Genomic DNA, 56,897 nt, shown 5'->3' on the forward strand with positions numbered 1-56,897 from the left:
AACCCTCCACCCCCCCCCCTCCCCCCCCCCCCCCCCCCCCCCCCCCCTCTCCCCCCCCCCCCCCCCCCCCCCCCCCCCCCCCTCCTCCCCCCCCCCCCCCCCGTCCCGCGGTCGTTGCGGCGCGGGCGTGCGGCGCGGGCGGTACGGCGCGGCGCGGCGCGGCGCGGTCATCGTGCGGGGTGCCGCGGGCGGTGTCGCGGGACCGGCGCCCGGTGGGTGTGTGCCCGGCGTGAGCGGCGTACGCGCCCGTGCCGTCCTCCGTGTGCACTTGGGCGGGCGGTGATGCGCCCACCAGGGTGAGGGGTGTCCGTCAGCTCCTCGACAGGGGGTTCCCGCATGCCTGTGCCCGGGGCCGGCACGCTACGTGAAGACTTCGGGGCGTCCGTGGTGGTCGCCCTGGTCGCGCTACCGCTCTGCGTCGGAGTCGCCGTCGCCTCCGGGGTGCCGGCCGAACTCGGGATCCTCACCGGGGTGGTGGGCGGGCTGGTCACCGGATGGTTCCGGGGCAGCTCCCTCCAGGTGAGCGGCCCGGCCGCCGGGCTCACCGTGCTCGTCTACGAGGCCGTGCGGACGTACGGGCTGCCCGCGCTCGGCGTACTCGTCCTGGCCGCCGGCCTGGTGCAGCTGGGCATGGGCGTGCTGCGGCTCGGGCGGTGGTTCCGGGCGATCTCCGTGGCCGTCGTGCACGGGATGCTGGCCGGTATCGGGCTCGTGCTGATCGCCGGTCAGCTGTACGCCCTGGCCGACGTGGAGGCCCCGGCGCGGACCCTGGAGAAGCTGGCCGGGGCGCTGGAGCTCGGCGGGCGCGCCGACTGGACCGCCGTGGCACTCGGGGCCGGGACGGTCGCCGTCCTGGTGGCCTGGCGGCGGATGCCCGACCGGCTCCGGCTCGTGCCGGGAGCGCTCGTCGGGGTCGCCGCCGCGACCGCCGCGGCCGTGCTGCTGCGGCTGCCCGTGGAGCGGGTCCGGGTCACCGGCGTCCTGTCGGCCGTGACCCTGCCCGGCTGGGAGGACTTCGGCGTGCTCGCCTCCGTCGGGGCCGTCGGGACCGTGGTGGCGCTCGCCCTGATCGCCTCCGCCGAGACGCTGTTCAGTGCGGCGGCCGTGGACCGCATGCACGACGGAGACCGGACCGACTACGACCGCGAACTGGTCGCCCAGGGCGTCGGGAACACCCTCTGCGGGCTGCTCGGAGCCCTGCCGATGACCGCCGTCATCGTCCGCAGCGCCGCCAACGTCGAGGCCGGCGCCCGCACTCGGGCCTCCCGGATCCTGCACGGCGGCTGGCTGCTGCTGTTCGCCGTGGCCGTCCCCGGCCTGCTGGAGTCCGTCCCGCTCGCCGCGCTGGCCGGCGTACTGCTGCATGCCGGCTGGAAGCTGCTGCCGGTGCGGGCGGTGGCCGCCCTGTGGCGGTCGCACCGGGGCGAGGCGGTCGTCCTGGTGGCGACGGCCTCGGCGATCGTCGTCACGAACCTCTTCGAGGGGGTGCTCGCCGGGCTGGGGCTCGCCGTCGCCAAGGCGGCCTGGGAGACCTCCCACGTGCACATCGACCCGGTGTGGGAGGGCGACGAACTGTGCGTGCGGATCCTGGGGAACGCCAGCTTCCTGCGGCTGCCCAAACTGCTCGACGAGCTGGACGCGCTGCCCCGCGGCGGTGTCGTCCGCCTCGACCTGAGCGGGCTGCGCCACCTCGACCACGCCTGCCTGACCGCGCTGGACGGCTGGGAGCGCAGCCGCACGCCGGTCCCCGGCCGGGAGGGCGTCACCTAGCCCGGCTACTCTCCGCCCGTGAACGCCACGCACCCCGTGCATCCCACGCACAACGAGATGAAGCGCACCCTGGGCGTCTTCGACGCGGTCGTCGTCGGGCTCGGCGCGATGGTCGGCGCCGGGATCTTCGCCGCCCTGGCCCCGGCGGCGCGCGCGGCCGGCGGAGCGCTCCTCGCGGCGCTCGCGCTCGCGGCCCTGGTGGCGTACTGCAACGCGCACTCCTCGGCGCGGCTGGCCGCCCGCTCCCCGTCCTCGGGCGGCACCTACGTGTACGGGCGCGAACGGCTCGGGCCCTTCTGGGGATACCTGGCCGGCTGGGGCTTCGTCGTCGGCAAAACGGCCTCCTGCGCGGCGATGGCCCTCACGGTCGGGGCCTACGCGTGGCCCGGGCAGCAGCACGCGGTGGCCGTGGCGGCGGTGGTGGCCCTGACCGCCGCGAGCTACGGAGGCGTGCAGAAGTCCGCCCGGATCGCCCGGGTGATCGTGGCGGTGGTGCTGGCCGTCCTGGCCGGGGTCGTCGTGGCATGCCTGTCCTCCGGCGCGGCCGACGCCGGCCGTCTCGGCGGCTCGGACTGGGCGGCGGCCGGGCTGCTCCAGGGCGCCGGGCTGCTGTTCTTCGCCTTCGCGGGCTACGCCCGGATCACCACCCTGGGCGAGGAGGTGCGCGACCCGGAGCGCACGATCCCGCGGGCGGTGCCCCTCGCCCTGGGGATCGCCCTGCTCGTCTACGCCGCGGTCTCGGTGGCGGCGCTGTCGGTGCTCGGTGCCGACGGTCTGGGGCGGTCGGCGGCTCCGCTGGCCGACGCCGTGCGCGCGGCCGGGTGGCCCGGGCTGACTCCCGTCGTCCGGGTGGGCGCGGCCCTGGCGGCGCTGGGCTCGCTGCTGGCGCTCGTACTCGGGGTGTCGCGGACCACCCTGGCGATGGCGCGGGACGGCCATCTGCCGCGCGCGCTGGCCGCCGTACATCCCCGGCATCAGGTGCCGCACCACGCCGAGCTGGCGGTGGGCGCGGTGGTGGCGGTGCTGGCGGCCACCACCGATCTGCGGGGCGCGATCGGTTTCTCCTCCTTCGGCGTGCTCGCCTATTACGCGATCGCGAACGCTTCCGCGTGGACTCTCGATTCAGGTGTCAAGGACCGGGCCGTGGCAGCGGTGGGACTGTCCGGCTGCGTGGTGCTGGCCTGCGCGCTGCCCGCCGCGTCGACGGTCACGGGGGCCGCGGTGCTGGCACTGGGCGCGCTGGCCTACGGGGTGCGCCGACGGCTCACACCCGGGCCCTGAAGCCCACCCAGGGGGTCAGTTCCAGGTCCCACTCCTCCCCCGCGCCCGATTCCTCGCTGAACCAGGAGCTGCCGTCGAGCCAGCCGCGCAGCCAGTCGGCGAGCGTGGGCGATTCGAGGAACCAGGCGAGGTCGGGCTCACCCGAGTTCGGTTCGAACAGCAGGACTTGGGCGGTTTCCGAGCGGCAGTCCACGCAGGCGCGCAGGGCGCAGCCGAAGTCGGCTATGGGCAGCACGCCCTCGGGCCAGCGCCAGGCGGAGGCGCGCATCGCGGTGTATTCGGCGACGGCGTGCTCCAGGGGCAGCAGGCCGTGCGCGGGGCCGAAGCCGCCGTCCGCCACGCGGGTGTGGAGGGCCGCGAGGAGGGGCGGCAGGGCGAAGCCCAGGGCGGCCTCGGCCCGGTGCAGTTCCGCGGTGGGCAGGGGCGCCGGAAGGGGCGCGGCGAGGGTGCCGGTGGCCGCGTACCGCCCCTGGTGGGAGCTGCGCGCGCGGCCGGCGACTTGCTTCAGCAACTGCTCGGTGTCATCCATGCACACAGAGTGACACCCCCCACTGACAATCGCCCTGACCTGCGATTTCAGCCGCGGCGAGGGAGCGACGAGGGCGCGGCCTCAGTCCGCTTGGCGCTCCGCGTTCGGCGCCGGGGCGTGCGAGTCGTACCCGACGAAGAAGGTGGGGCGGCGCTGCACGGCCGTGTAGATGCGGCCGATGTACTCGCCGAGCAGGCCGACGCAGATCAGCTGCACGCCGCCGAGGAACAGCATCACGATGAACAGCGAGGTCCAGCCGGGGACGGTCTGGCCCTTCAGGTAGATCGCCAGGGTGGCGCCCACCATCAGCAGGCAGCCGAAGAAGCTGGCCACGCCCAGCCAGGTCGCCAGGCGCAGCGGGGCGGCGGAGAAGTTGATGACGCTGTCGACGCCGAGCCGGAGCATCTTGCTCAGCGGGTACTTGGTCTCCCCCGCCACCCGCTCCTCGCGCTGGTAGGTGACCTGGCCGCTGGGGAAGCCGAGCCACGGCACGAGCAGGCGGTACACCTGGTGCTGGTCGGGCATGGCCTTGACCGCGTCGACCGCCGCGCGGCTGAGCAGCCGGAAGTCGCCCGCCTGCGCGGGCACCTGCTTGCCGACCAGGCGGCGCACCAGCCAGTAGTAGGCGCCGGCCGTGTGCCGCTTGAAGCCGGTGTCCGTGCTCCGGTCGGCCCGGACGCCGTAGACGATGTCGAGGCCGTCCGCGCGGGCCAGGTCGAGCATCTCCGGGATCTTCTCCGGCGGGTCCTGGAGGTCCGCGTCGATGCTGGCCACGTACGCGCCCGAGGCGCTGTGCAGGCCGGCTGTGAGGGCGGCCTGGTGGCCGGAGTTCCCGCGCAGCCGCACGACCCGCAGTTCGGGCCACTTGGCCTGGAACTCGGTGAGCAGCTCCGCGGTGCGGTCCTTGCTGCCGTCGTCGACGGCGACGACCTCGTAGCGGACGGCCATGGCGTCGAGTGCCGGGCGCAGTCTGCCGACCAGGGCCGGCAGCGCGTCCTCCTCGTTGTACATCGGCACGACCACGGAGAGGGTCGTGGAGGGGTCGGAGGGCTCGGAGAACTCGGAAGGCTCGGAGGGCTCAGAGGGCTCGTTCGACATCGGTTCTTCCCTGCCCGTTGTGCGTGCCGCTCGTCCGCGTCACTCGTCCGCAACCCGGAACTTTAATACGAGTGGATGAACCGGATCCGGGCTCGGCGCGGCTCAGCGCGAGGCGAACGGAGCGTCCGTGGGGACGATCTCGCGGCCCAGCGGGAGCAGGGAGAGCGGGACCATCTTGAAGTTGGCGATGCCGAACGGGATGCCGATGATCGTGATGCACAGCGCGATGCCGGTGACGATGTGGCCGAGGGCCAGCCACCAGCCGGCCAGGACGAGCCACAGCACGTTCCCGATGCAGGACGCGGCGCCCGCGTCACGCCGCTCGACGGCCGTGTACCCGAAGGGCCACAGGGCGTACACGGCGATGCGGAACGAGGCTATGCCGAAGGGGATTCCGATGATGGTGATGCAGAGGATCACACCCGCCAGGCAGTAGCCCAGGAAGAGCCAGACTCCGCTGAGGACGAGCCAAATGACGTTCAGGATGGTCTTCACTGACTGCGGCCTGCCATCTGTTCGAGCCGGGCGATGCGCTCGGCCATCGGAGGGTGTGTGGAAAACATTTTGGACAATCCTTCGCCGGGACGGAAGGGATTGGCGATCATCATGTGGCTCGCGGTCTCCAGTCGCGGCTCGGCGGGCAGCGGAAGCTGCTTGGTGCCGGCGTCCAGCTTGCGCAGGGCGCTGGCGAGGGCGAGCGGGTCCCCGGTGAGCTGGGCCCCGGAGGCGTCCGCCTCGTACTCGCGCGAGCGGCTGATGGCGAGCTGGATCACGGAGGCCGCCAGCGGGCCCAGGATCATGATCAGCAGCATGCCGAAGAGGCCCGGTCCCTCGTCGTCGTTGGAGCGGCCGATGGGGATCAGCCAGGCGAAGTTGACCAGGAACATGATCACGGAGGCGAGGGCGCCCGCGACGGACGAGATGAGGATGTCGCGGTTGTAGACGTGGCTGAGCTCGTGGCCGATGACCCCGCGCAGCTCGCGCTCGTCGAGTATGCGCAGGATGCCCTCGGTGCAGCAGACCGCGGCGTTGCGCGGGTTGCGGCCGGTGGCGAAGGCGTTGGGGGCCTCGGTCGGGGAGATGTAGAGCCGGGGCATCGGCTGGCGCGCGGACGTGGAGAGCTCGCGCACCATGCGGTAGAGCTCGGGCGCCTCGAACTCGCTGACGGGGCGGGCCCGCATCGCGCGCAGGGCCAGCTTGTCGCTGTTCCAGTACGCGTACGCGTTGGTGCCGAGGGCCACGAGGACGGCGACGATCAGGCCGCCCCGGCCGAAGAAGCTTCCGATCAGGATGATGAGGGCCGACAGACCACCGAGGAGTACGGCGGTCTTCAGCCCGTTGTGCCGGCGGTGCACGGTGCGCCCTCCAAGTGGTGCGGCAGGGGGACCCGTCCAGGATCTGCGGATCGGAGGGCCTGCGGTCCATACGGTCCAGTGGACCCTTCCTTCCTGGTCAACGCCAGGTGAGGGCGGCAGGTTCCCCGGGCGCACCGGACCCCGCCGCCCCGGTGGACCGGGGGGCGGGGCGGTGGCAGGGCTGCGGCGGGGCTCCCGCAGGGCTGTGGCGGGGCCGCCTCGGGGCCGCCTCGGGCGCGGCGCAGGTTAGGCCGTACGGGTTACGGGCGCGGCCCTACAGCGGGAAGAGGCTCCCCGTGGCGAAGCGCAGGACGAGCTGCGGGGCACCCGAGAGGACCAGTGCGGTGGCGGCGGTGAGCACGATGGCCGCCGTGACCGGCCAAGGGGCCCTCGTACGGGGCTGCGCGCCCTCTTGTGCGCCCTCCTGCGCCGCGTCCCCCTCGGGGGTGCGGAAGAGCAGGGCGGTCCAGCGCAGGTAGTAGTACAGCGCGACGACGACGTTGACGGCCATGACCACGGCGAGCCAGCCCAGGCCCGCGTCGACCGCCGAGCGGAAGACGGTGACCTTCGCGAAGAGCCCGATGATGCCCGGCGGCAGACCGGCCAGGCAGAGCAGGAAGAAGGCCATCGCGAGGGAGGCGAGCGGGCTCTCGGCGTACAGGCCCCGGTAGTCGGCGAGCCGGTGCAGCGGCTTCGTGCGGGCCACCAGGGCGGCCACGGCGAAGGCGCCGAGGTTCACGGCGGCGTACATGAGGGCGTAGGCGACGGTGGAGCCGATCTGGTCGCGGCCGGCGTAGGCGGCGGCCGCGATCGGGACCAGCAGGTAGCCGGCCTGGCCGACGGAGGACCAGGCGAGCAGCCGTACGGCCCCGCCCGGCCGGTCGGCGGACTGGCGCAGGGCCGCCGCGTTGCCGAGGGTCATGGTGAGCGCGGCCAGGACGGCGAGGGCCGGGCCCCAGACGTCGGAGTAGGCGGGGAAGGCGATCACGGTGACGAGGATGAGGCCGGTGAAGCCGACGGCCTTGCCGATGACCGACAGGTATCCGGCCACGGGCAGCGGGGCGCCGACGTAGGTGTCCGGGACCCAGAAGTGGAAGGGGACGGCGGCCGTCTTGAAGGCGAAGCCGACCAGGGTGAGCGCGACGCCGGCCATGGCGAGGTTGTCGAGCTGTCCGGGGACGTTCCCGAGCCGGTCGGCGACCTGGGTGAGGTGCAGGGAGCCGGTGGCGGCGTAGACGAAGCTGACGCCCATCAGGGACACGGCGGTGGCGGTGACGGAGGACAGGAAGAACTTGAGGGCGGCCTCGGAGGAGAGCCGGTCGCCGCGGCGCATGCCGACGAGGGCGAAGGCGGGCAGCGAGGCGACTTCGAGGGCGACGATCAGGGTGGCGAGGTCGCGGGAGGCGGGCAGCAGGGCCGCGCCGGCGGCGGAGGAGAGCAGCAGGAACCAGTACTCGCCGGCCGGCATGCGCGCCTCACGGACGGCGGTGACCGACAGCAGCGCGGTGACCAGGGCGCCGCCCAGGACGAGGAACTGCACGACGAGCGCGAAGTGGTCGGCGGCGTAGCTGCACGCGGCCGGGTCGGCCGTACCGGGTCCGGTGAGGCAGAAGGTGCTGCGGTCGCCGGCGCGCAGCGGCAGCAGGGTGGCGGTCGCGGCGGCCAGTCCGGCCACGGAGATCCAGCCGAGCAGCGGCTTGCGGCGCTCCGGCACGAAGAGGTCGAGGACCAGTACGAGGAGGCCGACGGCGGCGGTGATGACGACCGGCGCGATGGCGAGCCAGTCGACCGACTGGACCAGGCTGTCGGCGCCCGCGCCGGTGTCGGCTGCGGCGATGGCGGTGCTGGTGAGGGGCTGAAGGACCGTCATGAGTTCCCTCCCGCGAGGAGCTTCTGGACGGCCGGGTCGGTGAGGCCGAGGAGGACCGCGGGCCACAGGCCGGCGAGGAGGGTAAGGGCGACGAGCGGGCTCCAGGCGGCGTACTCGTAGCGCTGGATGTCCGCGAGGACCACCGGGGCGGCGGCACCTTCGCGCGCGGCCTTCGGGTCGCCCATGCACACCCGCCGTACGACGATCAGAAGATAGGCGGCGGTGAGCAGGGTGCCGAACGCGCCGACGGCCATGTACGTGAGGAACGCCGGCCTCGACAGGCCCTCGGCGGGGTCGAACGCGCCGAAGAGGGCCAGCATCTCGCCCCAGAAGCCGGCCAGGCCGGGGAGGCCGAGCGAGGCGATGGCGGCGAAGGCGAGGAGGGCTCCGAAGCGGGGGGCGCGGCCGTAGAGGGCCGCTCCGGTGGCTCCGGCGAGGGTGTCGAGATCGGCCGTGTTGTAACGGTCTTTGAGCGCGCCGACAAGAAAGAAGAGAAGGCCGGTGATCAGACCGTGCGCGACGTTGGCGAACAGCGCGCCGTTCACGCCGGTGGGGGTCATGGACGCGATGCCGAGGAGGACGAAGCCCATGTGGCCGACGGAGGAGTACGCGATGAGGCGCTTGAGGTCGCCCTTGTTGCCCTTGCGGGCGAGGGCGAGACAGGCCAGGGATCCGTAGACGATGCCGACCGCGGCGAAGGCGCCCAGGTACGGGGCGAAGGTGGCCATGCCGTCGGGGGTGGCGGGCAGCAGGATCCGGACGAACCCGTAGGTGCCCATCTTCAGCAGGACGCCCGCGAGGAGGACGGAGCCGACGGTGGGGGCGGCCGTGTGGGCGTCCGGCAGCCAGCTGTGCAGCGGCCACATCGGGGTCTTCACGGCGAGGCCGATCCCGATGGCGAGAACGGCCAGGACCTGGGTGGTGTGGGACAGTTCGCGGCCGTTGTCGGAGGCCAGTGCCACCATGTCGAAGGTGCCGCTGTTCAGCCCGATCAGCAGCAGGCCGAGCAGCATCACCACGGAGCCGAGGAGGGTGTAGAGGATGAACTTCCAAGCGGCTGCCTGCCGCTGAGCACCGCCCCAGCGGGCGATGAGGAAGTACATCGGGATGAGGACCATCTCGAAGGCGAGGAAGAACAGCAGCAGGTCGAGGACGGCGAAGGTGGCGAGGGTGCCGGACTCCAGGACCAGGAGCAGGGCGACGAAGGCCTTCGCGGAGGGGCCCGCGGGGAGCTTGAAGTAGCTGTAGAGCGCGCAGAGGAAGAACAGCAGCGCGGTCATCAGGAGGAGGGGGAGCGAGATGCCGTCGATGCCGAGGTGGATCCGGACGTTCAGGGCCTGGATCCAGCTGATGTCCGTCGTCGCCTGGAAGCGGGACGGAGCGTCGTGGTCGAAGCCCACGGCGAGGACGATCGCCGCGGCCAGGATGGCACCGGTCACGGTCACGCCGTGGCGCAGTACGGCCTGTTCGGGGCTCTTGCCCTTCAGTCCGGGCGGGGCCGGCAGGAGGGCGGCGACGGCGCCGACGAGCGGGCCGGCCACGACGAACGCCAGAAGGAACTGCATCACGGACGGGCTGATATCAATCACGGCTGACTCACGGCTCACGATCCGGCGTTGACGTTGGCGAGGACGGCGGTGGCGATCGCCAGGACCACGGCGCCGGCGAGCAGGGCGCTCAGGTAGCTCTGCACGTTGCCGGTCTGGGCGCGGCGCACGAGGGTGCCGAGCAGCCGGGGGCCGAGGCCCGCGCCACGGACGTACGTGTCCACGACCTCGCGGTCGAGGAAGCGCACGAGGGCTGCGGCGGCTCGGACGGGGCGGACGAACAGGCGGTCGTAGACGGCGTCGAGGTGGAAGCCGACGGCGGCGTGCCGGTGCAGCGGGCCGAGGAGCGCGCGGCCGGGGTCGGCGGCGGGGGCCGTGGAAACGACCGGGTGGTCGTGGGTGACCTCGGCGACTTCGGGGCTCTCGGCGGCGGACTCGGCGGCGACGACGGACGCGGGCACTGCGCCGGTGGCGGGCGCACCCGCGGTGGCGGGGCCCGCTCCGGCCGGGGCTGCCGGGGCTGCCGCGGTCAGGGCGGCCTGGGCCTGGGCGCGCTGCCACAGGGCGTAGGTGAGCACCGCACCGACGGCGGCGGCGCCCGTGCCGAGGACCGAGGTCGTCAGCGACGGGGTGAGCTCGCGGCCGTCGAAGAAGTCGGAGAGGGGGCCGGCCAGCAGGCCGAAGCCCACGGACGGGACGGCCAGCAGCCACAGCACGCCGGTCATGGCGACGGGCTCCTTGCCGTGGTCGGGGGCGGCTGCGCCCCGGCCGCGGAAGGCCATCAGCCACAGCCGGGTGGCGTAGGCGGCGGTGAGCAGGGCGGTCAGCACGCCGGCGACGAGGACCACCCAGCCGGCCGCGCTCGGGGCGAGCTCCGAGTGGCCGCCGGCGGTGTGCTCGGCGGCGACGAGGACGGCTTCCTTGGAGAAGAAGCCGGCGAAGGGCGGGAAGGCGGCGAGCGCGAGCAGCGCGATCGTCATCGTCCAGAAGGCGTCGGGGATGCGCTTGGCCAGGCCGTCCATGCGGGACATGGCGGCGAGGGAGTTCGTCCCCGCGGCGTGGATGATCACGCCGGCGCCGAGGAACAGGAGCGCCTTGAAGGCGCCGTGGGACAGGAGGTGGAAGACGGCGGCCGCGCGGTCGCCGACGGCCAGGGCCCCGGTCATGTAGCCGAGCTGGCCGATCGTGGAGTAGGCGAGCACCCGCTTGATGTCGTCCTGGGCCAGGGCGGCGAGGGCGGAGCCGACCATCGTGACGGCCGCCATGACGGCCAGGACCACCAGTGCGGCCCGGGATGCCGCGAAGACGGGGAGGAGGCGGGCGACGAAGTAGACGCCGGCGGCGACCATCGTCGCCGCGTGGATCAGTGCGGAGACCGGGGTGGGGCCCGCCATGGCGTCCGGAAGCCAGGTGTGCAGCGGGAACTGCGCGGACTTGCCCGCGACTCCGGCCAGCAGGAGGAGCGCGATGAGGGTCGGGTGATCGAGCCCGCCCGCGGCGACCGTGCCCAGGATCTTGGTGATCCGGAAGGACCCGGCGTCCGTGGCGAGCGCGAACAGACCGATGAGGAAGGGGACGTCGCCGAGCTTGGTGACGAGGAAGGCCTTCAGGGAGGCGGAGCGGGCCGCCTCGGTCTCCCAGTAGTGGCCGACCAGGAAGTACGAGCAGATGCCCATGATCTCCCAGCCGACCAGCAGCACCATCAGGTCGCCTGAGTAGACGACGAGCAGCATGGCGGAGGTGAACAGTGAGACCAGAGCCGCGTAGGACGGGTAGCGCGGGTCCTCGCGCAGGTACGCCGTCGAGTAGATCTGCACGCAGGTCGCGACGAGGCCGACGAGCACGGCCACCATGACGGCGAAGCCGTCCAGGTGGAGCGAGAGCTCGATGGGCACCGAGCCGGTCGGGGTCAGCTCGGTCGCCGTGTCGATCGCCTTGCCGCCGCCCTGGCGGAAGGCGACCAGGACCGCGAGGACGGCGGCAGCCAGCGTCGGCAGGACGGCGAGCGGCTTGACGAAGCCGGGGGCGGTGCGGCCGAGGAGCAGTCCCGCCAGTGCGCCCAGGAAGGGCAGGAGGGGGACCAGTACGGCGAGGGTCGGGGTGCTCACGCGGCGGCTCCGGTCGCAGGGTTCGCGGTGTCCGGGTTCATGCCGGTCGGGTTCGGGCCGTCCGGCTCGTGGCCCTCGGCGGTGTCGCGCAGTCGGTCCACGTCCGCGGTGCCCCGGTTCCGGTAGACCATCAGCACGATCGCGAGGCCGATGCCGATCTCGGCGGCGGCGATGGCGATGGTGAAGAGGGTGAGGGCCTGGCCGGCGTGCAGGCTGTCGCGCAGCCAGACGTCGAAGGCCACCAGGTTGAGGTTGACGGCGTTGAGCATCAGCTCGACGGACATCAGGACCAGGATGGCGTTGCGGCGGGCGAGCACTCCGTACAGGCCCGTGCAGAAGAGGAGGGCCGCCAGCACGGCGGGGTAGGCGAGGTGCATCAGCGCTGCCCGCCCTTCGGGTCGGTGGCGGGCGCGTCCTTGCGGGACAGCACGATGGCGCCGATCAGGGCCGCGAGGAGGAGGACGGAGAGCGCCTCGAACGGCAGCACCCAGTGCCGGAAGAGGATCTCTCCCGAGACCTTGGTGGAGCCCTGGGCGGGGCCGTCCAGGTCGATCCAGGTGGTGCGGAAGGCGTCGACGACCACCCAGACGAGCGCGGCGGCCGCGACGAGGGCGACGCCGAGCGCGACCGGGCGGTTGCCCGAGTCGGCGTCCGGCGAGCGGCCGATGGGGGCCTTGGTGAGCATCAGACCGAAGAGGAGGAGGACGACCACGGAACCGAGGTAGATCAGCACCTGGACCCAGGCGATGAACTCCGCGGTGAGGAGGAGGTACTCGACCGCGATGCCGCCCAGTGCGACGACCAGCCACAGGGCGGCGTGCACGAGCTGCTTGGTGGTGACCGTGACGGCGGCCGCGCCGAGGGTGGCGAGGCCGACGAGGACGAAGGCGATCTCGACGCCGGTCGGAGAGAGGAAGCCGTTGCCTTGGGCGGCGCCGGCCTGCGCTGCGGTGGCCTGTGCGGCGGCCGCGAGGTGGGCGGTGAGCATCAGACGGCGCCTCCCGCCGGGTTCGGGGGGTTGCCGGGCTGCACCGGGTAGCCGGGCTGCGCGGGCGCGGCCGGGGACTGCTCGGCGGCGGCTGCTGTTTCCGCCTTCTCGACGGCCTTGCGGGCGGCCGCGATCTCCTTGGGCTCCTCGGCGGCCGGGTCCAGGGCGGGCGGGGCCGGGACGGTCCACATCCACTCGCGCAGCTTGTCGCGCTCGTGGGTGAGCTCGTGGATGTCGGTCTCGGCGTACTCGAACTCCGGCGACCAGAACAGCGCGTCGAAGGGGCACACCTCGATGCAGATGCCGCAGTACATGCAGAGGGAGAAGTCGATGGCGAAGCGGTCGAGGACGTTGCGGCTGCGCTCACGGCCACCGGGGGCGGCGGCCGGCACCGTCTCCTTGTGGGAGTCGATGTAGATGCACCAGTCGGGGCACTCGCGCGCGCACAGCATGCAGACCGTGCAGTTCTCCTCGAACAGGCCGATGACCCCGCGCGAGCGCGGCGGGAGTTCGGGCTGCACCTCGGGGTACTGGGCGGTGTGCGAGCGCTTCGTCATCGTGCGCAGCGTGACGGCCAGGCCCTTGGCGAGGCCGGAGCCGGGGATGGGAGGCATTTACTGGATCGCCACCTTCACGATGCCGGTGAGCGCGATCTGGGCGAGCGCGAGGGGGATGAGTACGGTCCAGGCGAGCTTCTGCAGTTGGTCCTCGCGCAGCCGGGGGTAGCTCACGCGGAGCCAGATCACCACGAAGGAGAGCGCGGCGATCTTGAGCAGGGTCCAGGCCCAGGCGAAGTCGTCGCCGCCGAAGGGGCCGTGCCAGCCGCCCAGGAAGAGGACGGTGGTCAGGGCGCACAGGACGACGATGCCGGCGTACTCGGCGAGCAGGAACAGTGCGAAGCGCAGGCCGGTGTACTCGGTGTACGCGCCGAAGATGATCTCGGAGTCGGCGACGGGCATGTCGAAGGGGGGCCGCTGGAGTTCGGCGAGGCCGGCGGTGAAGAAGACGAGCCCGCCGACGATCTGCCAGGGCAGCCACCACCACTCGAAGGCGCCGACGATGCCGGGGAGCGAGACGGTTCCGGCGGCCATGGCGACCGAGGCCGCCGCGAGCAGCATGGGGAGCTCGTAGGCGAGCAGCTGGGCGGCGGTGCGGAGGCCTCCGAGGAGGGAGAACTTGTTCGCGGAGGCCCAGCCGGCCATGAGCGAGCCGAGCACGCCCACGCCCATGACGGCGAGCGCGAAGAAGAGCCCCGCGTCGATGACCTGGCCGACGGCGCCCTCGCCGGGGCCGATCGGGATGGCGAGGAGGACCAGGAGGTACGGGAGGAGCGCGACGGCGGGGGCGAGCTGGAAGACACGGCGGTCGGCGTTGGCCGGGACGATGTCTTCCTTCTGCGCGAACTTGACTCCGTCGGCGACGAGCTGGGCCCAGCCGTGGAAGCCGCCGGCGTACATGGGGCCGAGGCGGCCCTGCATGTGGGCCATCACCTTGTGCTCGGTCTGCCCGACGACGAGCGGGAGCACGAGGAAGACGGCGAAGACGACGATCAGCCGCAGGGCGACGTCGAGGACGTCGTTCACGCGGCGCCTCCGGTGGGGTCGTTGGGGGTGGGGTCCGTCTCGGAGGGGTCCGGCTTGGGGGCGGACTCGGACTCGGATTCCGGCTCGGATCCGGCGGAGCCCGCGGGGGCGGCCGGGGCCGCCTGGTCCTCGGGGGTGGCCGGGGCCTCCGGAGCGGTCTGGCCTGCCGGCTCGGCCGGAGCCGCCGGAGTGGCCCGGTCGGCCGGGGCCTCCGGAGTGGCCGGGGCGGCCGGGGCGGCCGGAGCGGTCGGGGTTGTCTGGTCGGCCGGAGCCTCGGGGGCGGCCGGGGCCGCCTGGTCCTCGGGGGTGGCCGGAGTGGCCGGGGCCGCCGGAGCGGTCTGGCCTGCCTGGTCCGCCGGGGCCGCCGGAGTGGTCGGGGTTGCCCGGTCGGCCGGAGCCGCCAGGGGTTCCGGGGTGGCCGGGGCCGCTGGAGCGGTCTGGCCTGCCTGGTACGCCGGGGCCGCCGGAGTGGCCGGGGTTGCCCGGTCGGCCGGAGCCGCCAGGGGTTCCGGGGTGGCCGGGGCCGCCGGAGCGGTCTGGCCTGCCTGGTCCGCCGGGGCCGCCGGAGTGGTCGGGGTTGCCCGGTCGGCCGGGGTCGCCGGGGGCTCCGGGGTGTCGAAGGCCGGCTTCGGGTTGTGCCAGGGGGCGTCCGTGCTGCCGCGTACCGGGCGCTGGGGTTCCGCCTCGGGCGTGGCTTCGGCCTCGGCCGGGGTGGCCGGGGGCTGCGCCTGGCTCGCCGAGCCGTCCGCTACCGAGCGGGAGCGGCGTACCGGGCGGGCCGGGGCAGCCGAGGACGAGGTCGGGGTCGCCTCGGGTGACGGCGCCTCGGCCTCGGCCGGGGTGGCTGCCGCCGGGGTGGCCGCGGGCTCCGCCTGGCTTGCCGAGCCGTCCGCTACCGAGCGGGTACGGCGTACCGGGCGGGCCGGGGTTTCGTCGGGCGAGGTCGGCGGGGTGCCTTCGCGGGGGGTGCGGGCGGGGCGGTCGCCGGCGACGCGCGGGGTGCGGGCCGGGCGGTCGCCGGGGGCGCCCGCCGCCGCGCGGGGGGTGCGGGCGGGGCGGGTGGGGGCCGGCGGAAGCTGGCCCTTCATCGGGCCCCAGTCGTTGGGGTCCGGTACGCCCGGCGGGAGCATCTGGCGGCGCTTCGGGGCGTCGGGGTCGTGTGCCTCGCCCGGCTCCTTCGCGCCCGGCCATGCCTTGGCGACCCGCGCCGCGAGGACGAAGTCCTTGCGCAGCGGGTGGCCCTCGAAGTTCTCGGGGAGGAGGAGGGGAACCAGGTTCGGGTGGTCCGTGAAGGCGACCCCGAACATCTCCCAGGTCTCGCGCTCGTGCCATTCCGCACCGGCGTAGATCGAGACCGCCGAGGGCAGGGAGGGCGCCGAGTGGGGAACGGTGGTGCGCAGCAGGAGGCGGCGTACGCGGTGGTTCTCCAGGGAGACGACGTGCGCGCAGATGCGGAAGCCCGTGCCCGGCTCGTCCACCGCGCTCAGCCAGTCGAAGTAGGTGCAGCCCAGCTTGTCGCGGGCGATCTCCAGCGCGGGGATCCAGCTCGCGGTGGGGACGTCGACCGTGAGGACGGAGTAGGAGAGGGAGCCGACCGCTTCGGCGCCGAAGATCGTTCCCGCCGCATCGGGGAGGGAGTCGTAGAGGTTCACGCGTCCGTCCCGGGAGCGGGAGTGGGGGCGGGAGTGGAGGGAGGGGTGATCAGGCCGCTCGTCAGCTGCGCCGGGGACGGCGTGGTCGTGTAGCGCTCCGCCAGCGATTCTCGAGCGATCTTCTCCTGGAGCTTGAGGATGCCCTGGAGGAGGGCCTCGGGGCGGGGCGGGCAGCCGGGGACGTAGACGTCGACCGGGATGATCTGGTCGACGCCCTTGGTCACCGAGTACGAGTCCCAGTACGGGCCGCCGCAGTTGGAGCAGGCGCCGAAGGAGATGACGTACTTGGGCTCGGGCATCTGCTCGTACAGCCGCTTGACGGCCGGGGCCATCTTGTCCGTCACCGTGCCGGAGACGATCATCAGGTCCGCCTGGCGGGGGCCGGGCGCGAAGGGGATGACGCCGAGCCGGATGAAGTCATGGCGGGCCATCGAGGCCGCGATGAACTCGATCGCGCAGCAGGCGAGGCCGAAGTTGAAGACCCACAGGCTGTAGCGGCGGCCCCAGTTGAGGACCACCTTCATGGGCTCGGGCGCGAGGCGGGACAGGACGCCCAGCCGCTTCGGCTCCGGGAGCAGCTGCGGCTCCGACTCCGTGGCCGGGGTACCGGCCGGGGTCACAGCCATTCGAGGACGCCCTTCTTGTACGCATAGAGCAGGCCGACGGCCAGGAAGCCGAGGAAGATGAACATCTCCACCAGCGTCGTGGCGCCGTAACCGGCGGCGGCGAACACCGTCGCCCACGGGAAGAGGAAGATCGAGTCGACGGCGAAGATGACGTAGAGGAAGGCGTAGACGTAGTAGCGGACCTGGGTGTGTGCCCAGCCCTCGCCCACCGGGTCCACGCCGCACTCGTAGGTCAGCAGTTTCTCGCGGGTCGGGACGGACGGGCTCAGCAGGCGGTTGGCGCCGAACGCCACCGCCACGAAGAGCACACCGAGCGCGGCCAGGAGACCGACGACCGAATACGTTCGGAAGTAGTCCGCTGCGAGCACGGATACGGTCGATACCGTTGGTTCGGGCACGTCCGTTCCTCGTTCCTCGGCCACTGTCGACGATCAGGTTGATCTGGTACGGACGGGAGTCTAGGGCCTGGGCTCCGCGGGGTGGGGTTATCCCCCGTTTACCTCGGCCCGGCTACCCCATGGCATCGGGCCCGCGGGCTTGGCAGGGTGGGCGCATGACCGCGAGCAAGCACACCCCCGACGACGGCGCTCCTCCTCCCGTACGCGCACCTTTCGATGCCGTGACGTGGAAGGAAATCGCTTACCTGCTGAGCAATTTGCCCGCCGCCCTCATCGGGTTCGTCTACACGGTGGTGATGGTGGCGACCGCGGGCGGCCTGTCCGTGACCGCGATCGGTCTGCCGCTGTTCGCATGTGGTCTGTTCGTGTCTCGCCAATTGGGACGGCTGGAACGGGCGCGGGCGCGCGACCTCTTGGGCGTACGGGTCGACGAGCCGACGCCGATGCCCGGGCCGGGCCGCTCCGGGGGGTTCTTCCCCTGGCTGTGGGCGAGCCTCAAGGACCCGGTGGCGTGGCGGACCGTGCTGTTCGAGCTGATCCGGCTGCCGTGGGCGATCCTCACCTTCACCGTGGCGCTGACCGGGCTGTTCGTGCTGTGGCCGGTGCTGCCGTGGGTGGTCCGCGGGCTCGCGAACGTGGACCGGGCGATGGTACGGGGCCTGCTGTCGCCCTCCGACGAGCTGGAGCGGCGCATCGCCGAACTGGAGTCCGACCGGGGTGTCGTGGTCGACACGGCGGCGGCGGACCTGCGGCGCATCGAGCGGGACCTGCACGACGGGGCGCAGGCGAGGTTGGTGGCGCTGGCGATGGGGCTCGGGCTGGCGAAGGAGAAGCTGCTGGAGGACCCCGAGGGGGCGGCGGCGATGGTCGACGAGGCGCACGGGGAAGTGAAGATCGCTCTGCAGGAGCTGCGGGACCTGGCCCGCGGGATCCACCCGGCGGTGCTGACCGACCGGGGGCTGGACGCGGCGCTGTCCTCGGTGGCCTCCCGGTGCCTGGTTCCCGTGAAGGTGGCGGTGGACCTGCCGGCGCGGCCGGCGGAGGCGATCGAGGGGATCGCGTACTTCGTGGTCTCGGAACTGCTGCAGAACGTGAGCAAGCACGCGGGGCCGGGGGCGCGGTGCGCGGAGGTCGAGGTGTGGCGCACGGGTGGCTCCGCCGACGGGCGGCTGCTGATCCGGGTGTCGGACGACGGGCGGGGCGGCGCGGATGCGGCTGCCGGGTCCGGGCTGGCGGGGCTGGGTGAGCGGCTCGACGCGGTCGATGGCGTGCTGGTGGTGGAGTCCCCCGTCGGGGAGGGCACCGTCGTCACGGCGGAGCTGCCGTGGCGGGAGCGGGCCTTGCGATAACGCTCCGCGCAGCGGGGCCGAGTCCCGGCCGGCCGGTAGCCCGCCCGCCTTGGCCCGCCGGGGCTGGATGTGGCCGCGCGCCGTGGGTGGGTGCGGCGCCGTACCCGGGGGCCAGCCCCGGACCCCCGCTCCTCAAACGCCGGAGGGGCTGGATTTTGGCTGCGGCAGCCCCCATCTGCGAGCCGTTGGGGCTGGGATTTGGGCTGCTGCAGTCGGCGTCTGCAAACCGTTGGGGCTGGATCACCTTGCAGGGTGATCCAGCCCCGTCTGCGTTTGAGGAGCGGGTCCGGGCAGAGCCCGGGGAACGGGCGAAGGGCGGGGAGGGGACTCGGCGTCCGTCCGGGGGCGCCGGTGCCCGGGCCGTGGCCGGGCTCCGTGTGTCCCGCCCCCGGGAGGCCCTCGGCCCCCGAGTCCGAGGCTCGCGGCGCGAGTCCGCGCCCTGGGGTGGGGTTAACCCCCCGGGGGAGAGACCGACCTGCCGGATGTTTCGTGAAGGGGCTGCGCGGGAGGGTGGGGGGACACAGTGGAGGAAGGGCGGGTCGGCGACATGGGTAGCAGCGCACACGGGGGCAGCGGGATCGGCGGGGTGCTGCGGGCTCCCTTCGAGGGGCGGACCTGGCGGGAGTTCGGGTACCTGATGCTCGGGCTGCCGCTCAGCACCCTGTACTTCTCTCTCGCCATCACCGGCGTCAGCCTCGGCGCGGGGTTGCTCGTCACCTTCCTCGGAGTCCCGGTGCTGGCCGGGGTGCTGGCCATGTGCCGCGGGTTCGGGCGCGTGGAGCGGGCCCGGGTGCGCGGAATGCTCGGCGTGGACATCGCGGAGCCGGCTCCGATCCGGGCGAAGAAGGGCGGGGCGATCGCCGGGATGGCGGCGCTGCTCAAGAGCGGGAGCGCCTGGCGGCACGTGCTGTACTCAGTGATCCACTTCCCGTGGGCGGTGTTCGCCTTCTGCGTGGCCCTGACGTTCTGGGCCTACGGGTGGGCCATGCTGCTGTACCCGCTCTGGTTCTGGGTCTTCCCGGCGTTCACCGATCAGCCGGGGCTCCAGGTCTTCCAGAACGACGACTACTCCCTCTACCTGGACTCCCCGCTCGCCATCGCGGTGACCTGCGCGATCGGGCTCGCCTTCACGCTGGCCACCCCCTGGCTGGTCCGGGCCCTGACCACCGTGGACCGGCTGCTCGTCGGCGGGCTGCTCGGGCCGTCGCGGCTCGCGCACCGGGTGAGCGAGCTGGAATCCGACCGGGGTGTCGTGATCGACACCGCCGCGGCGGACCTGCGGCGCATCGAGCGCGATCTGCACGACGGTGCTCAGGCCCGGCTGGTGGCACTGGCCATGGACCTGGGGATGGCGAAGGAGAAGCTGACGGAGGACCCCCGGGCCGCCGCGCGGATGGTGGACGAGGCGCACGGGGAAGTGAAGATCGCCCTCCAGGAGCTGCGGGACCTGGCCCGCGGGATCCACCCCGCGGTACTGACCGACCGGGGGCTGGACGCGGCCCTGTCCTCCGTGGCCTCCCGGTGCGCGGTACCCGTACGGGTGGCAGTGGATCTGCCCGCGCGGCCGGCGGCGGCGATCGAGGGGATCGCGTACTTCACGGTGTCGGAGCTGCTGCAGAACGTGAGCAAGCACGCGAGGGCCCGTACGGCCGGGGTCGACGTGTGGAAGTCCGGCGAGCGGCTGCTGATCCAGGTCTCCGACGACGGGGTGGGCGGGGCCGGCACCGTGGCCGGTTCGGGACTGGCGGGGCTGGCCGAGCGGCTGGACGCCGTGGACGGGTTGCTGGTCCTCGACTCCCCCGACGGTGGCGGCACCACCGTCACCGCGGAACTCCCCTGGCGGGCCGTCTGAGACACCCGCTCTCCCGCACGGATGCCCCGCAGGGGTGTCCGTGCGGTCGCGTGTCGCCCCCTTTCCTCCCCTCCGCCGCCCTTTCGGGGTGTCGTTCGGCCCGCCGCGGGCGGGGGCCAAAGCCCTGACTTCGGGGGGTGTCCGGCGCGGAGGGGCACTCGGGGCCGAAAACAGCCGTTCCAAGGGTGCGCGTTGATCGAGATCCAGCTGTATCCGGGCTCAAGACTGGGATGCTTGGCTGAGTCAGGGACAACGGGGAACGAGCAAACGCGGGAGCAGCGGAGTCGTGGAAGACAGGGTGCGGGTGGTCATCGCCGAGGATTCAGTGCTGCTGCGTGAGGGCCTGACCAGGTTGCTGACCGACCGGGGGCATGACGTCGTCGCAGGCGTCGGGGACGCGGAAGCCCTGATCAAGACGGTGGCGGAGCTGGCGGCCGAGAACGCGCTGCCGGACGTGGTGGTCGCCGATGTGCGGATGCCGCCGACGCACACCGACGAGGGCGTACGGGCCGCCGTGCGGCTGCGGCGCGATCACCCCGGCATAGGTGTGCTCGTGCTGTCCCAGTACGTGGAGGAGCAGTACGCCACCGAGCTGCTGGCCGGCTCCAGTACCGGGGTGGGGTACCTGCTGAAGGACCGGGTGGCCGATGTGCGCGAGTTCCTCGACGCCGTCGTCCGCGTGGCCCGGGGCGGTACCGCCCTGGACCCGGAGGTCGTGGCGCAGCTGCTCGGCCGCAGCCGCAAGCAGGACGTGCTGGCGGGGCTGACCCCGCGCGAGCGCGAGGTGCTCGGGCTGATGGCCGAGGGGCGGACCAATTCCGCGGTGGCCAAGCAGCTGGTGGTGAGCGACGGCGCGGTGGAGAAGCACGTCAGCAACATCTTCATGAAGCTGGGTCTGTCACCCAGTGACGGGGATCACCGGCGCGTGCTGGCCGTTCTCACCTACCTAAGATCTTGATCAACTGACACTCTGTCAGGTAAGGCCGGATTCGGACAGACCGCCGAAGGGGCGGTCCAGAAAATGAGCACCCCGGAAAGGAATCCCTGCGGACGTAGGGTTGACCTTGGGCAGTGCTCACGCCTCGAAGGAGGTCCAGTTCAGTGACCAGCCAGGTCAGTAGCCCAGCCGAACAGTCCGACGGGGCCGAAGGCGCAGTCGTCGGCGAGCAGCGGACGTCCCCGGACACCGGGACGAAGGAAGTGCGCCGACTCGATCGGGTGATCATCCGTTTCGCGGGTGACTCCGGTGACGGTATGCAGCTCACCGGTGACCGCTTCACCTCGGAAACCGCCTCCTTCGGCAACGACCTCTCCACGCTGCCGAACTTCCCGGCCGAGATCAGGGCGCCCGCCGGCACCCTCCCGGGCGTCTCCTCCTTCCAGCTGCACTTCGCCGACCACGACATCCTGACGCCGGGCGACGCCCCCAACGTCCTGGTGGCGATGAACCCGGCAGCACTGAAGGCCAACATCGCGGACGTGCCGCGCGGCGCGGAGATCATCGTCAACACCGACGAGTTCACCAAGCGCCCGATGGCCAAGGTCGGCTACGAAACCTCCCCGCTGGAGGACGGCTCGCTGGAGGCCTACAACGTCCACCCGGTGCCGCTGACCACCCTCACCGTCGAGGCCCTCAAGGACTTCGGGCTGTCCCGCAAGGAGGCCGAGCGCAGCAAGAACATGTTCGCGCTCGGGCTGCTGTCCTGGATGTACCACCGGCCCACCGAGGGCACCGAGAACTTCCTGCGGCAGAAGTTCGCGAAGAAGCCCCAGATCGCGGAGGCGAACGTCACCGCGTTCCGGGCCGGCTGGAACTTCGGCGAGACCACCGAGGACTTCGCCGTCTCCTACGAGGTGGCCCCCGCCACCCGCGCCTTCCCCACCGGCACCTACCGCAACATCTCCGGGAACCTCGCCCTGTCCTACGGGCTCATCGCCGCAGGCCAGCAGGCCGATCTGCCGATCTACCTCGGCTCCTACCCGATCACCCCCGCCTCCGACATCCTGCACGAGCTGTCGAAGCACAAGAACTTCGGCGTCCGCACGTTCCAGGCCGAGGACGAGATCGCCGGCATCGGCGCGGCGCTCGGCGCTGCCTTCGGCGGCGCGCTCGGCGTAACCACCACCTCCGGCCCCGGCGTGGCCCTGAAGTCCGAGACGATCGGGTTGGCGGTCTCCCTGGAGCTGCCGCTGCTGATCGTGGACATCCAGCGCGGCGGCCCCTCGACCGGTCTGCCGACCAAGACGGAACAGGCCGACCTGCTCCAGGCCATGTACGGGCGCAACGGCGAGGCCCCGGTACCGATCGTGGCCCCGCGCACCCCGGCGGACTGCTTCGACGCCGCCCTGGACGCGGCCCGGATCGCGCTGACCTACCGGACCCCGGTCTTCCTGCTCTCCGACGGCTACCTCGCCAACGGCTCCGAACCCTGGCGGATCCCGGACGTCGCGGACCTGCCCGACCTGAAGGTGCGGTTCGCTGCCGGCCCCAACCATCAGCTCGCGGACGGCACCGAGGTCTTCTGGCCGTACAAACGCGACCCGCAGACCCTGGCCCGCCCCTGGGCGGTCCCCGGCACGCCGGGACTGGAACACCGGATCGGCGGCATCGAGAAACAGGACGGCACGGGCAACATCTCCTACGACCCGGCCAACCACGAGTTCATGGTCCGCACCCGCCAAGCCAAGATCGACGGCATCCAGGTCCCCGACCTGGACGTGGACGACCCGGACGGGGCCCGCACGCTCGTCCTGGGCTGGGGTTCCACCTACGGTCCGATCACGGCCGCGGTCCGGCGCCTGCGGCTCGCCGGACTCCCCATCGCGCAGGCCCACCTGCGCCACCTCAACCCCTTCCCCAGGAATCTGGGCGAGGTCCTGAAGCGTTACGACAAGGTAGTGGTGCCTGAGATGAACCTCGGGCAGCTGGCCACCCTGATCCGGGCGAAGTACTTGGTCGACGCCCAGCCGTACAACCAGGTCAACGGAATGCCCTTCAAGGCGGAGCAGCTCGCGACGGTTCTCAAGGAGGCCATCAATGACTGAGACGGCGGCGCCGACCGGCCACCCCTCCCTGCTCTCCCTGGTCCCCAAGGCCGAGGGCCGGCAGTCGATGAAGGACTTCAAGTCGGACCAGGAGGTCCGCTGGTGCCCCGGCTGCGGTGACTACGCCGTGCTCGCCGCCGTCCAGGGCTTCATGCCCGAGCTGGGGCTCGCCAAGGAGAACATCGTCTTCGTCTCCGGGATCGGCTGCTCCTCGCGCTTCCCGTACTACATGAACACGTACGGGATGCACTCCATCCACGGCCGTGCCCCGGCCATCGCGACCGGGCTGGCCTCCTCCCGTCGCGATCTGAGCGTCTGGGTGGTCACCGGTGACGGGGACGCGCTCTCCATCGGCGGAAACCACCTGATCCACGCCCTGCGACGGAACGTCAACCTCAAGATCCTGCTGTTCAACAACCGGATCTACGGGCTGACCAAGGGGCAGTACTCCCCCACATCCGAGGTCGGCAAGATCACCAAGTCGACCCCGATGGGCTCGCTCGACGCGCCCTTCAACCCGGTCTCGCTGGCGATCGGCGCGGAGGCCTCCTTCGTGGCCCGTACGGTCGACTCCGACCGCAAGCACCTCACCGAGGTGCTGCGCGCGGCGGCCGCCCACGAGGGCACGGCGCTGGTGGAGATCTACCAGAACTGCAACATCTTCAACGACGGCGCCTTCGAGGTCCTCAAGGACCACGAGCAGGCCCAGGAGGCCGTGATCCGCCTGGAGCAGGGGCAGCCGATCCGCTTCGGCGTCGACAACGCCAAGGGCGTCGTGCGCAACGCGGCCACCGGGGACCTGGAGGTCGTCACCGTGACCCCCGAGAACGAGTCCCGGATCCTGGTCCACGACGCTTCCTCGGCCTCCCCGACCAACGCGTTCGCACTGTCCCGGCTCGCCGACCCGGACACCCTGCACCAGACACCCATCGGGGTGTTCCGCAACGTCCGCCGGCCCGTCTACGACACGCTCATGGCCGAGCAGCTCGAGACGGCCGTCGACCGCAGTGGCAAGGGCGACCTGGGCGCGCTGCTCACCGGGAACGACACCTGGACCGTCGTCGGCTAGTCAGGCGCGAGGCCTCCGCCTCGGCCCTTCGAAGCCCGGACCCGCAGGGAGGGTCCGGGCTTCGTCGTGTCCCGGCCACGCCGGGACCGGGTCCCGGCCGCCGGGCCGCCACCCAAGTGTCATGAGCATCTCGCTCGACGCTAATGACTTTCGGCGCCGGCGGCGCTACCGTCGTCAGGTTGGCTTGAAGTAGCTCTGGAGGTCCCGTGAAGGCACAGAACGACCAGCGCACGGGGTTGCTCTACGGATTCGCCTCGTACGGGATGTGGGGGATCGTCCCCCTCTTCTGGCCGCTCCTCCAGCCCGCCGGAGCGATCGAGATCCTCGCCCACCGCATGGTGTGGTCCCTGGCCGTGGTCGGCGTGGCACTGCTGGCTCTGCGGCGCTGGGGATGGGTGTCGGAGCTGCTGCGCCAGCCGCGCAAGCTCGCCCTCACGGGGGTGGCCGCCGCCCTGGTGACCGTGAACTGGGGCGTGTACATCTGGGCGGTCAACAACGGCGCGGTCGTCGAGGCGAGCCTCGGCTACTTCATCAACCCCCTGGTCACCATCGCGCTCGGCGTCCTGGTCCTGGGCGAGCACCTGCGCCGCACGCAGTGGGCGGCCGTCGGGATCGCCGTCGCCGCCGTGCTGGTCCTCGCCGTCGGGTACGGGAGGCCGCCGTGGATCTCGCTGATCCTGGCCTTCTCCTTCGCCCTGTACGGGCTGATCAAGAAGCAGCTCGGCATGGGCGGCCTGGAGTCGCTGACCGCCGAGACCGTGATCATGTTCCTGCCCGCCCTCGGCTACCTGCTGTGGCTCGGCTCGCGCGGCGACTCCACCTTCACCGCACAGGGCCCGGGGCACGCCGTCCTGCTGGCCTCGGCCGGGCTGGTCACCGCGATCCCGCTGATCTGCTTCGGCGCGGCCGCGATCCGGGTCCCGCTGTCCACCCTCGGGCTGCTCCAGTACATGGCCCCGGTCTTCCAGTTCGGCCTCGGCGTCCTCTACTTCCACGAGGCCATGCCGCCCGCCCGCTGGGCCGGCTTCTCCCTGGTCTGGGTCGCCCTCTCGATCCTCACCTGGGACGCCCTGCGCACCGCCCGCCGCTCCCGCGCCCTGCGCCTGGACGGCCTGTCGGCGCCCCTGTCGGCACCCCTGCAGACCCCGACGCCGGCGCGCGAGACGGCGTAACACCGGCTACCCCTCCATCGGCAGCCCCGTCGCGGCGAGCCGCAGGCGGGGCGGCACGTGCGCCACCACCAGGGCCACGGCCTCCCCGGCCGTGTCGACCTCACCGACCTGCCCGGCGGGATCCTTCCGCATGACGCGGAACCGCCCGTCGGGCAGCGGGATCACGAAGGGGACCGCCACCTCGTAGGGGAAGCGGGTCGTGCTGCTGAAGTGCACGTGGCAATGGCTCGTGTACGGGTACAGCTGCCGCAGGATCGGGTCCTCGTGGGCCTCCTCCAGCACGGCGATGGTGCCGAGTCCCCAGACCTTGGGACCGAGGCGCTCCAGGCGGTCCGCCCACGCCCGCCGTGTGCCGAGCCACTGGGCCTCGACGACCTCGGCACGGGTCTCTTCGTTCACGTTCATCCCCCCAGTGTGCTCCCGCCCCGGCGCCACGGGCGGCTCCGTACGCCTTCCGAACGGGTATGACCGGATCAAGGTCTTGACGGACCATCACTCCCTCACCGGCCACCGGGCTCGCGCGGACGCACGTCGCCCACCCGCCCCTCCGGGCGGAATTCATGTTTCCTCTTATTTTCTTCGGCCGGCCCCGCTCCTCGGCCGCATCCTGCGGGCCGAGTTCCGCGATCGGCGATCGCCGCAGGCCATTACGGCCGGGCCGTTATTCCGCTTCCCGCCCGGGCCGGACCGGGCTCCCGCTGCGGACGGACCGAATTGCACACCAGCGACATAGGCATTTTTAGCTCGTTGACAAGCCCAAGTTGGTGACGGTTATATGAAGTCATCGAAGGGGGGGATGGCGAATGAGGACCAACCAAAAGGCCCCATTCCGCAGGCGAATTGAATTAGTCCACTGCCATCTCCAATTCAGGGAGATGATATGAGCATAATCAAGCACACACTTCCGCTCTCCGCCGCCGCCATCGTGCTGACGGTCGCGAGCATCGCAGGGCCCAGCTACCTCCAGACCCAGTCGGCGGCCGCGAGCACCTCGGCCGTCGCCGAGACGCCGGCAGCAGCCGAAACTCCGGCAGCCCCCGAGGCACAGGCACCCACCGAAGCTCCGGCGGACGCCGCGAGCCAGACGGGCATCTTCAACCCGCGGCCGGTCGCGAGAACCCCCGAACAACTGCTCCAGCTCCTGGGCGAGCGGATCAAGGCCAAGGACATCGACGGCATCATCGCCCTGCACGAGCCCGAAGCGGCGATCGTCGACTGGGACCTCACGGTCATCAGGGGCCACCAAGCCATCAGGAACTTCTACGTCGGTTGGTTCAACCTGAACCCGGAGCTCACCGTCAACGCCCGCCAGACCGTGGCGACCGGAGGCTGGCGCGGGTGGGACGGCGTGGTCCGCCAGCGCACGGCGTCGATCATGGGCGACTACAGCCTGGCGCAGGACGGGACGGCCGGCGGCCCCCGCGTGAGCTTCACCGGCAACTTCTGCGACACCGTGGAAGAGCAGCTGGACGGCACGTGGCTGTACGTCCTGGACAACCCGTACCCGCCCCACGGCGGGGGCTCGCCGGCGGCGGCCTCCCACCACTGATCCGGGCATCTCGGCCGCCTCGGCCGTCTCGGCCTTTTCTGCTCAGTAATTCGGCCGGCGAATTCTTCACGCACATTGCGCGCTCCATTCACCGCGCCGGAAAACAAGCAGGGCGAGGAAATTCCACCCGCCCATGGGGATCCGATGATCCCCATGGGCGGCCGGCCCACACTCAATCAACCCGAGGGGGAACCGTGCCGGGCATAGCCCCGATCTCGTCATACCCACTGCCGACGGCGGCCGAACTGCCCGCCAGCCCGGCCCCGTGGAAACCCGACCCCGACCGAGCGGCCCTGCTCGTGCACGATATGCAGCGCTACTTCCTCGCGCCGTTCCCGGCGGAGATCCGCGATCCGCTCGTACGCCACTGCGCGCTCCTGCGGGAGCGCTGCGCCGCCCTCGGGGTCCCGGTGTTCTACACCGCGCAACCCGGTGGCATGACCGACGGGGAACGCGGCCTGCTCAAGGACTTCTGGGGTCCGGGCATGAGGGTGGACCCCGTCGATCGTCAGATCGTCACGGAACTCGCGCCGCGGCCCGCGGACCACGTGCTCACCAAGTGGCGCTACAGCGCGTTCTTCCGCTCGGACCTGCTGGACCGGATGCGCGCCCAGGGGCGCGATCAGCTGATCGTCTGCGGGGTGTACGCACACGTCGGTGTGCTGGCGACGGCCCTCGAGGCGTTCACCAACGACATCCAGCCGTTCCTGGTCGCCGACGCCGTCGGTGACTTCTCCGCCGAGTACCACCAGCTGGCCCTCGACTACGCGGCCGCCCGCTGCTCGGTGGTCACCACCACCGAGGAGGTCTTCCGATGAACTCGATGCAGCTGCTCGAACACGTGCTGGGCCCCAACCCGGGTCCCTTCGCCCTGCTGCACCGCCCCGAGGCGCTGGGCGCGGACCGCGTGGAGATCCTGCTGGGCGAGGTCACCACCCCGGCCCGGCTCGCCGACATCCCGCTGGGCGGCCGGGGCGGTCAGCCCGCCGGGGCCCGGCACGAGGCACTGGTCCTGGTGCCCCACCAGCAGATCACCGAGCGCGGCTTCATCGCCGCCGCGGACGGATCGCCGCTGATCGCCATGTCGGTGACCGACCAGGGCCAGATCGCCACGCCGGACGCGCTCAGATGCCTGCCGGACGAGCCGATCACCCTGGACGGCGGGCATTTCGACACCGAGGACGAGGCCTACGCCGACACGGTCCGCGCGGTCCTCGACAACGAGATAGGCACCGGCGAGGGCTCGAACTTCGTCATCAAGCGCTCGTTCGTCACCACCATCACCGACTACTCGACGCGCAGCGCGCTCAGCCTGTTCCGCCGGCTCCTCACCCGGGAGAGCGGCGCCTACTGGACCTTCATCGTGCACACCGGCACGCGGACCTTCGTGGGCGCCACTCCGGAGCGCCACGTCAGCCTGCGGGACGGCGTCGCGGCGATGACCCCGATCAGCGGCACCTACCGCTACCCGCCCACCGGGCCGGTCCGGTCGGAGGTCATGGAGTTCCTCACCGACGGCAAGGAGACCGACGAGCTGTACATGGTCCTGGACGAGGAACTCAAGATGATGGCCCGGGTCTGCCAGGGCGGCGGCCGGGTGAGAGGACCGTTCCTGCGGGAGATGGCCCACCTCGCGCACACCGAGTACGTCATCGAGGGGCGCAGCGACCTCGACCCCCGGGACATCCTGCGGGAAACGATGTTCGCCCCCACCGTGACCGGCAGCCCGCTCGAGAACGCCTGCCGGGTGATAGCCCGCTACGAGCCGCGCGGTCGCGGCTACTACGGCGGCATCGCGGCCCTCATCGGCCGGGGCGCCGACGGCGCGCGCACCCTGGACTCGGCCATCCTCATCCGCACCGCCGACATCCGTGCCTCGGACGTCGACGGCAGCGGCCACGTGGAGGTCGGGGTGGGCGCGACCCTGGTCCGGCACTCCGATGCCGACGCCGAGGTCGCGGAGACCCGTACCAAGGCCGCGGGCGTGCTCGCGGCACTGGGCGCCGCGAACCGGCTCGTCGAGGACCCCTTGATCCAGAAGGCCTTGGGTGGCCGCAACGAGACGCTCGCGCGCTTCTGGCTCAGCGACACCGCATCGCGGGCGCAGCCCCATCCGATGCTCGACGGCCGCCGGGTACTGATCGTCGATGCCGAGGACACCTTCAGCTCGATGCTGGCGCACCAGTTGAGCGCCATCGGACTGACCGTCGAGCTCGCGAGCTTCGACGCGGTCCACCGCTTCGACGACCACGACCTCGTCGTCATGGGTCCGGGACCCGGCGACCCGCGGGAGGCCGGCGACCACCGGATGTCCCGCCTCACCTCGGCGATCGAGGAGTTGCTCTCCCGGCGCATCCCCTTCCTGGCCGTGTGCCTGAGCCACCAGCTGCTGTCCCGCCACCTCGGGCTCGAACTGAGGCGCCGGGACGTCCCGAACCAGGGCACCCAGCGGGAGATCGACCTGTTCGGCTCCCGGGAGCGGGTCGGCTTCTACAACTCCTACGAGGCCCGGTCGCGGGCCGAGCAGCTGGAGTGCCCCGGCGTCGGCGAGGTGAAGGTGAGCCTCGACCCCCGCACCGGAGAGGTGCACGCCCTGCGCGGGGCGCACTTCGGATCCGTGCAGTTCCACCTCGAATCCGTACTCACCCAGGACGCCGAGCGCGTCCTGACCGAACTGCTCGTCCCCCTGCTGGAAGCCGCGAAGGTGGTGAAGGTATGAAGGCCGCCGTCTCCTGGTGGGACCTGTCCGGGTCCGACCAGACCATCGACTCCCTGCGCGTCTACCTGCGCGACGAGGGAGTGGACCCGTGGACCGAGGTCCTCGGCATGCGACTGAAGTTCTGGATCTCCGACCGGCAGCAGAACCGGTGGGGCGCGGTGATGCTGTGGGACTCCGACGCCGACCTGACGCAGCCGATGCCCCCGAACCGGGCCACCGAACTCATCGGGTACCCGCCGACCGACCGGATGATGACCGAGGTCGAGGCGATCGTCGAGGGCCTCCACTCGGGTGAGACGTCCGAGCGCGGCCTGGCCTTCGAGACCGCCGGGAACGCCTCGTGAGCGCCGCGGCCCGGCCCCTGGTGGCCGATGAGTTCACCGCCCCGCCCGCCGGGCCGATGGACCTGCTGCGGACCTGGTTCGACAGCGCCGTCGCGAACGCCGTACGCGAACCGGGCGCCCTGGCACTGGCCACCGCCGATGCCCGCGGCCGCGCCTCCAACCGGATCGTGCAGGTGCTCGCGGTACGCGGTACGGGGCTGGTGTTCGCCAGTCACTCCGACAGCCGCAAGGCCCGGGACTTCGACGAGACGGGCTGGGCGTCGGGCGTCTTCTACTGGCGCGAGGCCGGCCGCCAGGTGAGCGTGAGCGGCCCGGCCCGCCCGCTGCCCGACGAGGAGTCCGACGCCCTGTGGGCCGCCCGGCCCGCCGCCGCGCACCCGATGTCGGTGGCCTCGTACCAGAGCGCACCACTGGCGGACGAGGACGCCCTGCGCGAGCGGGCCCGGGAACTGGCCCGGGGCGGCGCCGCACTGACCCGCCCGGACCGCTGGCTCGGGTACCTGCTGGAACCGGCTTCGGTCGAGTTCTGGCAGGCCGACCAGGAGGACCGGCTGCACCGGAGGCTGCGCTACGAGCGCGACGACTCCGGCTGGCGTACGGACCGGCTCCAACCCTGACCGTGCTCCGAACCCCTTGGACCAAGTGAGAGAAAGGCAAGCCGATGTGTGGAATTACGGGCTGGATCTCGTTCGACCGTGATCTGGAGCAGCAGCGCACCCAACTGGACGCGATGACGCAGACCATGGCGTGCCGGGGGCCGGACGCCGGTGGCGCCTGGATCGAGCGGCACGCGGCCTTCGGGCACCGGCGGCTGTCGGTCATCGACCTCGAGGGCGGCGCCCAGCCCATGGTGGTGCCGACCGACAACGGACCGGTGTCGATCACCTACAGCGGTGAGGTCTACAACTTCAAGGAGCTGCGGGCCGAGTTGGTGCGCCGCGGCCACCGCTTCCGGACCGACAGCGACACCGAGGTGGTGCTCAACGGCTACGTCGAGTGGGGCGAGGCGCTCGCCGACCGGCTCAACGGCATCTACGCCTTCGCCATCTGGGACTCCCGCGTCGAGAAGCTCGTCCTGATCCGCGACCGGATGGGCGTCAAGCCCCTCTACTTCTACGAGACCGAGGACGGGGTGATGTTCGGCTCCGAGCCGAAGGCGATCCTCGCCAACCCGCTGGCGGAGCGCGCGGTCGACCTCGCCGGGCTGCGGGAGCTGGTCAGCTTCACCCAGACGCCGGGAAGCTCGCTGTGGTGCGGAATGCGCGAGGTGGTGCCGGGGGGCATCGTCATCGTGGACCGCGCCGGCCTGCGCGAGCGCCGCTACTGGACGCTGCCCACCCGGCAGCACACCGATGACCTCAAGACCACCATCGGCAACGTGCGGGACCTGCTCGAGGACATCGTGAACCGCCAGGTCGTCTCCGACGTACCCCGGTGCACCCTGCTCTCCGGCGGTCTGGACTCCAGCGTCATCACCGCGCTGGCCGCCGCCAAGCTCGGCGAGTCCGGCGAGAAGGTGCGCAGCTTCGACGTGGACTTCGTCGGACGGGCGGACGACTTCGTCGCCGACGAGCTGCGCGGCACGACGGACGCCCCCTACGCCCGGGAGGTGGCCGCCCGCGCCGCGACGCAGCACCAGTCGATCGTGCTCGACCACGCCTCGATCGCCGACCCGGACATCCGGCGGAAGGTCATCACCGCGCGGGACAGTCCGCTCAGCCTCGGCGACATGGACACCTCGCTCTACCTGCTGTTCCAGGCCATCCGCCAGCACTCCACGGTCGCCCTGTCCGGGGAGTCCGCGGACGAGGTCTTCGGCGGGTACCGGTGGTTCCACCAGCCGGAGGTCCAGGCCGCGAAGACCTTCCCCTGGATGGCGGTCTTCGTCAGCGGTGCCAAGGCCCAGGTGTCCGACCGGTTCAACCCGGGCATCACTGCGGCCCTCGACCTGCCGACGTACATCGCCGACCAGTACTCCACCGCGGTCGGAGAGGTCGAGCGGGCGGAGGGCGAGAGCGACCACGAGATGACCATGCGGACCATGAGCCACCTGCACCTGACCCGCTTCGTCCGGATGCTCCTGGAGCGCAAGGACCGGATCAGCATGGCGGTGGGGCTGGAGGTCCGGGTCCCGTTCTGCGACCACCGGCTCGTGGAGTACGTCTACAACGCCCCGTGGTCGATGAAGACCTTCGACGGCCGGGAGAAGAGCCTGCTGCGCGCCGCGACCGCCGACCTGCTGCCCCAGTCGGTGCTGGAGCGGACGAAGGCCCCCTACCCGGCGACGCTGGACCCGCAGTACACGAGCGCGCTGCTGCAGCAGTCCAAGGAACTGCTGACGACCGACGACCCGGTCTTCGGCCTGGTCGACCGCAGCTGGCTGCAGGACATCACCCAGCAGGACCCGTCCAACATGCCGCTCGATGTCCGCAACGGCATGGAGCGCGTGCTCGACCTGAGCACCTGGCTGGACATCTACCGCCCCGAACTGCGCCTCTGACACGGAAATCGAGGAAATCGAGATGGGAACGAACCACGCTCAGCCCGAGGCGCCCGAGGGGTCCGAGAGGTCCGAGGGGCTCGAAGCCGACCGCGACCTCCGGGCCCGGCACCGCGCCGTCGTGGCCGACTACATGAGCCGCAAGGGCGAGACCCGCAAGACGCGCTACCAGCTCTTCGCCGAGGACGGCAGCGCCGGCCTGTGGACCAGCGACACCGGACAGCCGATCACCTCCCAGGGGCACGAGAAGCTCAAGGCGCACGGCGAGTGGTCGCTGCGCATGTTCCCCGACTGGGAATGGTCGAACGTCCAGATATTCGAGACGCAGGACCCCAACCAGTTCTGGGTCGAGTGCGACGGGGAGGGCCAGATCCTCTACCCGAACTATCCGCCCGGCCACTACCAGAACCACTTCATCCACTCTTTCCTGCTCGAAGACGGAAAGATCAAGCAGAACCGCGAGTTCATGAACCCGCTCCAGCAGCTGCGAGCGCTGGGCCTCGAGGTGCCGAAGGTCAACCGCGGCGGGATCCCCACGTAGGCACCGGCACTCCGTCCGCTCGCTCCCGCCAAAGAGAAGCAAGGAGAAGTCCCGTGGGATCTCAGCTCAACCCCTACCTCGCCTTCGACGGGGATGCCCGCCAGGCGCTGGAGTTCTACCACGACGTCCTCGGCGGAAAGCTGGAGCTGGGGACGTTCGGAGACTTCGGCAATCCCGAGTCGCCGGACGCCGACAAGATCATGCACGCCACGCTCAGCACCGCGGACGGTTTCACGGTGATGGCCTGGGACGTCCCGGAGCGGGTCCCCTTCAACCCGGGCACCAACGTCGCGCTCTACCTCGGCGGCGACGACCCCCGCCTGCGCGACTACTTCGGGAAGCTCTCCGCCGGCGGCACCGTGGTGATGCCCCTCAAGCAGCAGATCTGGGGCGACGAGGCGGGCACGCTCGTCGACAGGTTCGGGATCACTTGGATGTTCAACATCACCCAGGGCCGGTCCTGATCGCACCCCCGGTGTACGGGGCGGGACCGCGCGACGGCTCCGCCCCGTACACCGGGAACCGTTCGCCCTCCGGACGAGGGGGCGAAGTCATGTCACACAGATGGTGAGGGAACCATGACAGTCGACGTGCAGGCCACCCGGAACGTGGTCGACCTGATCACCGGTGGATGGAGGGCGCAGGCGCTCTACACCGCGGTCAAACTCGAACTGCCCGACCACATAGCGGCCGGCCGCGTCTCCGGCGCCGAGCTCGCGAAGGCGACCGGGGCCAACGAGCAGGGCATCCACCGCCTGATGCGCCTCCTGGTGGCCATGGGCGTCTTCGAGGGCAGCGAGTCCACCGGCTACCGCGGTACCCCGGTGAGCGCGGCCCTGCTGGAGGGCCCGCAGTCGCTGCGCGACATGTGCCTGCTGTACGGCGAGGAGTTCTACTCCGCATGGGGCCACGCCCACCACGCCATCAGCACGGAGAGCTCGGGATTCGAGGTCGCCTACGGCCGGCCGCTGTACGACTACCTCGGCAAGGACGCGGCCACCGCCCGGCGGTTCCAGCACACCATGAACGCCGCGAGCATGTTCTTCCACCAGGTGCCCGAGGTCTTCGACTTCGGGGGCAAGACGGTCGTGGACGTGGGTGGCGGCGGCGGGCACCTGCTCGCCACGATCCTCGGCGCCGTGCCGGACGCCCGGGGCGTGCTCTTCGACCTGGAGCACATGATGCCGAAGGCGCGCGAGCACCTGTCCGCCGCCGTCGGCCTGGACCGCGTCGAGCTGGTCGGCGGCAACATGTTCGAGGACGTCCCGGCGGGCGGGGACGTCTACGTCCTCTGCCGCGTGCTGGCCGGTCACGACGACGAAGCCGTCGTCGGCCTCTTCGAGAGCCTGCGCCGGGCCATGGCCGACTCCTCGTCGCGGCTGCTGATCCTCGACCGTTTCGTCGAGGACGAGGACCCCACCGTGCTGCCCGCCCTGTGGGACCTGCACCTCCTGGTGACGACGGGCGGCGAACACCGCACCCTCGACCGGATCACGCGGCTGCTGAACCGGGCCGGCCTGGAGATCGCCGGTGCCGCGGAGCTGCCCAGTGAGACGAGCGCCCTGATCATCGCGCCGCGCACCCCCTCGCACTCCTAGGGAAAGGAGACCCCCGGTGCTCACGTTGGCAACGATCGGCGTCTACGGCTTCGACGCCGATTCCTACCTGCAACGACTTCAACAGGCCGGTGTGCGCCTGGTGCTCGACGTCCGCCAGCGCCGCGGCGTCCGCGGCCCGGACTACGCCTGGGCGAACTCACTGCGGCTGCAGGCGGCCCTCGCCGAGGCCGGGATCGCCTACGAGCACCACCGCGAGCTCGCTCCGACCACCGAGCTGCGCCACCTGCAGTACGCCGAGGACGACCGCCGGGGCGTCGGCAAGCGCTCCCGCCAGGAGCTCGCCGCCGAGTACACCCGTCGCTACACCGCCGAGATCCTCGACCCGGCCGACCTCGACCCGATCGTGGCGCGGCTGCCGGGCGACGGGACCGCCGCACTGTTCTGCGTCGAACGCGACGCGGCGGCCTGCCACCGCTCGCTGGTGGCACGACGCCTGGCCGAGGAGCACCACGTATCGATCGAACACCTGGGGCCGCTGTGATGGACGACGGGATGGACGCCGTGACGGACGAGATGCTTCCGCGCCCCGCGCGGCGACCGCGGATCGCGGTGTTCGCCGGACCGACGGCGACGATCCTGAACACACCGGACCTGGTCACGTCGAACAAGGCACGGGTGCGCCACGGTCTGCCGCTGCTCCCCTCCCGGTTCGACGTCCTGCGTTCGCAGCGGCTCGCGGCGCCCGTGACCTTGTACGTCGAGGCGTTCAGCGCGCACCCGCTCGAACGGGAGTCGGCCGGCCTGTACGCCCCGCCGGACGGCTGGCTCGACAAAGAAGGAACGTTCCACCAGGAGCAGCCGTTCGAGGACGCCACCCCGGTGTACGTCGTCGAACTCGATCCGGCCGACGGCCTCTACCCCCTCCCGTACATGGCCAGGCAGGCGGACGGTTCCGCCTGGGAGGAGACCGCGGCGGCGCCCTTCGCACCGGCGGCGGCCGCCCGGCAGACGTTCTACCCCGATGCCCGGCGCCTGTACGAGGAGATCGACCGGTTCGGGCTCGCCGACCTCGGCGCCCCCGTCGAGCTCGGGTCGCTCGCCGAGTTCGACTTCTTCCGCGCGGCCCCGTCGGGCGGGTACACCTCGGGCCCCGACGCCGAACGCCCCGGCAAGGACTTCTTCGTCTACTACCCGTACCACCTCCAGAGCGAGCCCGGCCTGGCGAACCTGGCCGAGGCGACCAACCAGGTGCAGGCCGTCCTCGACACGGGAGGGTTCACCGGCGTGCAGTGGCTGGAGGGCAGCCCGACCGTCGACGAGACCCTGTACTGGCTCGGCCTGCTCGTCGACACCACGGTGCCGCTCGTCGGGCACGCGGCCCAGCGCCGCCACCAGTCCGCGAGCGCCGACGGCGACCGCAACGTGGTGGACGGCGTGAAGTTCATCGCCTCGGGCGTCGCCCTGGACGACGACGGCGTCGACCGCCTCGGCGCCTGCGTGATCGTCGACGAACTCGTCTACTCGGCCCGCGACGTGACCAAGGTCGACGCCCGGCCCGGGGGGTACGAGGTCACCGGCGGGCACGGAGGAGTGGTCGCCGACATGGGCGGCTACGGTCCCCCGCAGGTCACCTACCTCCCGGCGCGCAGGCACACCCACCGCTCGGAGCTGCGCCTGACCGTGCTCCCCGACCGGGTCTGCGGAGTGACCGGGGCCCTGGACACCGGCGTGACCCTGATCGACGTGGAGACGAAGGACGCCGGCGGGCTCGTGCCCGCCGCCATGCCGCACGTCTCGATCACCAAGTACAGCCGGTACGCGGCCACGGGCGCGGGCTCCGACCATCCGTCCCTCGCCGACGACGAGATCGAGATCCTCGCCCGGATCGACGCCGGCCTCGCGGGCGCACCGCTGACCGGATTCGTCTGTGAGGGCATGTCACCGTTCGGGATGGCCGACCCCGCGAAGAACGCGGCGCTGGGCGTCGCCGTCTTCGCCGGCATGCCGGTGGTCCGTACGGGTCGCGGCAACACCGGGGGCATGGCGTACCGGATGGATCCGGCGTTCATCTCGGGCAACAACCTCACGGCCACCAAGGCGCGCCTGCTGCTCATGGCCGCGCTGCTCAAGTTCGGCGCGCTGCCCCCGGCAGCGGATCCGTTCCACCCGACTCCCGCCGAGTACGCGGCCACGGTGCGGGCGGTCGCCCGGTACCAGGTCCTGTTCGACACCCACTGACACCACCTACTGACACCACCCACTCACACCACCTACTGACACCACCTCTGGACGGAACGCATGGATACGTACGAGTACGTGGTGGCCGACGTCTTCACCAAGGTCCCACTGGAAGGAAATCCGACCGCCGTCTTCCTGGACTCATCCGGCCTCTCCGGCGAGCGGATGCAGCAGATCGCGCAGGAGATGCACCTGTCGGAGACGGTCTTCGTGCTCCCCGCGCAGGACGACGGCGATGTGCGGGTCCGCATCTTCACGCCCGTCAACGAGCTTCCGTTCGCGGGGCATCCGACCCTGGGCACGGCCATCGTGCTCGGCGAGTCGCACGCCTCCAAGGAGCTCCTGATGGAGACCGCCATGGGCACCGTCGCGTTCGAACTCGAGCGTGACGACGACGGCCGGGCCGACGCGGCCGGCATGTGGCAGCCCGTCCCGACGTGGGAGGCCTACGACCGCGCGGACGAACTGCTCGCCGCCCTCGACCTGTCGGTCACCGGCAGCACCCTGCCGGTCGAGGTCTACCACAACGGGCCGCGGCACGTGTTCGTCGGCCTGGACGGCGTGGCCGCGCTCTCCGCCCTGGAGCCGGACCACAGGAGCCTCGCGAGGCTGCCCGACATGGCCGCCAACTGCTTTGCCGGCTCGGGCACCCAGTGGAGACTGCGGATGTTCTCGCCCGCCTACGGCGTGGTGGAGGACGCGGCCACGGGCTCGGCCGCCGGGTCCCTCGCCGTACACTTGGCCCGGCACGGCCTGATCCCCTTCGGGGAGTGGATCAGCATCCGACAGGGGGTCGAGATGGGCCGCCCTTCGACGATGCACGCCCGGGCCATGGGGACGCCGGAGCGGATCGATTCGGTCTACGTGGCGGGATCCGCCGTGGTCGTCGCCCGGGGAACGCTGTTCGCGTGACCGGTCCACAGAGGAAGGCCGCCGCACGTGTCCGATGGTGACGGGTTGTTCGATTTACCGCTGTCCGAAGCCGCCCCTCCGCCCCCGGAGACGGAGGCCGTACGGGCCACCGCGCCGCTGGCGGCGCGGATGCGGCCCCGGACGCTCGCCGAGGTCGTCGGCCAGGCGCACCTGCTGGGTCCCGGCGCGCCGCTGCGGCGGCTGGCGGAGGGGGGCGAGGCCTCGTCCGTACTGCTCTACGGGCCCCCCGGCAGCGGGAAGACCACGATCGCGCGGCTGCTCGCGGCCGTCGACACCCGCCACTTCGTGGCCCTGTCGGCGCTGTCCAGCGGGGTCAAGGAACTGCGCGAGGTGATGGACGGGGCGCGCCTGCGCCGGGACCGCCAGAACCGGCGGACCGTGCTGTTCATCGACGAGGTGCACCGCTTCTCCAAGACCCAGCAGGACGCCCTGCTCGGAGCCGTCGAGGACCGGCTCGTCCTGCTGGTCGCCGCCACCACGGAGAACCCGTCGTTCTCAGTGGTGACGCCGCTGCTCTCGCGGATGCTGGTGCTCCAGCTCCAGTCCCTGGACGAGGAGGACCTCCGCGCGCTGCTGCGGCGGGCGGTGAAGGACGAGCGCGGCCTCGGCGGTTCGGTCGTGCTGTCCCCCGAGGCCGAGGACGCCCTGGTGCGCCTCGCGGCCGGCGATGCCCGCAGCGCGCTGACCGCACTGGAGGCGAGCGCCGACGGAGTGAGCGACACCGGCGGCACGGTGATCGACGTACCGGCCGTGGAACGGGCCGTCACCGAGACCACCGTGCGCTACGACCGCCAGGGCGACCAGCACTACGACGTCATCAGCGCGTTCATCAAGTCGATCCGCGGCTCGGACCCCGACGCCGCGCTGCACTACCTGGCCCGCATGCTCGTGGCCGGGGAGGATCCGCGGTTCATCGCGCGACGGCTGCTGGTGCACGCCAGCGAGGACGTCGGGCTGGCCGATCCCACGGCGCTGCAGGCGGCCGTCGCGGCGGCCCAGACGGTCCAGCTGATCGGCATGCCCGAGGCCCGCCTCGCCCTCGCGCAGGCCACCGTGCACCTGGCCACGGCGCCGAAGTCGAACGCGGTGATCACCGCGATCGACGAGGCCATGTCCGACGTCCGGGCGGGTGCCGTCGGCGAGATCCCCGCCCACCTGCGGTACGGCCGCTACAAGGGCGCCCGGGAGCTGGGCAACGCGATCGGCTACCGGTACCCCCACAAGGCCCCGGACGGGGTCCAGGAGCAGCAGTACCCGCCGGACGGACTCGTGGGGAAGGACTACTACCGCCCCACGCGGCACGGCGGGGAGCACCTCCTGCACGAGCGCCTCGCCAAGCTCCGCCGCGTGATCCGGGGAGACCGGGGAGACCGGGGATAGCCCACTGCCCGTGCCGGTTCGACGGGCGCGGGCAGCGGGGACGGGCACGGTCGCGTTACGCGACGGCGGTGCCCTCGAGCTCGACCAGCTGGCCGGGGATCGCCAGACGCGAGACCCCGAGCATCGTGGTGGTCGGCGCGACCTGGGCGGCGCCCAGACGTCCCGCCAGCACGCCGTAGTGCTGGAAGAGCAGGTCGACGTCGGTCGTGTAGACGTTGAGGCGGACGAGGTTCGCGAGGGTCATGCCGGCCTCGGCGAGCACCGCCTCGATGTTGTCGATGCTCAGCGCCAGCTGCGCCGCCAGGTCACCGTCGTGCTCGGGCTTGCCTTCCTTGCTCATCGCGGTCTGTCCCGAGATGTACAGGGTGCGCGAGTGCCCGGAGACGACCTCGCCCTGGTTGAACCCCATCTCGACCGACCACGACACCGGGTTGACCGCAGTTCGTTCCATGTCGCACAAGCTCCATTCGGATCACGTGAATGTACGGACGCCCATCGGCTCGGCAGCCGCCCAGCTCTGACGTCGTGTAATCGAGCCTTGCAACTAAACACGACACCCTCGGTCAGGTATTTTGATTAAAATTTCTATATGCGCGCCGACCGATTAGTCTCGTTAGTGCTCCTTCTGCGCCAGCGCGGACGGATGACCGCGGACGCCCTGGCACGCGAACTGCGCGTGTCCACCCGTACGGTGCTGCGCGATGTGGAGGCACTGTCCGCGGCGGGCCTGCCGGTCTACGCCGAACGCGGCCGGCACGGCGGTTTCGTGTTGCTGCCCGATTTCCAGACAGCGCTCACCGGCCTGAACCACGACGAGGCGCTCGCCCTGGTGGTCGCCGGATCACGGCGCGGATCACAGCTGTTCGGCCTCGGCTCGGCGCTCGCCTCGGCCATGCTCAAACTGGTCGACGCCCTGCCCGAAGGCCTCCGGGAATCCGCTGCCGGCGCGGCGCAGCGGTTGCTCATCGAACCGGAGACCGACCTCCTCTCGCGCCGGGTGGCCGCGGACGAGGTACCCGACGGCATCGTGGCGGAGATCCGCCACGCCGTGTTCGCCGGACGCAAGCTGAACCTCAGTTACGCGGCCGCGGACCAGGTCCCGAAGTGGCGCACGGTGGACCCGATCGGCCTGGTCACCGTACGCGGGCAGGGCTATCTGCTGGCCACGCGGTACGGCGCGGACCGCACGTACCGGCTGTCCCTGGTGCTGGCCGCCAAGGCGCTCGACGAACCCGCGCAGCGGCCGGACACCGTCGACCTGGACCGGACCTGGCAGGAGCACAACGCGCAGTTGCGGGCCGGGGGCGACCAGGTCACCGTGCTGGTCCGGGTGGACCCGGCGCGGCGGGACCAGGTGGTGGACACCGCGCTGGCCGTCCGCGACGAAGAGGCCCATGCGGACGGCTGGCTGAGGATGAGCGTGGTGTTCCAGGACGCGCGGCACGCCGAATGGGCCCTGTGGCAGCACTCCACGTGCGCGGAGGTCCTGGCCCCGCAGGGACTGCGCACCTCCCTGCACCACCGCGCCGCCACGCTCGCCATCCGGTACGGGGGCGGGCCCGCCCCCCAGTAGGGCGTCGTCCGGTTTTCGAACAGGGTTGACCGGATTACGTTCTTGACGGACAGTCACCCTCTCGCCCAACATCAGGCTCGCACTGACGCACGACGCACTGCCGTACCCACGCAGGAGCGACGGCGCACAGGCACGCTCACCCGCGCCACCCGCACGTTCCGCACACATCCCCAGTACGGAATCCCGGAGCCCCCACATGAGCCTGTCCGTCTCCCGGCGCCTGGCCGCCGTGACCGCCCTCGCGGTCGCCGGTCTGTTCGCCGCCACCGCCCCCGCCGCGCTCGCCTCGCCGACCTCGGTCGCCGCTGCGCCCACGCCGCCCGACATCCCGCTGGCCAACGTCAAGGCACACCTGACGCAGCTGCAGTCCATAGCCACCGCCAACGGCGGCAACCGCGCCCACGGCCGGACCGGCTACAAGGCCTCGATCGACTACGTGAAGGCCAAGCTGGACGCGGCCGGTTTCACGACCACCCTGCAGACCTTCACCTCCAGCGGTGCCACCGGCTACAACCTGATCGCCGACTGGCCGGGCGGCGACCCCAACTCGGTCCTGATGTCCGGCTCGCACCTCGACTCGGTGACCTCGGGCGCGGGCATCAACGACAACGGCTCCGGCAGCGCGGCCGTCCTGGAGACCGCGCTCGCCGTCTCCCGGTCCGGCCTCACGCCCACGAAGCACCTGCGCTTCGGCTGGTGGGGCGCGGAGGAGCTGGGCCTGATCGGCTCGAAGTACTACGTGAACAACCTGCCGGCGGCCGAGAAAGCGAAGCTCTCCGGCTACCTGAACTTCGACATGATCGGCTCGCCGAACCCGGGCTACTTCGTCTACGACGACGACCCGACGATCGAGCAGACCTTCAAGAACTACTACGCGGGCCTCGGCATCCCCACCGAGATCGAGACCGAGGGCGACGGCCGCTCCGACCACGCCCCGTTCAAGAGCGCGGGCATCCCGGTCGGCGGCCTGTTCTCCGGCGCCGACTACACCAAGACGGCGGCCCAGGCGACGAAGTGGGGCGGCACCTCCGGTCAGGCCTTCGACCGCTGCTACCACTCCTCCTGCGACACCACGGCGAACATCAACGACACCGCCCTGGACCGCAACTCCGACGCCATCGCCTACGCGATCTGGAACCTCGGCTTCGCCACCCCGGTCCCGCCGGGCCCGTCCTTCGAGAACACCGCGGACGTGACGATCCCGGACTCCCCCGCCGCCGCGGTGAACTCGCCGATCACGGTCTCGGGCGTCACGGGCAACGCGCCGGCCACCACCAAGGTCGACGTGAACATCGTCCACACCTACATCGGTGACCTGGTGGTCGACCTGGTGGCCCCGGACGGCTCCGTGTACAACCTGCACAACCGCACCGGCGGCAGCGCGGACAACATCGTCAAGTCCGTCACAGTCAACGCCTCCTCCGAGGTCGCCAACGGGGTCTGGAACCTCCGGGTCAAGGACGCGGCCGCACAGGACGTCGGCTACATCAACAGCTGGAAGATCACCTTCTAGCTCGTCGGCCCGACAGCCGGTCTAGTCCCTCGGAGCTCCGGTGTGATCCGCTCGGATCATGCCGGAGCTCTCCTGGATCCGGGCCCGCAGTTCCTCCGCGACCGCCGCGACGTCGGCGTGGCCCAGCTTCGCGGCCTCCACCAGATCGCCGAGTTCCTCCGGCGACGGCAGCTGCTTGGCCCCGGCGACCCGCAGGTACGAGCGGGTGGCGGCGGCGGCGTAGAACTCGTTCATCGGGGATTCCAGCGCCGGGCACACCGCGAGCGTGTGCAGAAACGCCGCGGCCCGCCACGCGGTGTCCGGGGCGGGCTGTTCGGGCACCAGGACGAGGTCGTTCTGGTGCCGGGCCACGGCGGCGGCCACTCCGGAGGGATCCCACACGGCGGGATCGGACGGGAGATGGTGGGCCAGAGCGGTCCAGGCCCACTCCATGGTGATCTTCAATGCCCGAACCGCTCCTGGAAGTAGCCCCAGTGGTCGGCGAACTCCTCGATCCCGGACAGGAAGTTCTTCCGGTCCTCGTCGAGCTCGCGTTCCGTGACTTCGGTGATCAGCGCGGTGACCGTCGTGCCCAGGGCCGCCGCTCGCGCCTTCAGGCGTTCGTGGAACTCTTCTTCCAGGCGGATGGTGACGTGTCTCGACATGCTTTTCACCGTACAGCGGGGCTGCTGTACAGAGGACCGGAACGGCCCAAGGGTGGGCAGGGACACAGTCCCCGCCCACCCTCGGACTTCTACTCCGGCTCCGTGCCCGACTACTTGTTGGCGTCGGCCGCCTTCACCAGCTCGGCCTTGGTGACCGCGCCGACGTAGACCTTGCCGTCGTCCGTGATCAGGGCGTTGACCACGCGGGTCTTCAGGACGCGGCCCTCGCCGAACTTCCCGGAGACCTTCTCCCCGAGCGAGTCGAGGAACTGCGCGGCCCCCTTGGGCGCGTTCTTGTCCTTGGCCGCGTCGTCCATGCCCTTGAGGGTGTTGGTCGCGCCGGTCTCGATCCGGGCGATCGAGGTCCAGCCCTCGCCGAGGACCTTCGGCTCGCCCTGGGCGCCCTCGGTGCCGCCGATCAGGCCGCCCAGGCCCGGGATGGACTCCAGCGCGCCCAGCCCCTTGTCCGCGCCGTCCTTGCCGTCCTTGGCGCCCTTGCCGTGCTCTCCCGCCGCGCCCTCGGTCACCTTGGCGTCCTTGGGCGGGGTGAAGGCGAAGGTGTCGGCGGCGGGCTTGGCGAAGTCGACCTTGGTGAAGCCGGCGTCCACGATCGGCTTGCCGCCGTCGGTGGAGAGCACCTGCACGCGCAGCGGCACGCCGTTCTTCGCGTCCACCGCGATCTTGACCGAGGCGACCGTCGAGCCGGTCCCCTTCGGCTTCAGGACCAGCTGGTAGGCGTCGCGCCCGGCCACCTGGGCCGTGTCGCCGACGCTGACGTCGGTGGTCGTTCCGGCGGCCTTCAGGACCTCCTGGGCGATCTCCTGCGGGGAGGCCGGGAGGCCCTCGGCCTTGTCGCCCTTGTCGCCCTTGTTGGAGGGGTCCTTCTCGTGGAAGACCTCCTTCGACTTGGAGTCGTATCCCCAGACGTCGTCGCCGTTGTGGACGAGGCTGTACTCGTCCTTGCCGTCCACGAAGGTGAGCTTCTGGCGGTCCGGGCCGTCGGCGGCCACCCGGAAGGTCTGGGTGCCGCCGCTCACCAGCCGGCTGAGCTTCTCCTGCGGGTCCGCGGAGCCGCCGGTCACGCCGCCACCGCCGCCCAGCAGGCCGGCCGGCAGGCTCGGCAGTCCCAGGTCCGTGCTGATCTTGGCGCTGCCGGACAGCTGCTGCACGTCCGAGGCCGCGATCTTCTCGATGAGCTGCTGGGCCGTCACCTTCGGAAGGTCCGGTCCACCGGCGTTCGCGAAGGCCGGAACCATCGCGATCGTGCCGGCGACCACACCGAACACCGCGACCGGTACGGCGTACCGAGCAGCCTTGCGGGTCTTTGCGTTCGTTGCCATGTCTGTCTGCCCTACCTCTGTGTGTACGGCGGCGACCTACCCGTCCACGTCCACCCCGCGCCGCCACTCTCACCCGATCTGGTGGGGATGTGTCTCCATCTGACCAAAGAAGGGGGGGTCGGGGCGTCAGCCCCCGGAGCCAACTGTGCGTACGCCCCAGGGATGACATGACGAGGGCCCGGCCTCCCCCACCCGTAGGGGTTGCCGGGCCCTCGCCCTTGTATGCGGTGGGTGCCTTCCGGCTTCCCCCGAGGTCAGCCCGCCCGGTGGACCACGGCGTCGCAGAGCTCCACCAGCGCCGACTTCGCGAAGCAGTCGGGCAGCGGGGCCAGCGTGGCCCGCGCCTCCTCCGCGTACCGCACGGTGTCCTTGCGGGCCTGCTCCAGGGCCGGGTGGACCCGCAGCCGGGCGAGCACCTCGGCGTGCAGCGCGTCGTCCGTCAGATCGCCGTCCAGGAGCCGTACGAGCTCCACGTCCTCGGGGTCGCCGCCCTGGGCCGCCATCTCCCGCAGCCGCAGGACCGGGAGCGTCGGGATGCCCTCGCGCAGGTCGGTGCCGGGGGTCTTGCCGGACTCGTGCGAGTCGGAGGCGATGTCGAGGACGTCGTCGGCGAGCTGGAAGGCGGTGCCGAGCCGCTCGCCGTACTGGGTCAGGATGTCGACGACCGACTCGTCGGCACCGGACATCATCGCGCCGAAGCGGCCGGAGACCGCGATCAGCGAGCCGGTCTTGCCGGCGATGACGTCGAGGTAGTGCTCGACCGGGTCGCGGCCGTCGCGCGGGCCCGCCGTTTCCAGGATCTGGCCCGTCACCAGCCGCTCGAACGCCTCGGCCTGGACCCGTACGGCCTCGGGGCCGAGGTCCGCCAGGATGTGCGAGGCGCGGGCGAACAGGAAGTCACCCGTCAGGACGGCCACGGAGTTGCCCCAGCGGGCGTTGGAGCTCTCCACGCCGCGGCGCACGTCCGCCTCGTCCATGACGTCGTCGTGGTAGAGCGTCGCCAGGTGGGTGAGCTCCACGACCACGGCGGAGGGGACGATCCCGGGCGCGTAGGGATCGCCGAACCGGGAGGCGAGCATCACCAGCAGCGGCCGGAAGCGCTTGCCGCCGGCGCGGACCAGGTGCTGTGCGGCCTCGGTGATGAAGGGGACTTCGCTCTTGGTGGCTTCGAGCAGACCCGCCTCGACGGCGGCCAGTCCGGCCTGGACATCGGTCTCAAGAGCCTGGTCCCGCACGCTCAGTCCGAACGGCCCGACGACGGTCACGAGGGGTACTCCTGTCTGCTGACGATCACCTTGACGATCACACGGATTGTCGATGTGTCGCTGCCATCACTCAAGCCAGCGTATCCGGTCTGTTTTCGATCACCCAGGGCGCCTGTCCGGCCACGGGCACCGTACAGGCCGGGCGGCGCCCTATGCGCCCCGGTATGTTCTAGAGCAGCCGAAACAACCGGAGAATGCGTTTTGTCCAGAACTGCTACCGAAATAGACGAGCCTTCGGACCCGGAGGCCGACCAGCCGCCGCCCGGCGACGACCACGCCTTCCTCGGGCACCCCAGGGGCCTGGCCACGCTCTCCGGACTGGAAGTCTGGGAGCGCTTCTCGTTCCTGGGCATGCAGGCCATCCTCGTCCTCTACTTCGCGGACACGGTGGCCAACGGCGGCCTGGGGATGAACCCGGGCACCGCGGCCTCCGTCTCGGCGGCCTACGGGACCATGGTCTACCTCGTCTCCGTCGCCGGCGGGTGGCTCGCCGACCGGATCCTCGGTTCGTACCGCGCCGTGCTGTGGGGCGGCATCCTGATCGCCTGCGGCCACTACGCCATGGCCGTGCCGACCGCCGCCATGACCTGGGTGGGCCTCGGCCTGATCAGCGCCGGCACCGGCCTGCTGAAGCCGAACGTGGCCAGCATGGTCGGCAAGCTGTACAAGACGGACGACGACCGGCGCGACGCCGGCTTCGCCCTCTACTACATGGGCATCAACATCGGCGCCTTCGCCGGCCCCCTGATCACCGCCTGGCTCGGCGAGCACCAGGGCTGGCACTGGGGGTTCTCGGCCGCCGCGCTCGGCATGACCGCGGGCCTGATCCAGTACGTGGCCGGCCGCCGCCATCTGGCGGGGCGCAAGCACTCCGCCGAGTTCGCGCTGGCGCCCGACGCGATGCGCTCGGCCGTGACGAAGATCATTGCCGGGATCGTGGCCTTCGCCGCGCTCGCCACCCTTTTGGCGGTACTGGGCTGGCTGACGATGGGCCGGTTCGTCGACCTGCTCACCCTGATCTCCGTGATCGCGCCGGTCGTGTACTTCGCGATCATGTTCCGCAGCGACCGGGTCACGGCCGAGGAGCGGGGGCGCCTGCGCCCGTACGTGGTGCTCTTCCTGGCCTCGGTGGCCTTCAACTTCATCCTCTTCCAGGCGTACTCGACGATGATGCTGCTCGCCTCGACGAACGCCCGCACCGAGATCCTCGGCTTCACCTTCCCGGCCGGCTGGTACGCCTCCGCGCTCGGCGCGTTCGAGGTGCTCCTGGCCCCGGTCGTGGCCGCCCTGTGGGTCCGGATGGGCCACCGGCAGCCGCACGCCTCCAACAAGATCGCCATCGGCGTGATCCTGGGCGGCCTGTCCTTCCTCCTGATGGTCATCCCGACCTCGGGGCACTCGGGCGACACCTACAAGATGGCCGCCTGGTGGATCATCGGCTCCTACCTGCTGCTCGGACTCGGCGACGTCCTGCTGGAGACCTCCGGCATGTCGGCCACCACGAAGCTCGCCCCGAAGGCGTTCGCCAGCCAGACGATGGCCCTGTGGTTCCTCTCCCTCGCCCTGGCCAACGGCATCCAGGCGCAGGTGGTCAAGGTCTACGGCCAGGTCTCCAACCCCGCCTACTTCGGCGTCAACGGCGCCATCGCGGTGGCGGTGGGACTCGCGGTGATCGCGGCCGCCCCGTGGCTCAAGCGCACGATGCACCCCGTCCACTGACCGTCGGAGCTTCGATGATCATCCGTACCGACTTCCCCTACGGGACCACCCACGAGGACGTCCGGATCCCGCTGGGGGACGGCACCGAGCTGTACGCCCGCATCTGGCGGCCGGTCACCGACGAGCCCGTCCCGGCGCTGCTGGAGTACCTCCCGTACCGCCTCACCGACTGGACCGCCCCGCGCGACTGGCAGCGCCACCCCTGGTACGCGGGCCACGGCTACGCCTCCGTACGGGTCGACGTGCGCGGCCACGGCAACAGCGGCGGCGACCCGGGCGACGAGTACGACGCGCAGGAACTCGCCGACGGGGTCGCCGTGGTGGAGTGGCTGGCGGCCCAGCCCTGGTGCACGGGGTCGGTGGGCATGTTCGGGATCTCCTGGGGCGGCTTCAACAGCCTGCAGATCGCGGCGCTCGCCCCGGAGCCGCTCAAGGCGGTCGTCACCGTCTGCTCCACGGACGACCGCTTCGACAACGACGTGCACTACATGGGCGGCTCGCTGCTCGCCGTCGACATGCACGCGTGGGCGGCGACCATGCTCGCCTTCGCCTCCCGCCCGCCGGACCCGCTCTACGCGGGCGAGGGCTGGCGCGACCAGTGGCTCTCGCGGCTCGGCGCGGTGGAACCCCTCGTGCACACCTGGCTGTCCCACCAGACCCGCGACGCGTACTGGCGCCACGGCAGCGTCTGCGAGGACTACGGCGCGATCGGTGCGGCCGTCCTCGCCGTCGGCGGCTGGCACGACCCGTACCGCGACACCGTGCTCCGCCTGGTCGCCGCGCTCCCCGCCGACCGGGTCCGCGGCCTGATCGGCCCCTGGTCGCACCAGTACCCCGACCGGGGGCTGCCGCCGGGCCCCGCCATCGGCTTCCTCCAGGAGACCCTGCGCTGGTGGGACCACTGGCTCAAGGGCAAGGACACCGGCGTGATGTCCGAACCCCTGCTCCGCTCCTGGATCTCCGAGTCGCACCCGCCGGCGACCGCCTACCCGACCCTGCCCGGCCGGTGGGTCGGCGACCCGTCCTGGCCCTCGCCGAACGTCGACCCGGTCACGTACGCCTTCCAGGGCGCGCCGGTCGTCGTGGCCTCCCCGCAGCACACGGGCCTGGACGCGGGCCGCTTCTTCCCCTTCGGCAACGACGCCGACCTGCCGCCGGACCAGCGCGAGGAGGACGCGAAGTCGGCCTGCTTCGAGTTCCCGGTGGGTGACGGCTCCGGCCCGGTGGAGATCCTGGGCCGCCCGGTGGTCCGGCTGCGCCTGCGCATGGACGTCCCGTACGGGCAGGTCGTGGCCCGCCTCTGTGACGTGGCCCCGGACGGCTCCTCGACCCTGGTCACCCGCGGCGCGCTCAACCTCTCCGCCCGGCAGGGCCGGGACAAGGCCGTGCCGTGGCCGGTGGGCTCGTACGAGGACGTGGTCTTCGAGCTGAACGGCATCGGCCACTCCTTCCCGCCGGGCCACCGCATCCGCGTCGCCCTGTCCTCCGCCTACTGGCCGTGGATCTGGCCGCGCGCCGGCTCGGAGCACGGCTGGACCCTGGACCCGGCGGGCAGCGCGGTGGAACTCCCGATCCGCGACCCGTCCGCCGACGAGGAGCCGATCCTCTTCGAGGCCCCGGAACAGTCGGAGCCCCTGGGCGTCTCCTACCCGGCGACCCTGGACGCCCCCCGGCCGGAACGCCTGGTCGTACGGGACGTCGCGCGCGGGGTGTGGCGCCTGGAGGTCGACCCGCGCTACGGCGGCACCCGGGTCTACCCGGACGGCCTGGAGTTCAGCGAGGACGCGCTGGAGATCTACGAGATCCAGGAGGCGGACCCCCTGTCCGCCCGGACCCACTCCACCTGGACCGTACGCCTGCACCGGCCGGAGCTGGCCTGGGACGTGTCGGTGGTGACCCGCTCGGAAATCACCTGCGACGAGGGCGGCTTCCTCACCTCGAACGAGGTGGTCTGCCGCGAGGGCAACGAGGTCCTCTTCCACCGCACCTGGGAGCGCCGCCTACCGCGGGCGGCGGTGTAGCCGGCGCGCTGTCCGCCGTTCACCTCCGCCAGAACAGGTGGTGCACGACTCCGCTCGGGCTGGGCACGACCTCGAGGTGGAACCGGTCGAGCAGGTCCTCGGGCGACTCCCACAGCCGCAGGCCCTCGCCGTACTCCACGGGCGCGACGGCGATGTGCAGGGTGTCGACGAGGTCCGCGTCGAGGAACTGCCGGACGGTGGTGACCCCGCCGCCGAGCCGCACGTCCTTGCCCCGCGCCGCCTCGCGCGCCCGTTCGAGGACCGTGAGCGGGTCGCCGCCGACGAAGTGGAAGGTCGTGTCGGAGAGCGTGACCGAGGGCCGGTCGTGGTGGGTCATGACGAAGACCGGGGTGCGGAAGGGGGGCTCGTCGCCCCACCAGCCGACCCAGTCGTGGTCGAGCCAGGGCCCGCGCTGGGGGCCGAACTTGTTGCGACCCATGATCTCGGCGCCGATGTCGCGGGCGAAGTCCCGGGTGAAGTAGTCGTCGAGGCCGCGGCTGCCCCCGGCGTCGGTGCGCATGGGCCAGCTCGCCGTGGCCCCGGCCCAGGAGAACAGGCGCTCGGCACCGGGAAGGCCGAAGGGGTTCTCCAGGCTCTGGTGCTCGGGCTCGCCGGCGGCGACCCCGTCCCGCGAGACGTTGAAGTTCATGACTCTGAGTAGCTGGCTCATGGGGTGTCCTCGTCCTGTCCGGGCCTGTCCGGGCCTGTCGATGCTCGTGCGGCGCGGTGCCCCGCATCAGGATGTCGAACGGGACGCGCCGGAATCGACAGCGGCCCTCACCTTTCCCGGAAGCCACCCGGACGCCCCCACGTCACCGCCCCCCGTACAGCCGTTCCAGGACCACCGCCACGCCGTCCGCCTCGTTCGAGAGGGTGACCTCGTCCGCCACGGCCAGGAGTTCCGGGTGGGCGCCGGCCATCGCGACGCCGTGCGCCGACCACGCGAACATCGGGACGTCGTTCGGCATGTCGCCGAAGGCGATCGTCTCGGAGCCCGAGACGTCCAGGAGCTCCGCCGCCACCGCCAGGCCGCTCGCCTTGTCGATGCCCGGCGGCTGGAGTTCCACCGTGTGTTCCCCCGCCATCGTGACGTTGACCAGGTCCCCGGCGACCGATCTGGCCACCGCCGTCAGCTCGTCGTCCGAGAGGCGCGGGTGCTGGAGCAGCACCTTGGTGATCGGCGCGGACCAGAGGTCGGAGCGCCGGGCCACCCGGACCGTCGGCAGGTGCGCGTGCCACGTCCGGTACCCCGGCTCCATCAGCATCTCCGCGTCGATGCCCTCCTGGTTGACCGCCGCGAAGACCTCCCCGACCTCCGCCTCGATCTTCCCGAGGGCGACCTCGGCCAGTTCCCGGTCCATGGCCACGGAGTGCAGCAGCAGCCCGGCCGCCGCGTCGTAGACCTGCGCCCCCTGCCCGCACACCGCGAGCCCCGTGTAGCCGAGGCCGTCCAGGACGTGGCGGACCTGCGGGACGGGGCGGCCCGTCACGATGATGTGCCGGGCGCCGGCCGCCCCGGCGGCCCGGAGCGCCGCGCGGGAGCGGGCCGAGACGGCGTCTGCGGCGCGCAGCAGCGTCCCGTCCAGGTCGGTGGCGACGAGGGCGTAGGGCAGGGCGTCGGGGAAGACGCCGGGGAGGACGTCAAAGGGGACGTGGGGAAGGGCGGAAGTCACGTGTTCAAGGATACGGACCGCTTGGTACAAGTCGTATGAATAACGCCCGAATCCGGCCTCCCACGGGCCCCACAAGCCCTCTAACCTGTCAACCAGCCCCCGGGACACCCCCGGGCAGCGTCGAAAGCGAGGCAGCATCCCATGCCCCAGCAGAGCCCCCTCGACATCCCCGAGGGCGACCCGTTCGGGCCGCACAACCTCCCCTACGGCGTCTTCTCCACCGCCGGGGACGAGCGGCGCCGCATCGGTGTCCGCATCGGCGGGTACGTGCTCGACGCCGGGGCCGCCGCGGCCGCGCTCGGCTCCCCGTACGCCGGACTGCTCGGGCAGCCCTCCCTCAACCCGCTGCTCGCCGCGGGCCGCACCGCCTGGAAGGACGTGCGCCGCGCGCTGACCGCGTGGGTCACCGACCCCGGCCACCGGCCCTCCGTGGAACCGCACCTGCTGCCGCTCGAAGACGCCGTGCTGCACCTCCCGTACGAGGTCGCCGACTACGTCGACTTCTACGCGAGCGAGCACCACGCCACGAACGTCGGCAAGATGTTCCGGCCGGACGGGGACGCGCTGACCCCCAACTGGAAGCACCTGCCCATCGGTTACCACGGCCGGGCCGGCACGATCGTGGTGTCCGGCACCGACGTCGTGCGCCCCTCGGGCCAGCGCAAGGCGCCGGCCGACCCGGCGCCCGTCTTCGGGCCCTCCGTGAAGCTCGACATCGAGGCCGAGGTCGGCTTCGTCGTCGGCACCCCCTCGGAGCAGGGCCGCCCCGTGGCCCTCGCCGACTTCGAGGAGCACGTCTTCGGGCTGTTCCTGCTCAACGACTGGTCCGCGCGCGACATCCAGGCCTGGGAGTACGTGCCGCTCGGCCCCTTCCTCGGCAAGTCCTTCGCCACCTCCGTCTCCGCCTGGGTCACCCCGCTGGAGGCCCTGGACGCGGCCCGGGTCGCCCCGCCCGCCCGGGACTTCCCGCTCCTGCCCTACCTCGACGACTCCGGCGCCGACCGGCCCGGCGGCTTCGACCTGCACATCACCGTCTCCGTCAACGGGCAGGAGGTGGCGCAGCCGCCGTTCGCGTCGATGTACTGGACCGCCGCCCAGCAGCTCGCCCACATGACCGTCAACGGCGCCTCCCTGCGCACCGGCGACGTGTACGGCTCGGGCACCGTCAGCGGCCCGGAGACCGGCCAGCGCGGCTCGCTGCTGGAGCTCACCTGGAACGGCCGCGACGCCATCGAGCTCACCGACGGCAAGCGCACCTTCCTGGAGGACGGGGACACCGTCACGCTCACCGCGTGGGCACCGGGCGCCGACGGCACCCGCGTGGGCCTCGGCGAGGTCAGCGGCCGCATCGTGGGCACTCTCTAGTCCACATCGCGGGACGAGCACCGACGGCGGGGTGGCGGATCTTTCCGCCGCCCCGCCGTTCTCGCAGGTCATGGCCGTACGCGAACACCCGCGAGTGGCGCAACACTGCGGCAACACCACCGACCCGGCCCCCTCGGTATGTTCCCTGCCATGCCAGCCGAACGCACCCGCGAACACACCGTCCCGGTCGCCGCCGCGCGCCGCCGACGGCTGCGCGCGGACCAGGCGCGACAGCTCGCCGACCTGCTGCGCCACCAGATCCTGGCGGGCGGCTACCCCACCGGCGTCCTCCCCCTGGAGGACGTCCTCGCCACCGACTACGGCGCCGGCCGCAACACCGTGCGCCAGGCCCTGGACCTGCTGCGCGGCGAGCAGCTCGTCGAGCGCCGCCCCGGTGTCGGCACCGTCATCGTGTGCGCCAAGTACCCGCACGGCCTCGACCGCCTCCAGGGCCTGGCCGAAACCCTCCACGAACACGGCCGGGTCACCAACGAGGTCCGCACCGTCGGCCCCGTCCGCGCCCCGGCCCCCGTCGCCGACCGGCTGCGCCTGCCCGAGCACTCCGACGTGCTGTACATCGAGCGGCTGCGCCGCCTGAACGGGCTGCCGCTCTCGCTGGACCTCACGTACGTCCCCCTGGACATCGGCGCGGACCTGATCGGCTGCGACCTGGAGAACACCGACGTCTTCCGGCTGCTGGAGTCCCTGACCGGGCAGCCGCTCGGCCACGCCGAGATCACCCTCGAGGCCGTCAACGCCGACGCGCACTCCGCCGCCGTCCTGCAGGCCCCGCGCGGGGCCGCCGTCCTGATGCTGGAGCGCCTCACCCACCTCGGCGACGGCCGGCCCGTGGACCTGGAGTTCATCCGCTTCCGCGGAGACCGGATCACCATGAGCGGCCTGCTGCACCGCGGCGCTTAAGTCCCCGTAGCCCTCGTAGCCCTCTCTTCCTCCCTTCCTGGAGACAGCCATGCCTCTGGTCCCCCAGCGCGGCGACGTGCCCGTGACCATCGACGAGTCCCTGTGCATCGACGGCTGCACCCTCTGCGTCGACATGTGTCCGCTCGACTCGCTCGCGATCCGCGAGGACAACGGCAAGGCGTACATGCACGTGGACGAGTGCTGGTACTGCGGCCCGTGCGCCGCCCGCTGTCCCACCGGCGCGGTGACCGTCAACATGCCCTACCTGCTCCGGTGAAAGGCCCGATCCCGATGCGTACGAGAACCCTCGCGCCCGCCCTCCTGCTGATCCTCCCGCTGGCCACCGCGTGCGGTGAGTCCTCCGGTACGGGCGGCAGCGGCAAGACGGTCACGGTGACCGTCGGCTACCAGTCCAAGACCATCAACACCGTCACCGCCGGTACGCTCCTGCGCTCCCTCGGATACTTCGAACAGGAGCTCGCGGCGCGCGGCAAGAAGGACGGGGTCACCTACAAGGTCGACTGGCAGGACTACGCCACCGGCGCCCCGATCACCGCCCAGATGACCGCCGGGAAGATAGACATCGGCTCGATGGGCGATTTCCCCCTCCTCATCAACGCGGCGCGCGGCAAGGAGCTGAAGCAGCCCACCCACCTCGTCTCCGTCACCGGCTACAACCTGCGCGGCGGCCTCAACACCGTGGTCACCGCCCCCGACGCGAAGCTGGAGTCGCTCGCCGACCTGCGCGGCAAGAAGGTCTCCACCTCGGTCGGTTCCGCGGCCGACGGGACGCTCGTACGGGCCCTGCAGCGCGCCGGGATCGATCCCGAGAAGGGCATCGAGAAGCTCAACCAGCAGCCCAGCGTGGGCGCTTCCGCCCTCCAGGCGGGCAGCGTCGACGCTCTGTCGCAGTTCGTCGCCTGGCCGGGCCAGCTGGCCTTCGAGGGGCGGGCCAAGGCCCTGTACGACGGGGCCGAGCTGAACCTGCCGACCTTCCACGGGGTCACGGTCCGCGAGAAGTTCGCGGCCGAACGCCCCGCGGTCCTGGAGGACTTCCTGCGGGCCCAGCGCAAGGCGACCGAGCACCTGCGCACCCAGCCGGTCGCGGCGGCCGAAGCGGTGGCCAAGGAGACCGGGCTGCCTGCGGAGGTCGTCTACCTCTACAACGGGGCCAACGGCATCGCGACCTTCGACCCGGCGCTGCGCCCCGAGCTGCTGGCGGCGCTGAAGGAGGACGTCCCCGTCCTCCAGGCGGCCAAGCTGGTGGACTCCGTCGACGTCGACGCCTTCGTGGACCCCGCGCCGCTCAAGCGCGCCGCGGCGGGCACCCAGGACTACCCGGCGGCCGCACCGGCCCGCCCGGAGCTGTGGCTGAAGGAGGGCAACCGCACCCAGGCCTTCGACACTCCGGCGGCCCTGCTGAAGGCGCTCAAGGCCGCCGGCCCCGGCGGTGTCCGGGCGGCGTACGTCCCGGACGCGGTGACGGGCACCCTCTGGTTCGCCGACAAGGCCGTCTGGGTGGCGGAGGGCGCCGAACTGCGGGCGTTCGTCACCCCGTCGGGCGCCAAGGCGTACGCCGACCAGCACGCGGGGTCCGGAGCGCGGATCGTGAGCTTCGCCGAAGCCGGAACCCTCGCGTCATGACGGCCCGCCGCCGGCTGCTACGGCTGACGTCGCTCGCCGCGGCCCTGGTCACCTGGCAGCTCCTGACGTCCCTCGACGTCAACCTGTGGCTCCGCTTCGAGCAGTTCCCGACCGTGGGCGAGGTGGCCTCGACGTTCGCCGACCGGGCGACGACCGGCCCCTACTGGCAGGACCTCGGCTTCAGCCTGCGGCGCATCGTGACGGGCTTCGTCCTGGCGTCCGTCCTGGGGGTGGCGGCGGGCACGGCGATCGCCCGCTCCCGGCTCGCGGCGGACCTGCTGGGCCCGGTCCTCGAAGTCCTGCGGCCGATCCCGGCGATCGCGCTGGTCCCGGTGGCGATCCTCCTCTTTCCCTCCAACGAGCAGGGGATCGTCTTCATCACCTGCGCGGCGGCGTTCTTCCCGGTCCTCGTCTCCACCCGGCACGCGGTGTCCGCGCTGTCCCCGGTGTGGGAGGAAGCCGTCCTCACCATGGGCGGTACCCGCCCCCGCATCCTCTTCTCGGTGGTCCTCCCCGGAGCCCTCCCGGGCATCTTCGGCGGACTCTCGGTGGGCATCGGGGTGTCCTGGATCTGCGTGATCTCTGCCGAGATGATCTCCGGGGAGTACGGGGTCGGCTACCGCACCTGGCAGGACTACACGGTCGTGGACTACCCCGGGGTCTTCGTCGGCATGGCCACGATCGGCGCCCTGGGCTGGCTCACGTCAACAGCGGTAGAACGCACGGGCCACCACCTAACCCGCTGGCTCCCCACCCGCACGACGCCGACACCCCGCGCGCCGGTGCCCCGCGGCCCGGTGCCCCACGGCCAGGTCTCCCACGGCCAGGAGGCACGCGACCCGGCCTCCCCCGGCGGCTCCCGCCCCGCTGAGTCCACCCGACCCGAGCCCCTCAGCCCGGATTCCTCCGGTACGGGGCTCCACCCCGTGGGCTCCCACGCCCGGGCCCCGGCCCCGGCCGACGGGCCGCCCGGCTAGCCGCTGCGCGGGGCGGAGTTCCCCTACCCGCCCTTCGCCCGTTCCCCGGGCTCTGCCCGGACCCGCGCCTCAAACGTCGGCGAGGCTGGAAGGGGTGCCCCGGGCGCAGCCCGGACCCCCTGGGGCTCCGCCCCAGACCCCGCGCCTCAAACGCCGGCGAGGCTGGATTTTCGCTGGCGTCAGCCACATCCAGCCCCTCCGGCGTTTGAGGAGTGGGGGTCCGGGGGCTGGCCCCCGGCAACGGGTCCGGGCGGAGCCCGGGGCCCCCTTCAGCCCGTCCGGCGTTTGAGGACCGGGTCCGGGCAGAGCCCGGGGAACGGGCGAAGGGCGGGTAGGGGACTCCGCCCCGCAGGGCCGACCCATCCGCACCACCCGGGCCACCCAAGCCACCCGGGCCACGGACCCACCGAAGCCACCGAAGCCACCGAAGCCACCTGCCAAGGAAGGAAGAGGACATGCCACCCCTACAAGCGCCCCCCTCACCCCCCACCACCGGCGCATCCCTCCGCCTGAGGGGATCCCTGGGCCGCCCCGCCGACAAACCCGTGCTCGACGCCGTCGACCTCGACATCCGCCCGGGCGAGGTGCTGACGGTCGTCGGCCCGTCGGGCTGCGGCAAGTCCACCCTCCTCCGCACCCTCGCCGGCCTCCTCCCCCCACTGGCCGGCACCGTCGAGCAGGACGGCCACCCGATCACCCGCCCCGACGCCACCCGCGCACTCGTGTTCCAGGACGACGCCCTCCTCCCCTGGCGCACGGTCCGCGCCAACGTCGAACTCCCCCTGTCCATCCGCGGAGCCACCCGCGCGGAGCGCCGCCGCACCGCCACCGACTGGCTGGAGCGCGTAGGACTCGCCGAGCACACCCACAAGCACCCGCACCAGCTCAGCGGCGGCCAGCGCCAGCGCGTCCAGCTGGCCCGCGCCCTCGCGGCCGCGCCCCGCGCCGTCCTCATGGACGAACCCTTCGGCGCGCTCGACGCCCAGACCCGCGCCGAGATGCAGGACCTCCTGGTCACCGTCCTGGCCGGTACCGGCGCCACCGTCGTCTTCGTCACCCACGACGTGGACGAGGCCCTCCACCTCGGCGACCGCGTCGCGCTCCTCGCCACCGGCGAGCTGATCGACGTACCGCACCCGCGCACGCGGACCCGCACAGCGGACCGCTCCGCACTGCGCCGCCGCATC

53 protein-coding genes (1 of these 53 only partly in view) are annotated in these 56,897 nt (G+C 71.7%); 31 read left to right on the forward strand and 22 right to left on the reverse strand.

What is annotated here, in order from left to right; genetic code table 11:
- The first annotated feature begins 336 nt into the window (after positions 1-336).
- Positions 337-1,770 carry a SulP family inorganic anion transporter gene (locus ACFRU2_RS15935; RefSeq protein ID WP_382972252.1) on the forward strand — a complete coding sequence of 478 codons (1,434 nt, stop codon included), beginning with the start codon at positions 337-339 and terminating at the stop codon, positions 1,768-1,770.
- A 57-nt stretch (positions 1,771-1,827) separates the two neighbouring features.
- Positions 1,828-3,051, forward strand: coding sequence for an APC family permease (locus ACFRU2_RS15940; protein WP_382972568.1), 1,224 nt, complete (start codon positions 1,828-1,830; stop codon positions 3,049-3,051).
- On the opposite strand, the gene ACFRU2_RS15945 is transcribed toward ACFRU2_RS15940, so the two are convergent.
- The 14 genes from ACFRU2_RS15945 to ACFRU2_RS16010 form a co-directional block, all read right to left on the reverse strand.
- Positions 3,035-3,580 (reverse strand): SMI1/KNR4 family protein, encoded by a 546-nt coding sequence (locus ACFRU2_RS15945; RefSeq protein WP_382972253.1) that lies wholly within the window; start codon positions 3,578-3,580, stop codon positions 3,035-3,037. The two genes, ACFRU2_RS15940 and ACFRU2_RS15945, sit on opposite strands and share 17 nt — an antisense overlap.
- A gap of 81 nt (positions 3,581-3,661) precedes the next feature.
- On the reverse strand, positions 3,662-4,678 hold the full coding sequence (locus ACFRU2_RS15950; RefSeq protein ID WP_382972255.1) for a glycosyltransferase family 2 protein: 1,017 nt from the start codon (positions 4,676-4,678) through the stop codon (positions 3,662-3,664).
- A gap of 102 nt (positions 4,679-4,780) precedes the next feature.
- Entirely contained in the window at positions 4,781-5,173 is a 393-nt protein-coding gene (locus ACFRU2_RS15955) for a YccF domain-containing protein (RefSeq protein WP_382972257.1), read from the reverse strand.
- A complete protein-coding gene (gene htpX / locus ACFRU2_RS15960; protein WP_250740894.1) occupies positions 5,170-6,033 on the reverse strand; it encodes a zinc metalloprotease HtpX in 864 nt (287 codons plus the stop codon). Before htpX ends, ACFRU2_RS15955 begins: the two co-directional genes overlap by 4 nt.
- A 274-nt stretch (positions 6,034-6,307) precedes the next feature.
- Positions 6,308-7,903, reverse strand: a complete 1,596-nt coding sequence (locus ACFRU2_RS15965; protein WP_382972258.1) for an NADH-quinone oxidoreductase subunit N — start codon at positions 7,901-7,903, stop codon at positions 6,308-6,310.
- Positions 7,900-9,468, reverse strand: coding sequence for a NuoM family protein (locus ACFRU2_RS15970; protein WP_382972570.1), 1,569 nt, complete (start codon positions 9,466-9,468; stop codon positions 7,900-7,902). Before ACFRU2_RS15970 ends, ACFRU2_RS15965 begins: the two co-directional genes overlap by 4 nt.
- Before the next feature lie 38 nt (positions 9,469-9,506).
- Complete coding sequence (locus ACFRU2_RS15975; protein WP_382972260.1) at positions 9,507-11,558, reverse strand: NADH-quinone oxidoreductase subunit L; 2,052 nt, start codon at positions 11,556-11,558, stop codon at positions 9,507-9,509.
- Positions 11,555-11,935 carry an NADH-quinone oxidoreductase subunit NuoK gene (gene nuoK / locus ACFRU2_RS15980; RefSeq protein ID WP_382972262.1) on the reverse strand — a complete coding sequence of 127 codons (381 nt, stop codon included), beginning with the start codon at positions 11,933-11,935 and terminating at the stop codon, positions 11,555-11,557. The genes ACFRU2_RS15975 and nuoK overlap by 4 nt, the downstream gene beginning before the upstream one ends.
- Positions 11,935-12,546: an NADH-quinone oxidoreductase subunit J gene (locus tag ACFRU2_RS15985; RefSeq protein ID WP_382972263.1), complete on the reverse strand. Its 612-nt coding sequence runs from the start codon at positions 12,544-12,546 to the stop codon at positions 11,935-11,937. The genes nuoK and ACFRU2_RS15985 overlap by 1 nt, the downstream gene beginning before the upstream one ends.
- A complete protein-coding gene (locus tag ACFRU2_RS15990; RefSeq protein ID WP_382972265.1) occupies positions 12,546-13,160 on the reverse strand; it encodes a NuoI/complex I 23 kDa subunit family protein in 615 nt (204 codons plus the stop codon). The genes ACFRU2_RS15985 and ACFRU2_RS15990 overlap by 1 nt, the downstream gene beginning before the upstream one ends.
- Positions 13,161-14,129 (reverse strand): NADH-quinone oxidoreductase subunit H, encoded by a 969-nt coding sequence (locus tag ACFRU2_RS15995; RefSeq protein WP_382972267.1) that lies wholly within the window; start codon positions 14,127-14,129, stop codon positions 13,161-13,163.
- Complete coding sequence (locus tag ACFRU2_RS16000) at positions 14,126-15,781, reverse strand: NADH-quinone oxidoreductase subunit C (protein ID WP_382972269.1); 1,656 nt, start codon at positions 15,779-15,781, stop codon at positions 14,126-14,128. Before ACFRU2_RS16000 ends, ACFRU2_RS15995 begins: the two co-directional genes overlap by 4 nt.
- Entirely contained in the window at positions 15,778-16,407 is a 630-nt protein-coding gene (locus tag ACFRU2_RS16005) for an NADH-quinone oxidoreductase subunit B (RefSeq protein ID WP_382972271.1), read from the reverse strand. The genes ACFRU2_RS16000 and ACFRU2_RS16005 overlap by 4 nt, the downstream gene beginning before the upstream one ends.
- Positions 16,398-16,805 (reverse strand): NADH-quinone oxidoreductase subunit A, encoded by a 408-nt coding sequence (locus ACFRU2_RS16010; protein ID WP_250740903.1) that lies wholly within the window; start codon positions 16,803-16,805, stop codon positions 16,398-16,400. Before ACFRU2_RS16010 ends, ACFRU2_RS16005 begins: the two co-directional genes overlap by 10 nt.
- Before the next feature lie 155 nt (positions 16,806-16,960).
- Here ACFRU2_RS16010 and ACFRU2_RS16015 point away from each other — a divergent pair, with 155 nt between their 5' ends.
- From ACFRU2_RS16015 to rarD, 6 genes are all read left to right on the forward strand, one after another.
- Positions 16,961-18,154, forward strand: a complete 1,194-nt coding sequence (locus ACFRU2_RS16015; RefSeq protein ID WP_382972273.1) for a sensor histidine kinase — start codon at positions 16,961-16,963, stop codon at positions 18,152-18,154.
- A 547-nt stretch (positions 18,155-18,701) separates the two neighbouring features.
- Positions 18,702-20,006 (forward strand): sensor histidine kinase, encoded by a 1,305-nt coding sequence (locus ACFRU2_RS16020; RefSeq protein WP_382972275.1) that lies wholly within the window; start codon positions 18,702-18,704, stop codon positions 20,004-20,006.
- 298 nt (positions 20,007-20,304) lie between these two features.
- A complete protein-coding gene (locus ACFRU2_RS16025; protein ID WP_308313410.1) occupies positions 20,305-20,964 on the forward strand; it encodes a response regulator transcription factor in 660 nt (219 codons plus the stop codon).
- A gap of 143 nt (positions 20,965-21,107) precedes the next feature.
- On the forward strand, positions 21,108-23,051 hold the full coding sequence (locus tag ACFRU2_RS16030; protein WP_382972277.1) for a 2-oxoacid:acceptor oxidoreductase subunit alpha: 1,944 nt from the start codon (positions 21,108-21,110) through the stop codon (positions 23,049-23,051).
- Positions 23,044-24,120 (forward strand): 2-oxoacid:ferredoxin oxidoreductase subunit beta, encoded by a 1,077-nt coding sequence (locus ACFRU2_RS16035; RefSeq protein ID WP_382972278.1) that lies wholly within the window; start codon positions 23,044-23,046, stop codon positions 24,118-24,120. The genes ACFRU2_RS16030 and ACFRU2_RS16035 overlap by 8 nt, the downstream gene beginning before the upstream one ends.
- Positions 24,121-24,326: 206 nt before the next feature.
- Positions 24,327-25,292, forward strand: coding sequence for an EamA family transporter RarD (gene rarD / locus ACFRU2_RS16040; RefSeq protein WP_382972280.1), 966 nt, complete (start codon positions 24,327-24,329; stop codon positions 25,290-25,292).
- Positions 25,293-25,298: 6 nt separating this feature from the next.
- On the opposite strand, the gene ACFRU2_RS16045 is transcribed toward rarD, so the two are convergent.
- Positions 25,299-25,697 carry a DUF6193 family natural product biosynthesis protein gene (locus ACFRU2_RS16045; protein ID WP_382972282.1) on the reverse strand — a complete coding sequence of 133 codons (399 nt, stop codon included), beginning with the start codon at positions 25,695-25,697 and terminating at the stop codon, positions 25,299-25,301.
- 475 nt (positions 25,698-26,172) lie between these two features.
- On the opposite strand from ACFRU2_RS16045, the gene ACFRU2_RS16050 reads away from it, so the two are divergent.
- From ACFRU2_RS16050 to ACFRU2_RS16110, 13 genes are all read left to right on the forward strand, one after another.
- Positions 26,173-26,841, forward strand: coding sequence for a YybH family protein (locus ACFRU2_RS16050; protein ID WP_382972284.1), 669 nt, complete (start codon positions 26,173-26,175; stop codon positions 26,839-26,841).
- Between the two features lie 194 nt (positions 26,842-27,035).
- Positions 27,036-27,659 (forward strand): isochorismatase family protein, encoded by a 624-nt coding sequence (locus ACFRU2_RS16055; protein WP_382972286.1) that lies wholly within the window; start codon positions 27,036-27,038, stop codon positions 27,657-27,659.
- Positions 27,656-29,560: an anthranilate synthase family protein gene (locus ACFRU2_RS16060; protein WP_382972288.1), complete on the forward strand. Its 1,905-nt coding sequence runs from the start codon at positions 27,656-27,658 to the stop codon at positions 29,558-29,560. Before ACFRU2_RS16055 ends, ACFRU2_RS16060 begins: the two co-directional genes overlap by 4 nt.
- A complete protein-coding gene (locus ACFRU2_RS16065; RefSeq protein WP_382972290.1) occupies positions 29,557-29,904 on the forward strand; it encodes a hypothetical protein in 348 nt (115 codons plus the stop codon). Before ACFRU2_RS16060 ends, ACFRU2_RS16065 begins: the two co-directional genes overlap by 4 nt.
- Positions 29,901-30,521, forward strand: coding sequence for a phenazine biosynthesis FMN-dependent oxidase PhzG (gene phzG / locus ACFRU2_RS16070; protein WP_382972292.1), 621 nt, complete (start codon positions 29,901-29,903; stop codon positions 30,519-30,521). Before ACFRU2_RS16065 ends, phzG begins: the two co-directional genes overlap by 4 nt.
- Before the next feature lie 44 nt (positions 30,522-30,565).
- Positions 30,566-32,404: an asparagine synthase (glutamine-hydrolyzing) gene (gene asnB, locus ACFRU2_RS16075; protein ID WP_382972294.1), complete on the forward strand. Its 1,839-nt coding sequence runs from the start codon at positions 30,566-30,568 to the stop codon at positions 32,402-32,404.
- Positions 32,405-32,426: 22 nt separating this feature from the next.
- A complete protein-coding gene (locus ACFRU2_RS16080; protein ID WP_382972296.1) occupies positions 32,427-32,945 on the forward strand; it encodes a PhzA/PhzB family protein in 519 nt (172 codons plus the stop codon).
- Between the two features lie 53 nt (positions 32,946-32,998).
- Positions 32,999-33,409 (forward strand): VOC family protein, encoded by a 411-nt coding sequence (locus ACFRU2_RS16085; protein WP_382972298.1) that lies wholly within the window; start codon positions 32,999-33,001, stop codon positions 33,407-33,409.
- 114 nt (positions 33,410-33,523) lie between these two features.
- On the forward strand, positions 33,524-34,543 hold the full coding sequence (locus ACFRU2_RS16090) for a methyltransferase (protein WP_382972300.1): 1,020 nt from the start codon (positions 33,524-33,526) through the stop codon (positions 34,541-34,543).
- Positions 34,544-34,559: 16 nt separating this feature from the next.
- Positions 34,560-35,045: a DUF488 family protein gene (locus ACFRU2_RS16095; protein ID WP_382972302.1), complete on the forward strand. Its 486-nt coding sequence runs from the start codon at positions 34,560-34,562 to the stop codon at positions 35,043-35,045.
- Between the two features lie 11 nt (positions 35,046-35,056).
- Positions 35,057-36,742 (forward strand): asparaginase domain-containing protein, encoded by a 1,686-nt coding sequence (locus ACFRU2_RS16100; protein ID WP_382972304.1) that lies wholly within the window; start codon positions 35,057-35,059, stop codon positions 36,740-36,742.
- Between the two features lie 60 nt (positions 36,743-36,802).
- A complete protein-coding gene (locus ACFRU2_RS16105; RefSeq protein WP_382972306.1) occupies positions 36,803-37,654 on the forward strand; it encodes a PhzF family phenazine biosynthesis protein in 852 nt (283 codons plus the stop codon).
- Positions 37,655-37,714: 60 nt separating this feature from the next.
- Positions 37,715-39,055 (forward strand): replication-associated recombination protein A, encoded by a 1,341-nt coding sequence (locus ACFRU2_RS16110; protein ID WP_382972572.1) that lies wholly within the window; start codon positions 37,715-37,717, stop codon positions 39,053-39,055.
- Between the two features lie 55 nt (positions 39,056-39,110).
- On the opposite strand, the gene ACFRU2_RS16115 is transcribed toward ACFRU2_RS16110, so the two are convergent.
- On the reverse strand, positions 39,111-39,506 hold the full coding sequence (locus ACFRU2_RS16115; RefSeq protein ID WP_250740922.1) for a RidA family protein: 396 nt from the start codon (positions 39,504-39,506) through the stop codon (positions 39,111-39,113).
- 138 nt (positions 39,507-39,644) lie between these two features.
- On the opposite strand from ACFRU2_RS16115, the gene ACFRU2_RS16120 reads away from it, so the two are divergent.
- Together ACFRU2_RS16120 and ACFRU2_RS16125 are read left to right on the forward strand one after the other, a co-directional pair.
- Positions 39,645-40,628, forward strand: a complete 984-nt coding sequence (locus ACFRU2_RS16120; protein WP_382972308.1) for a helix-turn-helix transcriptional regulator — start codon at positions 39,645-39,647, stop codon at positions 40,626-40,628.
- 196 nt (positions 40,629-40,824) lie between these two features.
- Entirely contained in the window at positions 40,825-42,141 is a 1,317-nt protein-coding gene (locus ACFRU2_RS16125) for a M28 family metallopeptidase (RefSeq protein WP_382972310.1), read from the forward strand.
- Positions 42,142-42,162: 21 nt separating this feature from the next.
- On the opposite strand, the gene ACFRU2_RS16130 is transcribed toward ACFRU2_RS16125, so the two are convergent.
- The 4 genes from ACFRU2_RS16130 to ACFRU2_RS16145 all read right to left on the reverse strand — a co-directional run bounded on the left by ACFRU2_RS16130 (position 42,163) and on the right by ACFRU2_RS16145 (position 45,390).
- Positions 42,163-42,585: a hypothetical protein gene (locus tag ACFRU2_RS16130; protein ID WP_375948185.1), complete on the reverse strand. Its 423-nt coding sequence runs from the start codon at positions 42,583-42,585 to the stop codon at positions 42,163-42,165.
- Positions 42,582-42,785 carry a ribbon-helix-helix domain-containing protein gene (locus ACFRU2_RS16135; protein WP_239516343.1) on the reverse strand — a complete coding sequence of 68 codons (204 nt, stop codon included), beginning with the start codon at positions 42,783-42,785 and terminating at the stop codon, positions 42,582-42,584. Before ACFRU2_RS16135 ends, ACFRU2_RS16130 begins: the two co-directional genes overlap by 4 nt.
- Before the next feature lie 110 nt (positions 42,786-42,895).
- Positions 42,896-44,125, reverse strand: coding sequence for an outer membrane lipoprotein carrier protein LolA (locus ACFRU2_RS16140; RefSeq protein ID WP_382972313.1), 1,230 nt, complete (start codon positions 44,123-44,125; stop codon positions 42,896-42,898).
- Between the two features lie 254 nt (positions 44,126-44,379).
- Complete coding sequence (locus tag ACFRU2_RS16145) at positions 44,380-45,390, reverse strand: polyprenyl synthetase family protein (RefSeq protein WP_382972315.1); 1,011 nt, start codon at positions 45,388-45,390, stop codon at positions 44,380-44,382.
- Between the two features lie 201 nt (positions 45,391-45,591).
- On the opposite strand from ACFRU2_RS16145, the gene ACFRU2_RS16150 reads away from it, so the two are divergent.
- Entirely contained in the window at positions 45,592-47,109 is a 1,518-nt protein-coding gene (locus ACFRU2_RS16150; protein WP_382972317.1) for a peptide MFS transporter, read from the forward strand.
- Positions 47,110-47,123: 14 nt separating this feature from the next.
- Positions 47,124-49,130 (forward strand): CocE/NonD family hydrolase, encoded by a 2,007-nt coding sequence (locus tag ACFRU2_RS16155; protein ID WP_382972319.1) that lies wholly within the window; start codon positions 47,124-47,126, stop codon positions 49,128-49,130.
- A gap of 19 nt (positions 49,131-49,149) precedes the next feature.
- Here ACFRU2_RS16155 and ACFRU2_RS16160 read toward each other — a convergent pair whose 3' ends face one another.
- The gene (locus ACFRU2_RS16160) at positions 49,150-49,800 is read right to left on the reverse strand and encodes a dihydrofolate reductase family protein (protein WP_382972321.1); all 651 of its coding nucleotides are present in this window, start codon (positions 49,798-49,800) and stop codon (positions 49,150-49,152) included.
- A gap of 142 nt (positions 49,801-49,942) precedes the next feature.
- On the reverse strand, positions 49,943-50,803 hold the full coding sequence (locus tag ACFRU2_RS16165; RefSeq protein ID WP_382972323.1) for an HAD family hydrolase: 861 nt from the start codon (positions 50,801-50,803) through the stop codon (positions 49,943-49,945).
- 141 nt (positions 50,804-50,944) lie between these two features.
- Between ACFRU2_RS16165 and fahA the strand changes: the two genes are divergently transcribed.
- The 6 genes from fahA to ACFRU2_RS16195 all read left to right on the forward strand — a co-directional run.
- Entirely contained in the window at positions 50,945-52,168 is a 1,224-nt protein-coding gene (gene fahA / locus ACFRU2_RS16170; RefSeq protein WP_382972325.1) for a fumarylacetoacetase, read from the forward strand.
- Positions 52,169-52,318: 150 nt separating this feature from the next.
- Positions 52,319-53,089, forward strand: coding sequence for a GntR family transcriptional regulator (locus ACFRU2_RS16175; RefSeq protein ID WP_382972327.1), 771 nt, complete (start codon positions 52,319-52,321; stop codon positions 53,087-53,089).
- Positions 53,090-53,138: 49 nt separating this feature from the next.
- Positions 53,139-53,366: a ferredoxin family protein gene (locus ACFRU2_RS16180; protein ID WP_030710222.1), complete on the forward strand. Its 228-nt coding sequence runs from the start codon at positions 53,139-53,141 to the stop codon at positions 53,364-53,366.
- A gap of 14 nt (positions 53,367-53,380) precedes the next feature.
- Entirely contained in the window at positions 53,381-54,733 is a 1,353-nt protein-coding gene (locus ACFRU2_RS16185; RefSeq protein ID WP_382972329.1) for an ABC transporter substrate-binding protein, read from the forward strand.
- The gene (locus tag ACFRU2_RS16190) at positions 54,730-55,710 is read left to right on the forward strand and encodes an ABC transporter permease (protein ID WP_382972331.1); all 981 of its coding nucleotides are present in this window, start codon (positions 54,730-54,732) and stop codon (positions 55,708-55,710) included. Before ACFRU2_RS16185 ends, ACFRU2_RS16190 begins: the two co-directional genes overlap by 4 nt.
- Before the next feature lie 455 nt (positions 55,711-56,165).
- Positions 56,166-56,897, forward strand: partial view of an ABC transporter ATP-binding protein gene (locus ACFRU2_RS16195; protein WP_382972333.1) — the 5' portion only. The gene runs 15 nt beyond the window's last position; only the first 732 of its 747 coding nucleotides appear in the window; it begins with the start codon at positions 56,166-56,168; the stop codon falls past the right edge of the window.

This window comes from Streptomyces sp. NPDC056883, from assembly GCF_042788835.1.
Classification (GTDB): domain Bacteria; phylum Actinomycetota; class Actinomycetes; order Streptomycetales; family Streptomycetaceae; genus Streptomyces; species Streptomyces stoeckheimensis.

Coding starts and splice junctions, on each gene's coding strand:
- ACFRU2_RS15935 (WP_382972252.1), top strand. CDS start 337: ATGCCTGTGCCCGGGGCCGGCACGCTACGTGAAGACTTCGGGGCGTCC.
- ACFRU2_RS15940 (WP_382972568.1), top strand. CDS start 1,828: ATGAAGCGCACCCTGGGCGTCTTCGACGCGGTCGTCGTCGGGCTCGGC.
- ACFRU2_RS15945 (WP_382972253.1), bottom strand. CDS start 3,580: ATGGATGACACCGAGCAGTTGCTGAAGCAAGTCGCCGGCCGCGCGCGC.
- ACFRU2_RS15950 (WP_382972255.1), bottom strand. CDS start 4,678: ATGTCGAACGAGCCCTCTGAGCCCTCCGAGCCTTCCGAGTTCTCCGAG.
- ACFRU2_RS15965 (WP_382972258.1), bottom strand. CDS start 7,903: ATGACGGTCCTTCAGCCCCTCACCAGCACCGCCATCGCCGCAGCCGAC.
- ACFRU2_RS15970 (WP_382972570.1), bottom strand. CDS start 9,468: ATGCAGTTCCTTCTGGCGTTCGTCGTGGCCGGCCCGCTCGTCGGCGCC.
- nuoK (WP_382972262.1), bottom strand. CDS start 11,935: ATGCACCTCGCCTACCCCGCCGTGCTGGCGGCCCTCCTCTTCTGCACG.
- ACFRU2_RS15985 (WP_382972263.1), bottom strand. CDS start 12,546: ATGCTCACCGCCCACCTCGCGGCCGCCGCACAGGCCACCGCAGCGCAG.
- ACFRU2_RS15990 (WP_382972265.1), bottom strand. CDS start 13,160: ATGCCTCCCATCCCCGGCTCCGGCCTCGCCAAGGGCCTGGCCGTCACG.
- ACFRU2_RS16005 (WP_382972271.1), bottom strand. CDS start 16,407: ATGGCTGTGACCCCGGCCGGTACCCCGGCCACGGAGTCGGAGCCGCAG.
- ACFRU2_RS16015 (WP_382972273.1), top strand. CDS start 16,961: ATGACCGCGAGCAAGCACACCCCCGACGACGGCGCTCCTCCTCCCGTA.
- ACFRU2_RS16020 (WP_382972275.1), top strand. CDS start 18,702: ATGGGTAGCAGCGCACACGGGGGCAGCGGGATCGGCGGGGTGCTGCGG.
- ACFRU2_RS16035 (WP_382972278.1), top strand. CDS start 23,044: ATGACTGAGACGGCGGCGCCGACCGGCCACCCCTCCCTGCTCTCCCTG.
- ACFRU2_RS16045 (WP_382972282.1), bottom strand. CDS start 25,697: ATGAACGTGAACGAAGAGACCCGTGCCGAGGTCGTCGAGGCCCAGTGG.
- ACFRU2_RS16050 (WP_382972284.1), top strand. CDS start 26,173: ATGAGCATAATCAAGCACACACTTCCGCTCTCCGCCGCCGCCATCGTG.
- ACFRU2_RS16060 (WP_382972288.1), top strand. CDS start 27,656: ATGAACTCGATGCAGCTGCTCGAACACGTGCTGGGCCCCAACCCGGGT.
- ACFRU2_RS16065 (WP_382972290.1), top strand. CDS start 29,557: ATGAAGGCCGCCGTCTCCTGGTGGGACCTGTCCGGGTCCGACCAGACC.
- asnB (WP_382972294.1), top strand. CDS start 30,566: ATGTGTGGAATTACGGGCTGGATCTCGTTCGACCGTGATCTGGAGCAG.
- ACFRU2_RS16080 (WP_382972296.1), top strand. CDS start 32,427: ATGGGAACGAACCACGCTCAGCCCGAGGCGCCCGAGGGGTCCGAGAGG.
- ACFRU2_RS16090 (WP_382972300.1), top strand. CDS start 33,524: ATGACAGTCGACGTGCAGGCCACCCGGAACGTGGTCGACCTGATCACC.
- ACFRU2_RS16100 (WP_382972304.1), top strand. CDS start 35,057: ATGGACGCCGTGACGGACGAGATGCTTCCGCGCCCCGCGCGGCGACCG.
- ACFRU2_RS16105 (WP_382972306.1), top strand. CDS start 36,803: ATGGATACGTACGAGTACGTGGTGGCCGACGTCTTCACCAAGGTCCCA.
- ACFRU2_RS16115 (WP_250740922.1), bottom strand. CDS start 39,506: ATGGAACGAACTGCGGTCAACCCGGTGTCGTGGTCGGTCGAGATGGGG.
- ACFRU2_RS16120 (WP_382972308.1), top strand. CDS start 39,645: ATGCGCGCCGACCGATTAGTCTCGTTAGTGCTCCTTCTGCGCCAGCGC.
- ACFRU2_RS16125 (WP_382972310.1), top strand. CDS start 40,825: ATGAGCCTGTCCGTCTCCCGGCGCCTGGCCGCCGTGACCGCCCTCGCG.
- ACFRU2_RS16135 (WP_239516343.1), bottom strand. CDS start 42,785: ATGTCGAGACACGTCACCATCCGCCTGGAAGAAGAGTTCCACGAACGC.
- ACFRU2_RS16140 (WP_382972313.1), bottom strand. CDS start 44,125: ATGGCAACGAACGCAAAGACCCGCAAGGCTGCTCGGTACGCCGTACCG.
- ACFRU2_RS16155 (WP_382972319.1), top strand. CDS start 47,124: ATGATCATCCGTACCGACTTCCCCTACGGGACCACCCACGAGGACGTC.
- ACFRU2_RS16160 (WP_382972321.1), bottom strand. CDS start 49,800: ATGAGCCAGCTACTCAGAGTCATGAACTTCAACGTCTCGCGGGACGGG.
- fahA (WP_382972325.1), top strand. CDS start 50,945: ATGCCCCAGCAGAGCCCCCTCGACATCCCCGAGGGCGACCCGTTCGGG.
- ACFRU2_RS16175 (WP_382972327.1), top strand. CDS start 52,319: ATGCCAGCCGAACGCACCCGCGAACACACCGTCCCGGTCGCCGCCGCG.
- ACFRU2_RS16180 (WP_030710222.1), top strand. CDS start 53,139: ATGCCTCTGGTCCCCCAGCGCGGCGACGTGCCCGTGACCATCGACGAG.
- ACFRU2_RS16185 (WP_382972329.1), top strand. CDS start 53,381: ATGCGTACGAGAACCCTCGCGCCCGCCCTCCTGCTGATCCTCCCGCTG.
- ACFRU2_RS16190 (WP_382972331.1), top strand. CDS start 54,730: ATGACGGCCCGCCGCCGGCTGCTACGGCTGACGTCGCTCGCCGCGGCC.